Source organism: Chromobacterium sp. W521 (assembly GCF_052805975.1).
On sequence record NZ_JBRBAF010000002.1, the window covers coordinates 445,631 to 497,785 of the forward strand.

A 52,155-nucleotide genomic window follows, 5' to 3' on the forward strand; every position below is an offset into this window, starting at 1 on the left:
ATCCCGCGGCGGGTGGTTTCGACTTCTGGCAGTTCAGGCATGGGTAGAATGGCGCGAAGATAAAAACAGGTCATGCTATTCTACGCATTCAATAGGTTTATAAGCAGGTCTCTGACTCCATGCGAATGCAACGGCTGAAAAAAACACTCCCTTTGCTGATGGTGGCGCTGCTGTCGGCATGCGCCAATTTCAAGCACCCGGGCGCGGCAAAGCCGGTCGATGCCGGCAAACCGGCCGGCGACGAGACGGCGATAACGCAGAAAGAGGACGAAAGCCAACTGCCCAAGGCGGAGCTGACGCCGGAAATTCTCTATGGCGTGGTGGCTGGCGAAATCGCCGCCCAGCGCGGCTCGGTGGGCGCGTCCGCCGTGACCTATCTGGAACTGGCGCGACAAACGCGCGATCCGCGGCTGGCGCAACGGGCCGCCGAGTTTTCTATGTTCGCAGGGCTGCTTAAGGAAACCTCGGAAGCCTTGACCCTGTGGATGGAGCTGGCGCCGGATTCGGTGCCGGCGAGAGAGCAGTTGTTCATCACCCTGCTGCGCGCCGGCAAACTGGCGGAAAGCAAGCCGCTGATCGAGGCGTTGCTGCAGAAAGAGCCTGAACGGGCGCCGGCTATCTTCGTCCAATTGGCGAGGCTGACCTCGCGTCAGAGCGATAAACAGGCCGCTTACGACTTGGTCAAGCAGTTCGCCTCCCGTTATCCGGACTTGGCCGAGGCCCGCTTCGCGCTCTTGGCCGTGGCGGCAGAAGCCGGCGACCAGGCCACCATGAATCGCGAGTTCGACAGGCTGGCCCAGATCGCGCCCGCCTGGGATTTGCCGGTGGCCTGGCAAGTCGACCGGCTTCGCCGTGAGCAGTTGGATCAGGCGATCGACTTTTTGCAGCGGGAGTTGGCGCGGCGGCCGAACGCCGGCCTGGAGCTGAAGCTGGCCAAGCCGCGCTTGCTGGTGGGCGCCAAGCGCTTCGCCGAGGCGCGCCAGGCTTTCGATCAACTCCTGCCCGGCAATCCCAATAACCCGGACCTGCTCTACGCTTCCGGCTTGATGGCTTACCAGATGCGCGATCTGTCTGCTGCGGAGCGGCATTTGCGCCAAGCGCTGGCGGCCGGTCATCCGGAGACTAATTTCATTCGTTACACCCTGGGGCAGATCGCGGAGGAGCGCCAGGACGTCGGCGCGGCCAAGGGCTGGTACGAGATGGTGGGCGCCGGGCCGCAATTCCTGGCGGCGCAAGGCCGGCTGGCGGTGATGGAGGCGGGCGACGGCAAGCTGGAGCTGGCCCTGGCGCGTCTCGCGCCCTTGGGCGGCAACGACCAGGAGAAAATCACCTTGGCTTTGCTGCAATCCCAATTGGCGCGCGAGGCCAAGCAGCCGGGCAAGGCTCACGATTTGTTGAGCAAGGCGCTGCTGCGCATGCCCAAGGCACCGGAGCTGTTGTACGAGCGGGCGCTGGTGTCGGACAGCCTGGGCAATGTCGGCAACGCGGAGCGGGATCTCAAGCAAGTACTGAAGGAAAAGCCGGGTGACGCCCAAGCGCTCAACGCGCTGGGGTATACCCTGACCAACCGCACCAACCGGCATCAGGAGGCGCTCGGCTATATCGAGAAGGCGCTGAAGAGCGAACCGGACAACCCCACCATTCTGGACAGCCTGGGTTGGGCGCAATACAAGCTGGGTCGCCTGGACGCGGCTTTGAAAACGCTGCAGAAGGCCTACGCCTTGTTGCCGGACGCGGAGCTGGCGGCCCATCTGGGCGAAGTGCTATGGAAGCTGGGCAAGAAAGAGGAGGCGCTGGCGGTGTGGAACAAGGCGCTGGAGGCTAGCCCGGAACATGACGTGCTGCGCGATACCATGCGCCGTCTGGGGGCGCATTGATGAGGTGGGGCGGTCTGATTCTGGCTTTGTCTCTTGTTGTGACAGGCTGCGCGACGAGGGATGCGGTGTTCATGCCCTCCGCGACGCAGTCCGCGGACCAACCGTTCGCGGTCAGTGGGCGCTTGTCTATCAATCTGGACGGCAAGGGGCATGTCGCCAACTTCGATTGGCGGCACCAGCCCGAGCGCGACCAGCTGGCGATCAATTCACCGTTGGGCAATACCGTGGCCGAAGTGATCCGGGACGCAGGCGGCGTCACCTTGCTGGCGGACGGCAAGGCCTGGCAGGCGCCAGATGTGGAAAGTCTGACCGAGAAAACCCTGGGGTGGCCGCTGCCTCTGTCCGGTTTGGCCTGGTGGATCCGCGGCATGCCGGTGCCGGGCGAGGCTAAAGAGATCCGTCCCGACGGTGAGCTTTTGCAGCAGGGGTGGCGTATCCGCTTCGTGCGCGAGGCTGAGTCCGGCGAGCGCTACCCCAAGCGCGTGGACCTGGTCCGAGATGGATTGACGGTAAGAGTGGTGGCCCGCGATTGGCGCTGACCGCATCGCCACATACGTGTTATTTCAATGATTGCCATGGTGTTCTGTTGATGAGTTCTCCCGTATTCCAAGACTTCCCGGCTCCGGCCAAACTCAACCTCTTGTTGCACGTCGTCGGCAAGCGTCCGGACGGCTATCATTTGCTTGAGACGGTGTTCCGTTTTGTCGACTTCAGCGACACCGTGTCGTTGGCCCTGCGCGACGACGACCGTGTCGTGCTGGAGACGCCGATTGCCGGCGTGGATCCGGAGCAGGACCTGACCGTGCGCGCGGCGCGTCTATTGCAAGCCCATACTGCGTGCGGGCTGGGCGTGTCCATTCGCCTGGATAAAAAGATACCGATGGGCGGCGGTTTGGGCGGCGGCAGCTCCGACGCCGCCACCGTTTTGCTGGCCCTTAACCGCATGTGGGGACTGAATCTGCCGCGGGCGGTGTTGCAGGAGCTGGGCTTGAAGCTGGGCGCGGACGTTCCGGTGTTTATTTTTGGTCGCAGCGCGCTGGCTACCGGCGTTGGCGAAAAACTGAATGAAATCAAATTGAAGCCGGCATGGTATGTGGTAATTCACCCTCAGGTGCATGTGCCCACCAGCAAAATATTTCAAAATTTCTCGCAAGAGGTGTTGACAGAGGTAGGGGGCGTCGGCATAATGCGAATCCTCGAAACAACGCAGCAACGACGAAACGATCTGCAAAACGTTGTTTCGAATATGTACCCAGCGGTGAATGAAGTGCTGACCGAATTAAGAAAATATGGTTCGCCGCTGATGACTGGTTCCGGTTCCTGTGTGTTTCTGGAGTGCCAGTCTAAAGACGAAGCCGATAAAGTTTATCAGGCGGTGTCGATAAAATATAAGGGATTTTTAGCAAAAGGACTCGATGTCCATCCCTTGATCGACAGCGCTGAATAAAGGTTACTGGGGAGTCGCCAAGTGGTAAGGCACCGGATTTTGATTCCGGCATTCGTAGGTTCGATCCCTACCTCCCCAGCCAAGACTTTCTCTCAATAAAGAGAGAGCATGAAAAAAGCGTGTAAGAATCCCTTACACGCTTTTTCTTTATCTAGCTAAGGCACACGAATCATGGCGGCATACGACAGTTTGATGGTATTCACCGGGACTGCGAACCCGGAACTGGCCCAAAACGTAGTCAAACATCTGGATATCTCGTTGGGACGCGCCGACGTCGGCAAGTTCAGCGACGGCGAAGTGGCGGTGGAGCTGCTGGAAAACGTCCGTGGACGCGACGTGTTCATTCTGCAGTCGACCTGTGCGCCGACCAATGACAATCTGATGGAAATCCTGACTATGGCCGATGCGCTGAAACGCGCTTCGGCCGGTCGTATTACCGCGGCGATCCCGTACTTCGGCTATGCGCGCCAGGACCGCCGTCCGCGTTCCGCTCGCGTACCGATCTCCGCCAAGCTGGTGGCCAATATGCTGACCAGTGCCGGCATCGACCGCGTGCTGACCGTGGACCTGCACGCCGACCAGATTCAGGGCTTCTTCGATATCCCGGTGGACAACGTTTACGCGACGCCGGTGTTGCTGAAGGACATCCGCTCCCAGCGCATCGAAGACCTGATCGTGGTCAGCCCCGACGTGGGCGGCGTGGTGCGCGCCCGCGCGATGGCCAAGGCCTTGAACACCGACTTGGCCATCATCGACAAGCGTCGCCCCAAAGCCAATGTGGCCGAGGTGATGAATATCATCGGCGACGTGTCCGGCCGCACTTGCCTGATCGTCGACGACATGATCGACACCGCCAACACCCTGTGCAAGGCGGCCAGCGCTCTCAAGGAGCGCGGCGCCCAGCGCGTGCTGGCTTATGCGACTCACCCGATCTTCTCCGGTCAGGCGATTGATCGCATCAAGAATTCCGACATCGATATGGTGGTGGTGACCGACACCATCCCGTTGACCGCCGAGGCCAAAGCCTGCCCGAACATCCGGGTGGCCTCCATCGCCGGCCTGCTGGCCGAGACGCTGCGCCGGATCAACAACGAAGAATCGGTGTCTTACCTCTTCAATGAGGAACTGGTTGCGGCGGGCGCCTGCCTGCCGTGAACATCGGGCCCGCTGGTCGCGGCGGGCCGGGTGCTTTTAATCTGAAACTGGAGTTTTGCCATGTCTTTTGAATATACCGCCAGCAAGCGTGAAGAGTCGGGTACGAGTGCGAGCCGCCGCCTGCGTCACGCCGGCCAGGTTCCGGCCGTTGTTTACGGCGCTTCCAAAGAAGCCGTATCCATCGTTCTGGACCACAACACCATGTACTACGCGCTGAAGAACGAAGCGTTCCACACTTCCGTTCTGGATCTGGTGATCGACGGCCAGAAAGAACAAGTTAAAGTGGCTGCGTTCCAAATGCACCCGTACAAACAGCAAGTAATGCACATCGACTTCGCTCGCGTGTAATCTAGCTGCCGTGCCGTCTGACGGTAACGGTTGAAAAGCTCGTTGCTAGCCGTCGGCCCGCAACGAGCTTTTTCATTTGGAACAAGAGAATATGTCCGGCATTCGCCTGATAGTGGGCTTGGGCAACCCCGGCCCTGAATACGATAGAACGCGCCATAACGCCGGTTTCTGGCTGTTGGATGAGTTGTGCTGGCGCTATAAGGGAAATTGGCGCACGGACGGCAAGTTTCACGGCGATATCGCCCGCGTGGATATCGAGGGACAGGACGTCTGGCTGCTCAAACCGATGACCTATATGAATCTGTCCGGGCAGGCGGTGTTGGCGCTGGCTCATTTTTACAAGATTCTGCCGGATCAGATTCTCGTCGTGCACGACGAACTGGATCTGCCTCCGGGCGCGGCCCGCTTCAAGCAGGGCGGCGGCCATGGCGGCCACAATGGCTTGAAGGACATCGCGGCCCGCTTGGGCTCGCCGGCTTTCTGGCGCTTGCGTTTGGGCATCGGCCATCCGGGAGACCGCAACGAAGTCGCCAATTTCGTGTTGAAAAAGCCGCGCGCCGAGGAACAGCAGGGGCTGGACGAGGCGATCGAACAGGCTTTACGACAATTGCCTGCGGCCATCGGAGGCAAGATGGCGGCGGCGATGAAGGAATTGCACACCGCGGCCAAATGAGCGGCTGGGCAAACCGCCGGCTTGCGGCTATGCTGCGGCAGAACAAGATTTTTCAAGAATTCGAAGGAATGCGGACATGAGTCTGAAATGCGGTATCGTCGGCCTGCCCAATGTGGGCAAGTCCACCCTGTTCAATGCGCTGACCAAGGCTGGCATCGAGGCCGCCAACTATCCGTTCTGCACCATCGAGCCCAATGTCGGCATCGTGGAAGTACCGGACCAGCGTCTGGCCGAGCTGGCCAAGATCATCAATCCGCAACGCATCCAGCCGGCCATCGTCGAATTCGTCGACATCGCCGGCTTGGTGGCGGGCGCCTCCAAGGGCGAAGGCCTGGGCAACCAGTTTCTGGCCAATATCCGCGAGACCGACGCCATCGTCAACGTGGTGCGCTGCTTCGAGGATGAGAATATCGTTCACGTCGCCGGCAAGGTGGATCCTATCGCCGATATCGAAACCATAGGCACTGAGCTGGCGTTGGCCGATCTGTCCGCGGTGGAAAAGGCGATGAACCGCGAGGGCAAGAAGGCGAAATCCGGCGACAAGGATGCGCGCGCCTTGATCGCGGTGCTGGAAAAGCTGGTGCCGCATCTGGATCAAGGCTTGCCGGCGCGCTCGCTGGACCTGAGCCCGGAGGAGAGGGTCTTGGTCAAGCCGTTGTGTCTGCTGACGATCAAGCCGGCGATGTATGTGGCCAATGTGGCGGAAGACGGCTTCAGCAACAATCCGTTGCTGGAGCGAGTGCAGCAGCTGGCGGATAAAGAAGGCGCGCCGGTAGTGGCGCTATGCGCGGCGATCGAGTCCGAAATCGCGGAGCTGGAGGATGCCGACAAGGCCGAGTTCCTGGAAACCTTGGGCTTGGAAGAGCCGGGTCTGGATCGCCTGATTCGCGCCGGCTACAAGCTGTTGGGCCTGCAAACGTACTTTACCGCCGGCGTTAAGGAAGTGCGCGCTTGGACCATTCACATCGGCGACACCGCGCCGCAGGCGGCCGGCGTGATTCACACCGATTTCGAGCGCGGCTTCATCCGTGCGCAGACCATTGCCTATACTGACTTCATTGCGCTGGGCGGCGAGGCCAAGGCCAAGGAGGCCGGCAAGATGCGGGCCGAAGGCAAGGATTATGTGGTGCAAGACGGCGATGTGATGAACTTCTTATTTAATGTTTAATCATAATAATAATTAACTGAAGAAAAGGCATGTGGCTCTGGCGCATGCCTTTTTTTTGTAAGTAAAATGAGTAGGGATGGCGCATCATTCATGGACAAAAATCGGCAAAAGGAAAATGACAGTTGGAACAGCAGCGCGAAGTTTCAGATGAGATCAGCTTGGTCGATATTATTTTGTTCTGTAGAAAGCATTGGCGCTTGATGGTGATGTTGCCTGTGGTCGCGGTGATATTGGCGGTTGTCATTGTGATGAATATGCCACCCCGTTATACGGCGACTTCCTTGCTATTGGTGCCGGCACCGCTTGGCCCCCAGGGTGGCGCAAGTGTGTTGAAGGATAGTGCGATGCTGGACCGCGTCGTTACTGATTTTGAATTGGCCAAGCATTATGAACTAAGCTCTGCAGATAAGACTAAGTTGAATTTGTTGGATAATCTGAAGGTGGGTGCGGGCAAGGATGGCTTGCTTGAGGTCTCGGTCAGTGATGGGGATGCCTTATTCGCTGCAAAGCTGGCTAATTATCTGGTGGAGCAGGCCAGGCAGAGAATTTTGGATCTGCATGTCACTGAGCAAAGTAAAAAGTATCTGGTACTGCAAGAAAAGATCAAGGCGACACAGCAACAACTGTCTGTGGCACAACGTCAGTTGAACCAGCAGGGCGGCGGAGAGGCGTTGTTGAACAGTGAGTTGGCGCGGATCGTCGATGGATTTGCCCGGCTTGAAGTGCAAATGAATACGCAGCAGATGGAGGGGAGTAGTCCGCTGCAATCGTCTTTGCTGCAATTGCGAGCGGAACTGGAACGGTCGAATCCGCAGGCCAAGTCGATCTCTTCGCAGCAGTTGGCGATGTTGAGGAATTTTTTCTTCTATCGGGCGGCCCTGGAGGAGTTGCAAAAACAGGCTTTGGTGGGCAAGGCATTAGTGTCGCAAGAAGTGCAAGTGGTATTGCCGGCCAGTCCCCCTTTGGAAAAGGCGGGCCCGAGGCGTGCGTTAGTAGTGGCGTTGGCTGGTTTGTTGGGATTGGGCTTAGCGATATTGATTGGCATAGGACGCAATGTGCTTAGCTCTTCGCTGAGGCGGCTGCAACAGCTTGCTTGATGATAAGGCCGCTCTAGCGGCCTTTGTTCTATCTGGAACTTGTCAGTGGCTGTGTGCAATGATATTCTGAATTTTTGCACATTATGAATTCAAAATTCCAAAAGGTTATATTGATATGCGCAAGCTGATGACGGTTCTTGTAGTGGCAGGCTTGGCTGGCCAAGCGTTTGCGGCGGACTTGCTGGATACGGTCAAGCAGCGCGGCAGTTTGAAAATCGCTTTGGAAGGCACGTATCCGCCGTTCAACTTCAAGGACGCCAAGCAGCAATTGACTGGTTTTGATGTCGAGATTGCCACCGAAATCGCCAAGCGCCTGAAAGTAAAGCCGGAGTTCACCACCGCGGAGTGGAGCGGTCTGCTGGCGGGCTTGCAGGCCGGCAAGTTCGACATCGTGGTTAACCAGGTGGGCGTAACCGACAAGCGCAAGGAAGTGTTCGACTTTTCCCAGCCTTATACTTACTCCAGCGCGCAATTGATTGTGCGCAAGAACGAGGCCCGAGTATTCAAGAGCCTGGCGGATCTGAAAGGCAAGAAGTTGGGCGTGGGACAGGGCAGCAATTACGCCGATATGGCCAAGGCCGTGCCCGGCATCGAGGTGAAAACGTATCCCGGCGCGCCTGAATATCTGCAGGATCTGGCCAGCGGCCGTGTGGACGCGGCGCTGAACGACAGTTTACTGATTCCCTTTGCCATCAAGCAGGCGAAGCTGCCGTTGAAGGCCGGCGCCCCGGTGGGCGACGTGGCAACGATGGCTATCCCGTTCGCCAAGAACAATCCGCAGTTCAAGGTGGCGATTGACAAAGCTCTGGGCGATATGAAGACCGACGGCAGCTTCAAGAAGATCTCAGTCAAGTGGTTCGGCATCGACGTGTCGAAAGTGCCGGCGGCCAAGAAATAAGCGGCGCTCCTTTTTGAGTGAATAGGGCAAGACGCCCCTGCTTGCGCGGGGGCGTCGGTTTTTGGAAAAACGTGAATGACTGACTGGATTGTCCTGTTCGAATCGGCGCTGCCGGTGTTATTGCAAGGCGCGGGCTATACCTTGATGTTCGCTGTGGTCGCGATGGTGCTGGGGCTGGCGCTGGGCTTTATTGTGGCCTTCCTGCGCGTAGCCAGGGTGCCTTTGCTGGCGCAGGCGGCGGCTTTCTATGTCAGCGCAATGCGCGGCACCCCGCTCTTGGTGCAGATTTTCGTCATTTATTACGGTCTGCCCGGCGTGGGGATTGAATTGGGGCCGGTGACGGCGGGCATTCTGGCCTTGACCCTGAACGTGGCCGCCTACTTGTCGGAAAGCCTGCGCGGCGGCATTGCCGGCGTGCACCGGGGACAGTGGGACGCCGGCTTGTCCTTGGGCTTGAGCTGGTGGCAGACCATGTGTCACATCATCGTCCCGCAGGCGTTGCGCTTGTCGGTGCCCAGCTTGTCCAATTCGCTGATCAGCCTGATCAAGGACACTTCGCTGGTGTCGGTGATCACGGTGACCGAGCTGATGCTGGCGACCAAGGAAGTGATTGCCCAGACTTTCCAGCCCTTGCCGCTGTATCTGGCTGCGGCGGGGATCTACTGGGTGTTGAGCGCCAGCTTCGAGCGAGTGCAGCGCTATGTGGAGCGGCGCTTGGAGTTCGCACATAAGCGCTGACCGTCTCGCAATAAAAAACCCCGCGTTGCGGGGCTTTTCGCGTAGCGCTCAGGCCGGGGCGTAGAGGCTTTCTATCATTGCGCGGCAGCGTTCGGCAATGACCTTGCGGCGCAGCTTCAGCGTGGGCGCCAATTCGCCGGCGTCAACGCACCAGGGCTTGTCGATCAGCGTGAATTTCTTGATGTGTTCCCAGTTGCCGAAGTAGCGGTTGAAGCGTTTGATCTCGCGGTCTATCAACTCGACGATCTTGGGGTGGCTGCTCATCTCGCTGTCGGTGGTGTAGGCGATGCCGTGCTCGGCGCACCACTCCTTCAGTTTCTCGAAGAGCGGGACAATCAGCGCCGCCGCGTATTTCTGACCATCGCCCACTACCATGATCTGATCGATAAAGGCGGATTCCTTCAGTTTGTTCTCCAGCGCTTGCGGCGCAATGTATTTGCCGTTGCTGGTCTTGAACATTTCTTTTTTGCGATCGGTGATGCGCAGGTAGCCATGTTCCAGCACGCCGATGTCGCCCGTGTGCAGCCAGCCGTTTTTCAGCGCTTCGGCGGTGAGTTCGGGTTCCTTGTAATAGCCGAGCATGACATTGTCGCCGCGCACCAGGATTTCGCCATCGTCGGCCAGGCGCACTTCCACGCCGGGCAGGGGCAGGCCCACGCTGCCGATCCGGGTGTCCCGGGCATTGAATGGGTTAGCGGAGATCACCGGGGCGGACTCGGTCATGCCGTAACCTTCCGCCACAGAAACGCCGCAGGCCCAGAACAGGCGCGCCAGGCGCGGCTGCAGCGCGGCGGATCCGATATTGATCCATTTGAGTTCGCCGCCCATGGCCGCCCGCCATTTGCGGTAAACCAGCTTGTCGGCCAGCGCGTGCTTGGCGGCTTCCAGGGGGGAGCGCCGCGCATTGGGGTCGAAGCGCTCGGCCCGTTCCACCGCCCACAGATATAGGCGACGTTTGAGGCCGCTGAATTCTCGCGCCTTGCCCACAAGCTTGTCGTGCACTTTTTCCAGCACGCGAGGCACTGCGCTGAAAGTATGCGGACGAATGTCGGCAAGGGCGGAGGACAGGCATTCCACGCTGGAGAAATAGATCCCGGCGCTGCTGTACATATAGTAGAACACCCCGGCGCGCTCGAAGATGTGCGACAGCGGCAAAAAGCTCAGCGCGCGACACTCTCCGTGCGGCAGACGAGTGAACTCCGCGGTGGCGATGACGGTGCTGAGCACGTTGCGGTGCGACAGCATCACGCCTTTGGAGCGTCCAGTGGTCCCGGAGGTATAAATGATGGTGTAGACATCGTCCGGTTGGATTGCGTCACGGCGGCGCTCCAGCTCGGCTTGCCGCTCCGGATTGGCAAGGGCCAGGATCTCGGTCCAGGATGGGCAGCCTTCGATCTGTGCCAGACCATAGATCGGACAGCTGAATTTGCCCAGCGCCTCATGCAATTTGCGTTGCAATGCGGCATTGCCGACGAAAGCGAGCTTGACCTCGGCATGAGTCAGGATATAGCGTGCATCATCAAGGGTCATGGTGGGATAGAGCGGCACGCTGACGGCGCCGATTTGTTGCAACGCCAGATCGGCTAGCACCCATTCGATGGAGTTATCGGCGGCGATGGCGACTTTGTCGCCGCTGGCGATGCCCAACTCCAAGAGACCCAGACTGAAGCGGTTGACGCTGTCCGCAACTTCCTCGGTGGACAGCCTGCGCCATTCCTTGCCGGACTTCGCGGCGAGGCAGTCAGTGCGTGGGTGGCGTTCGAGTTGGCGGGGCAGGATGTCAAATACGCGTTCTAGCTTCATTCGTACAATTGTTTGAATGCGAAACGCTGCAAAATAGTCCTAAAGCGCGTGGATGTAAAGCCAAAGCTGCTAAAAATTTAGTCAAGATCAAGGGAGTTGCCGCCATTTTTGTGGTGGTTTCCTTGAAGTTTTCGAAAAATGATGAAAGAGTCATGGACGCGGCGCGCTAGGAGCTTGATTGCGGTCTGTTTGTCGGACAATGTAGGCAAGTAAATGATTTTTTGAGGAAAACCCGTGAAATTTGCAACCAGATCCATTCATGCCGGCTATGACAACGCAGATCATGGCAAGGCAGTGATGCCGCCGGTGTACCAGACTTCGGTGTTCGAATACGGGCATGTCGGAGAAGCCATGCCCTTTGTTTATGCCCGCACCGGCAATCCCACGCGGGCGGCGCTGGAGGCTTGCCTGGCCAGCCTGGAAAACGCCCGCCACGGCCTGGCCTTTGCCAGCGGCATGGCGGCCATAGACGCGGTGCTGCGCGCTTGCCTGAAGCCGGGCGACGAGGTGATCGCGGTGGCGGATCTTTATGGCGGCGCTTACCGCTTGCTGAGCAAGGTGATGGAGCCGGCTGGCGTCAAAGTCACTTTCGCGGATTTGAGCGATAGTCGGAGCCTGTCTGCGCTAATAAGCACGCGGACCAAGCTGCTGTGGCTGGAGTCGCCCACTAATCCGTTGTTGGGCATGGTGGACATCGCGGAGTTGTCCAAGATCGCGCATGCTCATGGCTCGCGAGTGGCGGTGGACAGCACTTTCGCCACGCCTTATTTACAGAATCCGCTCGATTTGGGCGCCGACATCGTTGTGCATTCCGCCACCAAGTATCTGGCCGGTCACTCCGACGTTTTGCTGGGCCTGGCTGCGGTCAACGACGATGCCTTGCATCGCGAAATCAAATTCATCCAGAACGCGGCCGGCGCGGTGCCGGGACCTCAGGATTGCTTCCTGACCCTGCGCGGCATCAAGACCCTGCATCTGCGTATGGATCGCCATTGCGATAACGCGGAGCGGGTGGCGAATTACCTGCAATCGCACCCCAAGGTGGAGCGGGTGTTCTTCCCAGGGCTGCCTGAGCATCCGGGGCATGGTTTGGCCCGCCGACAGATGCGTCGCTTCGGCGGCATCGTCAGCATCTGGCTTAAGGACGATAGCCGCGAGGCGGCCAGCAGATTGGCGGAGCGGCTGCGCTTGTTCGCGTTGGCGGAGTCGCTGGGTGGAGTCGAGTCGTTGATCAATCACAGTTATACGATGTCGCACGGCGGCATGCCGCCCGAGCAGAAGGCCCGGTTGGGGATCCGCGAAGGGGGGGTGAGACTGTCGATAGGCATAGAAGACATCGAGGACATCCTGGCTGATCTGGAGCAGGCTTTGGCGGACTGATTGAAGAGCGCGTCTGATAGCGCAGTCTTTCAACCGACGCCCGCGCGGGCGTAATCTGAGGATAAATATGGCTTCCGCTTTGTGTCGTCGCTGGCAGTTGCACACCCCTTTGATTCAGGCGCCGATGGCGGGCGGCGCCACTACCCCTACCTTGGTGGCCTCGGTCAGCCAGGCCGGCGGCCTGGGTTTCCTGGCGGCGGCGCTGCTGCCGCCGGAACGCCTGCTCAGCGAAGCCACCGCGGTGCGTCGCCTCACGGACAAGCCTTTCGGCATCAATCTATTTGTGCAGGAGGATCCCGTTCCCGGCAGGGAGGCCTTGGAACAGGCGCTGGAATGGCTGGCGCCGCTGCACCGTGAGCTGGGACTGCCGGCGCCGCAAATCCCGGAGCGCTTCTGTGAGCCGTTCGCACGTCAGTTCGAAGCGTTGCTGGAGGCTAAGCCGGCGGCGGCCAGCTTCACCTTCGGCATCCTCAACCGCAATCAGCTCAAATTGTTGAAGCAGGCCAAGATAGACGTGATTGGCACCGCCACCAATATGGCGGAAGGGTTGGCCTGGGCCGAACTGGGCGCTGACGCGATCTGCGCGCAGGGCCGAGAAGCGGGTGGCCATCGCGGCACTTTCATAGGCCGGCCGCAGGACAGCCTGCGGCCGACGCTGTCGCTGGTTTACGAATTGGCGCAGAACCAACCGCTGCCGGTGATCGCCGCCGGCGGCATCATGCATGGGCGCGACATCGCCGCCGCGATGCGTCACGGCGCCCAGGCGTGCCAGTTGGGCACCGCGTTCTTGCGTTGTCCGGAGTCCGGCATTTCCGCCTTGTGGAAAAGCGAGCTGGCCAAGGCCGCGCCCGGCGGCACCCGTTTGACCCGCGCGTTTTCCGGGCGCCACGCGCGCGGCCTGAGCAACCGTTATATGGAATTGATGGCCGACAAGGAAGATCTGGTGCCGGCTTATCCTGTGATGAACGCCTTGACCGGGCCCTTGCGAGCCGCGGCGGCCAAGGCAGAACTGTCTGATTTTCTATCCTTGTGGGCTGGCGAAAACGTGGCCGCCGGCCGGGAACTGCCGGCGGGGCAACTAGTCGCCACGCTGCATGAGGAATGGCTGGCCGCCTATCGTTGAGTGCCTCTGTGACGCCGGCTTGAAGCCGTAGCCGATCTGGAGGACAATACTTGAGTGATTTACTTGGGTATTGGCGAGCAATGGATACAGCGATCGAAGAGAAATACACGGTTCAACCCATTTTATGGTTGCGGCGCTGGGCGGACAATCTGCTCAGCTTCCGCTTGCGGCGGCCGGACGCCTATCGTTTTGAGCCAGGGCAGTTTGCGCGCTTGGGCCTGCCGCTGGGCGATCATGGCGGCCAAGTTTGGCGGGCGTACTCGATGTGTTCGGCGGTGACCGACGAGTATCTGGAGTTCTATTCCATCGTGGTGCCGGAAGGCCAGTTCAGTTCGCGCCTGGCGCAGTTGCAAGTGGGCGCAGAAGTGATGTTGGACAAGAAGGCGATGGGCTTCTTCTTGGCGGACCGGCTGCCGGCGGGTAAGGATCTGTGGCTGCTGGCTACTGGTACCGGCTTGGCGCCGTATTTGTCGATTCTGCAGGATCCGGGGCAGTGGCGGCGTTTCGAGCACATCGTGCTGGCGCACTGCGTGCGACGCGCCGAGGAGCTCAGCTACCAGGATTTCATCGCTGCTTTATGCGAGCATCCGTTGTGGGAAGAGCACGGCCATAAACTGCAATACCTGCCCATCCTGACGCGCGACGCGCCGGAAGGCCTGTTGGACGAGCGTATACCGGCCTTGCTGGCCAATGGACGTTTGGAGCGGGCGGCTGGGCTGTCGATGTCGCCGGAAGACTCGCGTTTCATGATCTGTGGCAACCCGGCCATGGTGGAGGACACCCATAGGCAATTGATGAAGATGGGCTACCGGATGAGCCGGCAAAGCGCGCCCGGCCACCTGGTATTGGAGAACGGCTGGTAGCCGTTACGCTCCAACAGACCTACAAGGCTTTGCTCATGAACAGGCTGAGCGGATCGGGGGCGTAGGCGCCGAATGGAAGGCAGGGGCTGAAGCCGGCGCGTTGGTACAGGCCGATGGCTTCTGGCTGGGACACGCCGGTTTCCAGTTTCAGCGCGGGTAGGCCGGCGGCGCGGGCTTCTTCCTCCAAGCGCCCCAGTAGCGCCTGCGCTACCCCCTTGCCGCGTTGGGACGGCGCCACGAACATGCGTTTGATCTCGCCGTAATCCTCATGCCGCACCAGTGCGGCACAGCCGGCGGCGGCGCCCTTCTCGTCGCGAGCAACAATGAAGCGAACCTGGGGCCGCTCCAGTGCCGAGGGGTCCATCAAGTGGTTGCTTTCCGCCGGGTAGAGGGCGGCCTGATATTCGTCCAGTTGGCGGATTAGCTCTAACACATCGTGTTGCCGCGGAGACTCCAATTGCAGATTCATGGCGTTTTTACTTGTTGGCGTTGGCGAGCAGAGCGCCGAATAGCAGAAATGTCATGCCGCCGGCCTTGTTCACCCATTTGCCTCCACGCTCGCTGGCCAGCCAGCGCCGCGCGCGCTGGGCGGTCAACGCGTACACGGTGTGAATCAGGATGATCAGGCTGCTGAAAGTGCCGACCAGCAGCAGAAATTGCGGCGCGTAAGCGCCTTGAGTGTCGATGAACTGCGGGAAAATGGATAGAAAGAAGAAGATGGACTTGGGGTTGGTCAGCTGTACCGCCATGCCTTCTCCAAAGCGTCGGGCAAAACCGCGCGGCTGGGTTTGAATCTCATCGAAGCGGAAAGCCGGCGCGCGCAGTAGTTTGACGCCCAGATAAAACAGATAAGCGGCGCCTATCCATTTCATCACGGTGAAGGCTAGCGCCGAGGCCGCCAGCAATAGGCCCAGGCTGGTAGCCGACACGCCGGCGACGATGAAGGAGCCGCAGGCAGTGCCGAGAATGCCGCCCATGGTGCCGCGCAGGCCGAAGCGCAGAGAATTGGTCAGGGTCATTAAAATGCCGGGGCCGGGGCTGAGCACGGTGGCCGCCGCCATCAGTAGATAAAGCGGATAGTGTTGCATGAGGATTGTTCTGGTTGGGGGCAGGCCCTTAGTCTACGCAGGGTTCGTCATCGATGACAATGTTGTTCCGCGCGGCGCACCGGCTGCGCTGTTTCGGAGAGCGAGCTATGACGATACGCGTCGTGCAATTGGGCAGTCCGCGTCACCCGCAGGAGGGCACGCGCATCGGTACGGTGCGGAGGCCGCCGCGCGGTGTACCCAAGGAGGCGTTTGCCAGCGGTGATTGGTACGACGTGTGGTTTCCCAACCTGGCGCCTAGCGCGGAGCTGGTAAAACAGGCGCAGGCCGCGCAGGGTCCCGCTGAATGGCAGGCTTTCGAGCGGGCGTATCGCGCGGAGATGAAGGCGCCGGCGCAAAGCCGCGAGCTGGATTTGCTGGCGGCGCTGTCGCACGGCAGCCACTTTTCCATCGGCTGTTACTGTCAGGACGAGGCGCGCTGCCACCGTTCGGTGCTGCGAGCTTTGCTGCGGGAACGCGGCGCGGCGCTGGATTGAGGCTTTGATTCCGTCGGGCTGGCTTGTATTATGGCAATTTGTATCTATTCGGAATGTCCGCCATGCCTGATTTGTCTACGCTATTGTTGTTCAGCCTCGCCTGCGTTGCGCTCGCGGCGACGCCGGGCCCGGATATGCTGCTGATCGCCAGCCGCAGCGCCAGCCAGGGTTGCAAGGCCGGTTTCGCCACCTTGGCGGGTATTCAGATGGGGACTTACTGCCATGCTCTGGCGGCGGCCTTCGGCTTGGCGCAGTTGTTCGCGCATGCGCCGATGGCCTACGATGCGGTGCGCATCGCCGGCGCCGCCTACCTGTTCTACCTCGCTTGGACCACGCTGCGTAGCGGCAGTGTGTTGAGCGTCCCCGGAGCGGCGGGCGCGCAGTCGATGCCGCGCATCGTGGCCCAAGGTCTGATTACCAACTTGCTCAACCCCAAGATGGCGCTTTTCGTGTTGGCTTTGTTCCCCCAATTCGTTCACCCGTCAGCTGGGCCGGTTTCCCTGCAGATCATGGTGTTGGCAACTGTGCTGAACGCGATCGGCCTGCTGATCAACGGCGCGATCATCTTGGCGGCCAGCCGTTTCGGGCGCGCGCTTGGCGACAAACTGGGAAGCAGCCGGCTGCCGCAATGGCTGCTGGCGTCTGTGTTTGGCGGGCTGGCTTTGCGGCTGGCGCTGGCGAGCAAGGACTGAGGCGTTACGGGCGACTGACAAAAATCAGTTTCACGCCTGAGAACGTGCTTACGATCTCGCGAGCTAAGGTGAAACAAGGCGAAAACAGCTGAGAAAGCGGAGTGTACACACGGTACATGAGCATTTCGACGCGGTTTTCAACGCTGTATCGCCGATGCGCAGCAGATCGTAAACAGGTTCTGAGGCAAGGCGCACCGACGCAGGCAGTACTTGTAACGGCAAGTCGGCGCAACGCGGCATCAGGGGCTTGTCAGCCGCTCTAGGCGCCGCGTTTGGCCCAGGGCAATATCAGCTGGGCGATGACGCCGCCGTTGGCGGCGTTTTGCACGTGCAGCTTGCCGCCTTGTGCCCGAGCCAGGGTTTCGCATAGCGGTAAACCCAGGCCCATGCCGCGGGAGCGAGTGGTGAAGAAGGGGAGGAAGATCTTGGGCAGGATGGCGTCGGGAATCCCTGGGCCGTTGTCTATGACCTTGAAGCGATAGTTGTGTCCGTCGCTTTCGCCGCTGATCACGATGCGGCCGCCTTGTTCTTGTAGCGCGTCGCAGGCGTTTTGCACCAGATTGTGCAGGATCTGTTCCAGCGCGGTGCGTTCCGCGCGGGGCCATTCGTCTGGGCTTAAGTTATGCCATTCCAGGGTGATGTTTTGGTTGGCCAGTTCGGCCTGACGTAGGAACAGCAGGGAATTCACCAGGGCGTCTGGGTCCAGCGGCGTGGTTTCAGTGGCTTTGGGATGGGCCAGCAGGCGGCTGAGCCGACTGATCAAGGCGGCGGCGCGACGCGCTTGCGCGCCGGTGGCCAGCAGCGTGTCGCGCACGGTTTCGCGCTGAGAGGGTTCGTCCAGCGTCCGCTCCAGCTGGCGGGTGTTGGCGATGATGGCGGTGAGCGGCGGGTTCAACTCCTGCGCCAGCCCGGCCATCATTTCATTCAGGGTGTTGAGCCGGGCTTGAGCGGCCAGCCGGTCCTGCTGCTGCTGGCGCTGTTGAGAGGCGCGTTGGCGATGTCTGGCGTACAAGGCGACGGCAACGGCTGCGAGCAGCGCGTTCCATAGCAGGATTTCCATCCAGGGCAAACTGTTCCAACTCAAGGCTGTGCGGCTGGATAGACGGAAGGGCTGGCTGGCGCTGGGCAGTTTGCGGTCCAGGCTCAGGTCCCAGTCATTGACCGGCGCGCCGGCCTTGCGTTGCAGCAATTCGATACGGTGGCCGCGCAATTGCAGGGAGATGTTTTCCAGCGGTTCGGGCAGTTCGGCTTGGACCAGCATGCGCAGCGGGTCGATCAGCAGCGCCCAGCCGTCGGGACTTTGCAGCCAGTAGCGCTGTTGAGCGTCGAAGCCGAGGACGGTCTGGTCTTGTTGCTGGGCCTGCCATAACAAGGCCAGCGGCGGGCGGAGACCGCCGGGGTCGCCATGCCATTGTTGTTGCCGCCAGTAACCCACCGCGCTGAGCTGAGGCATGGCGGTTTGCAGGCGCTTGAGCATGTCGGCCGGCAAACGGCTTTGTTCCGAGGCGGCCAAGGTGGCCAGCACCGCGTCGTGTTGCGAGGCTTTCTGGCTTAGCAGACGCAGGGCGATAAAGGATTCCTGGCGGAAGCGCTGCTCCAATTCGCCAAACTGGCGCCAGCCCAGCCATAGGCAGCCGGCCAGGCTGAGCAAGAGCCAGGCGATGAGGGCGTAACGGCGGTCCAATGACATCATGACGGCGATTATCGCACGCTGCCGCGAGCGCGCCAGCCTGGTGTGTTAAAGATTATTGTGTAGAAATTGTGGCGGCGGCGCGCTGGCGGAGCACCGCCGCCGTGCCTCATTTCACGCAGTCGACACAGTAGACCTTGCGGCCGTTAAGGTCCGTCGCCACCAACCCATGCACATCGGTCTCGAAACCGGGCAGCTCGCGGTTGAAGTCCTGAGCGAAGCGCAAGTAGTCAACGATGGTTTTGTTGAAACGCTCGCCGGGAATCAGCAAGGGGATGCCCGGCGGATAGGGTGTCAGCAGCACCGCGGTGACGCGGCCCTCCAACTGTTCCACCGGCACGCGTTCGATCTCGCGGTGGGCCATCTTGGCGAAGGCATCGGCAGGGCGCATGGCCGGCTCCATTTCCGACAGGTAGATCTCGGTGGTGATGCGCGCCACATCGTGCTTGCTGTAGAGCAGGTGGACGCGCTGGCACAGATCGCGCAGGCCGACGCGCTCGTATTGCGGGTATTTGGCGATGAACTCCGGCATGACCCGCCACATCGGCTGGTTCTTGTCGAAGTCGTCCTTGAACTGCTGCAGTAGGGAGATCAGCGTATTCCAGCGGCCTTTGGTGATGCCGATGGTGAACATGATGAAGAAGCTGTACAAGCCGGTTTTTTCCACCACCACGCCGTGCTCGGTCAGATACTTGGTGACGATGGCGGCGGGAATGCCCATCTCTTCGAAGCTGCCGTCCACATCCAGGCCCGGCGTCAGTACCGTGGCCTTGATCGGGTCTAGCATATTGAAGCTGTCCTCGATGCCGGCGAAGCCGTGCCAGCGCTCATCCGGCCGCAGTTGCCACTCGGCCGGGTCGCAGATGCCGTCGTCGGACAGGTCGTCCGGTCCCCAGACGCTGAACCACCAGTCGCGGCCGTATTCTTCGTCCACTTTGCGCATGGCGCGGCGGAAGTCCAGCGCCTCCACCAGCGATTCTTCCACCAACGCCTGTCCGCCCGGCTGTTCCATCATCGCCGCCGCCACATCGCAACTGGCGATGATGGAGTATTGCGGGCTGGTGGAGGTGTGCATCAGATAGGCCTCGTTGAACCAGGCGATGTCCAGCTGACGTTGTTCCGGGTCTTGCACCAGAATCTGCGAGGCCTGGCTGATGCCGGCCAGCAGCTTGTGCGTGGACTGGGTGGAGAAGATCAGGCTGTCCTTGCAGCGCGGCCGGCCTTCGCCGATGGCGTGGAAGTCTCCGTAGAAATCATGGAAGCCGGCGTGCGGCAGCCAGGCCTCGTCGAAGTGCAGGGTGTCGACCTCGCCGTCCAGCAGGTGCTTGATCTCCTCGACATTGTAGAGAATGCCGTCGTAGGTGGACTGAGTCAGCGTCAGGATACGCGGCTTGGTCTGCGGGTTCTTGGCCAGCGCGTCGCGGGCGAAGGGATTGGCCTGAATTTTCTTCTTGATATTGTCGAGCTGAAATTCGGATTTCGGAATCGGGCCGATGATGCCGTAGTGGTTGCGAGTTGGCATCAGGAACACTGGAATCGCTCCGGTCATCATGATGGCGTGCAGATTGGATTTGTGGCAGTTGCGGTCCACCAGCACGATGTCCCCGGCCGCCACGCAGCTGTGCCAGACGATCTTGTTGGAAGTAGAGGTGCCGTTGGTGACGAAGAACAGGTGGTCGGCGTTGAAGATGCGCGCGGCGTTGCGCTCGGAGGCGGCGATGGGGCCGGTGTGGTCCAGCAACTGGCCCAGTTCGTCCACCGCGTTGCAGACGTCGGCGCGTAGCATGTTTTCGCCGAAGAATTGGTGGAACATTTGGCCCACTGGGCTCTTCAGGAAGGCGACGCCGCCAGAGTGGCCGGGGCAGTGCCAGGAGTAAGAGCCGTCGTGGGCGTAGTCCACCAGCGCGCGGAAGAATGGAGGAGCCAGGCTATCCAGATAGCTTTTGGCCTCGCGGATGATGTGGCGGGCGACAAACTCCGGCGTGTCCTCGTGCATGTGGATGAAGCCGTGCAGCTCGCGCAGGATATCGTTGGGGATATGGCGCGCGGTGCGGGTTTCGCCGTACAGGTAGACAGGGATGTCCGGGTTGCGGCGGCGGATTTCCGCGACGAAGCCGTAGAGTTTGCCCAGCGCTTCCTGCGCCGCGTCTTCGGTGTGGAATTCCTCGTCGTCTATCGACAGGATGAAGCCGGCCGCGCGGCTTTGTTGCTGGGCGAAGGAGGTCAGATCGCCGTAGCTGGTGTAGCCGATCACGCTCATGCCTTCCGCCTCCATGGCGGCGGCGAGTTCGCGGATGCCGGAGCCGCTGGTGTTTTCCGAGCGGAAGTCCTCGTCGATGATTACGATGGGGAAATGAAAACGCATACCTGAGTCCTCAGTTGCTGTAACTCGGACACGCGCGGCGGGCGGGACGCGGGGAGGCCGCCGGTTCGCCGTGGGCGAATCCGGGACCGCGGGCACCTGTAACCCTTTGCGGTGTCACTCGGTGCGCGTTGGGGCGCAGTTCTGTACGCACGGGCAGACGCGAGGTCCGCCGCCGCCATGGAGGCTGGCCTTGAGGCGCGAATAAAAACAGGGCGCTTTGCGCCGCGGTCCGTAGCTGGCACGCATCTCATTCAGTTTGCGCGCGCTTCACGTCTGCCGGCCTGGAGAACATCCCAAGAAAGCGCGCATTTTAGACCTTTTGCTTGTCATGTTGTTGCGCAGCAAAAACTTTTCCCAGAAAAAAGCGGCTGGCGGCGGCCTCTCGTGGGGCGGCGGGGATGTATTGAAGACCTCGACCTAGGTCAAGGATTTGTTTTTAATCGCATTTGTCCTGGGGCGCGCCATCTTGAGCGCTTGCCGGCGCAGCCGGCGGCGGCTGTTGTTTTTTGCCACGTCTGGCCCAGTACAAGCCCAAGGCCTTGGCGACGATGGCCCCGCCGCTGAGCAGTAGCAAAAAGAGCAAGGGTGCCGCCACCAGCCAGGGAAAGAAAGCGATCAGGCTGGCGAAGATCAGCAGGGCCATGCCTATGGTCAGGAAGGCGGACGCTTCGCTGGCGTCGACATTGCGGGTGCCGCGCACCACCACGTCCAGCGCGTCGCCAATCCGCGCCGCCTGCCGCGCGGCGGCGCTAGCGCCGCTGAGGGCGGCGGTATGCGGCGGCAGCTGCAGGCCGTGATAGTCCTTGGGGCGGGGCTTGGTCAGCGTTGGTCGGCGGCGTTGCCCGGCCAGAATCACCTCGGTGGCGTGGTCCAGATCCCGCAGGAATTGCTCGGCCAGCTTTTCCGCCAAAGTCTGGTCTTCCACCGCCACGTCCAGTTCTCGGTTGGCGAGCCAACTGGAGAGGTTGAGATTGGTGGAGCCGATACGCGCCCAACGTCCATCCGCCACCGCGGTCTTGGCGTGGATCATCGGGCCGTCCCATTCGAAAACGCGAACGCCGGCTTCCAGCAGCGGGCGGTATTGGGTGCGCGATACAGTGGCGATCCAGCCGATGTCGCTGGAACGCGGCACCAGCAAGCGGACATCGACGCCGTCGCGCGCGGCCTGTTTCAGCGCGGTCAGATACATGCTGGTGCCCATGAAATAGGCGTCGGTCAGCCACAAGGTGCGCCGGGCGAAGCAGGCGATCAGCAAATCCAGCCGCATCATTTGCGCGGTAGCCGGCGTGGTGGCGATCAGACGCGCCGCTACCCCGCCGCAGTTCTCCGCCGGCGGCGGGGTTAGCCATTCCGCGGGCAGCGGGCTGCCGCAGCTGGCCCAGCTGTCGGCGAAGGCGGCCAGAGCGTCGGCCGCCAGCGGTCCGCTGAATTTGACGCCGGTATCGCGCCAGGGCTCTTGGCCGCGCTCCGGGCGACCTTCCCAACTGGAACTGATACACAGGCCGGACACAAAGACGGTTCGGCGATCAATCACGATCAATTTGCGATGATTGCGGCCCAGCATGCTGAGGCCTGCGGTCAGCGATGGCGGATTGTAGGCGCGTAGTTCCGCTCCCGCGGCCTGCAGCGGGGTGAAGAAACTGCCCAGATGCGTTTTCCAGCTGCCCAGCCAGTCGTACAGCACGCAGACCTTCACTCCGGCGCGGGCCTGTTCGGTCAGTAGATCCCGGATTCGCAGGCCAAATGCGTCGTTGGCGAAGATATACATCTCTATGAATACCGATTCCCGGCTATCGGCGATGGCTTGTTCCCATGCCGGGAAATTTTCCACGCTGTCGTAGAGCAGTTCCAGGTGATTGCCGCCCACCAGCGGGGCGCCGGCGGAACGTGAAAACGCCTGCTCGGCCAAGTGGCGGATCAGCTCCTGATTGGCGGGATGGGGAGACAGGATGGGCATTATTATTGGCTATTGTTTGACAATATACTTGTTTTGATTGAAATGGCCATTTTGGATGTCCTTGACAAGGTAGCTTGACAGTCGTTTTATTGAACGTCCGCGTCACAAAATCACAATTAATCCGTCGTAAAAATACGATTTTTCGACATCGAAAAATTAAAAAATACGATGTAACATAATGATTTTTATAGTCTAATGCGGTGCACAAAAACCGGTTGCAGGGTCAAGCTCCTTGCCCTTAGAATCGAAACATTCGTTTCACATTATAAGCAGGACAAAGCTATGGACAGACAACGCTGGCTACAGGGCACCCTGTACCATCCGGACTTCGAACAAGACAGCTGCGGTTTCGGCTTGATCGCCCAGCTTGACGATAAACCCAGTCACTGGCTGGTGAATACCGCCATTTCCTCGCTGGCCAAGCTGACTCATCGCGGGGCTGTGGCCGCCGACGGCAAGTCCGGCGATGGCTGTGGTCTGCTGTTTCGCAAGCCGGACGGGTTTTTGCGCGAAGTCGCCGCAGAGGCCGGCTTGACGCTGAAGCCAGTGTACGCCGCAGGGCTGGTGTTCCACCATCCCGATCCGGAGCAGGGGGAGCGCAGCTTGCGGCGTCTGCGCGAGTTTCTGGAGTCTCAAGGCTTGGAGGTGGCGGGTTTCCGACAGGTTCCCACCGACAACAGCGCCTGTGGGGAGGCGGCCTTGGCATCTCTGCCCGCCATGGTCCAGGTCTTTGTTAACTGTCCGTTCGGCATGGACGAATTAATGTTCCAGCGCCGTTTGTATATGGGTCGTCGCCAGGCTGAGAAAGCCAATAAGGCAGACGACCCGTTTTTTTATCTGCCGACTTTGTCGCCGCACACCCTGTCCTACAAAGGCTTGGTCACGCCGGAGAACCTGCCCAAATTTTTCCTGGATTTGAACGACTCCCGTTTCGAGTCCAGCCTGGCCGTGTTCCACCAGCGCTTCTCCACGAATACCTGGCCGCAATGGAAGCTGGCGCAGCCTTTCCGTTTTCTCGCTCACAACGGCGAAATCAACACTGTGCAGGGCAATCGTCATTGGGCGCGAGCGCGCGAGCGCATCATGGCATCTCCGCATCTGGACATGGACGCGGTGCGTCCCATCGTGCAGACCGACGGCTCCGACTCGATGTCGCTGGACAATATGCTGGAAGGCCTGCTGATGGGGGGCATTCCGCTGTTCCGCGCGCTGCGCCTGCTGGTGCCGCCGGCTTGGCAGAATGTCGATTCGACCGATAAGGATTTGCGCGCCTTTTACGAATTCAACTCCATGCATATGGAACCGTGGGACGGCCCGGCCGGCATTGTGCTCACCGACGGTCGCTACGCCGCCTGTATGCTGGATCGCAATGGCCTGCGGCCGGCGCGTTGGGTGCTGACACGCGACAATATCCTGACCATCGCCTCCGAAGTGGGGGTGTGGGACTACCATCCCGAAAATGTGGTGCGCAAGGGCCGGGTCAAGCCGGGCCAGCTGTTCGCCGCGGACCTGGCCACCGGCGAGCTGTTGTTGCCGGAGGAGATCGACGCCCAGCTCAAGAGCGCCAAGCCGTATCGGCAATGGATTAAGGACAGCGCCAAATATCTGGAGCTGTCGATCGAGGACGATGCCGGAGTCGAGCCTTTGTCCAAGGACGAACTGGCGCGTTTGCAGAAGCTGTTCAATATCAGCTTTGAAGAGAGAGACCAAATCCTGCGTGTACTGGCCGAAGACGGCCAGGAGGCGGTGGGCTCAATGGGAGACGACACCCCGATGGCGGTGTTGAGCCGGAAAGTGCGCTCGCCGTTTGATTATCTGCGCCAGCAATTCGCCCAGGTGACCAACCCGCCTATCGACCCCATCCGCGAAGCGGTGGTGATGTCGCTGAATACGGTGTTTGGGCCGGAACGCAATATGTTCGAAGAGAGCGCCGAGCACGCCAAGCGGCTGGAAGTGCGCTCTCCGGTGCTGTCGCACGAGAAATTCACCCGCGTGACCACGCGGCCGGAGCCTTATCTGAAGGCGACAACCTTTGATCTGTGCTACGACCCCACCGAAACCGATTTGCGCCAGGCATTGGAAACGCTGACCCGGCATGTCGTGGATGCGGTTCAGGAGGGCACGGTCATCGTGGTGCTGTCCGACCGCCATGTGACGGCGCAACGCCTCCCCATCCCGGCCTTGTTCGCCACCGGCGCGGTGCATCACGCATTGATCGACAGTGGTTTGCGTTGCAAGACCAATATTCTGGTGGAAACCGGCACAGTGCGCGACGCGCACCAGATGGCCTGCATCATCGGCTACGGCGCCACCGCGGTCTACCCTTACTTGGCTTACCAGAGCATCATCGAGTTGGTACAGAGCGGCGAGGTCAAACTCAAGCTTAACGAAGCCTTGCAGCACTATCGCAAGGGCATCAACAAGGGCTTGCTCAAAGTACTGTCCAAGATGGGTATCTCCACCATCGCTTCCTATCGCGGCGCGCAGCTGTTCGAAGCAGTGGGCATCCACGAAGAGGTGGTGGAGCTGTGCCTGAAGGGCACGGTGTCGCGAGTGTCCGGCGCGGGTTTCGCCGACTTCGAGGACGATCAGCGCAAGCTGGCGCGTTTCGCCTTCAACCCGATGCGGCCGATCTCACAGGGCGGCTTGCTCAAGTACGTGCACGGCGAGGAATACCACGCTTACAACCCAGATGTGGTGACCTTGCTGCAAAAGGCGGTGCAGAACGACGACTACCAGGCCTATCAGCAGTACGCCGAGGCGGTGAACCAACGCCCGGTGGCGATGCTGCGAGATCTGATGCAGGTGAAGCCATTGGGCGAGCCCATCTCTATCGACGAAGTGGAGCCGGTGGAAGCCATCCTCAAGCGTTTCGACTCCGCGGGCATGTCCCTGGGCGCTTTGTCGCCGGAGGCGCATGAAGCGCTGGCGATTGCGATGAACCGCCTGGGCGGCCGCTCCAACTCTGGCGAAGGCGGCGAGGACGCCGCGCGTTACGGCACAGAGAAAATGTCCAAGATCAAGCAGGTGGCTTCGGGGCGCTTCGGCGTTACGCCGCATTACCTGGTCAATGCCGAAGTGCTGCAGATCAAAGTGGCGCAAGGCGCCAAGCCGGGCGAGGGCGGCCAGCTGCCGGGCGACAAGGTGTCCGGCCTGATTGCGCGGCTGCGCCATGCCAAGGAAGGCATCAGCCTGATCTCGCCGCCGCCGCATCATGACATCTACTCTATCGAAGACTTGGCGCAACTGATTTTCGACCTCAAGCAGGTCAATCCGTCCGCGCTGGTGTCGGTCAAGCTGGTGGCCGAGCCCGGCGTCGGAACCATCGCCGCCGGCGTGGCCAAGGCCTACGCTGACCTGATCACTATTTCCGGCTACGACGGCGGCACCGGCGCCTCGCCGCTGACCTCGGTCAAATACGCAGGCTCCCCATGGGAGCTGGGCTTGTCTGAGGCGCAGCAAGTGCTGCGCGCCAATGGCCTGCGCGGCCGGGTGCGGGTGCAGACCGACGGCGGCTTGAAGACCGGCCTGGATGTGATCAAGGCGGCGATGATGGGCGCGGAAAGCTTTGGCTTCGGCACCGGCCCGATGGTGGCGCTGGGCTGCAAATACCTGCGCATCTGCCATCTGAACAACTGCGCCACCGGCGTGGCTACCCAGGAAATCAAGCTGCGCTCCAAATACTTCACCGGCTTGCCGGAAATGGTGATGAACTATTTCCTGTTCATCGCGCGTGAAACCCGCGAGTGGATGGCCAAGCTGGGCGTGCGCAACATGGAAGAGCTGATCGGTCGGATGGACTTGCTGAGCCTGGCGGCCGGAGACACCGACAAGCAGCAGAAGCTGGACCTGTCGCCCTTGTTGTCTCAAGGCCGGGTGCCGGACAGCGAGCCGCGTTTCTGCGTCAGCGCCAGCAATCCTTCCTTTGACAAGGGCGAATTGGCGGAAACCATTCTACAGGACGCCTTGTCCGCCATCCACAATAAGCAGATGCTGGAACTGAGCTACCCCATCGAGAACACCCACCGTTCCATCGGCGCGCGCTTGTCCGGCGAGATCGCCCGCGTTCATGGAGCCGCTGGCTTGCCGTTCGGCTGCCTCAAGATCAAGTTCAGTGGCAGCGCCGGGCAAAGCTTCGGCGTGTGGAACGCATCCGGCTTGCACCTAGAGCTGGAAGGCGACGCCAACGACTATGTAGGCAAAGGCATGGCCGGCGGCCGAGTGACCATCTATCCGCCCAAGAGCGCGGGATATCGGGCAGGCGAGTCCATCATCATCGGCAATACCTGTCTCTACGGGGCTACCGGTGGGCAGTTGTTCGCCGCAGGCGTGGCGGGAGAGCGTTTCGGGGTGCGCAACTCCGGCGCGCTGGCCGTTATCGAAGGCGCCGGCGACCATTGCTGCGAATACATGACCGGCGGCACGGTCATCGTGCTCGGCGAAACCGGCTACAACTTCGGAGCCGGCATGACAGGCGGCTTCGCCTTCGTCTACGACCCGAATGAGAAATTCGCTTATCGCTACAACAACGAGCTGATCGATATCCACCTGATCAACGGCGAGGCCATGGGTATGTACCGCGCCTATCTATTGGAAAAGATCGCCAAGCACGTTGAATTGACTGGTTCCGAGACGGCCAAGGCGATGCTGGAGAACTTCGACGATTACGTTGATTACTTCTGGCTGGTCAAACCCAAGGCGGCCAAGCTCGACAGCCTGCTCAAGGACTAAGACGGCACGACCGAGCCGCGTGGGCGCGGCCTGGTCAAATCACCTCATTAAAAGCCCGGCCGCCTGTGAGCGGCGGGCCCAGCAAGACAGGAAACAACCATGAGCGATGTTTTCCAATTCATGAAGCTTTCGCGCAACTCCGGCGACAAGGTCGACGCTTCGGTGCGCAAGATCGAATTCAAAGAAATCTACCAGCCCCTGCATAGCGTGGATGCGGCTGAGCAGGCTGGCCGCTGCTTATCCTGTGGCAACCCATATTGCGAATGGGAGTGCCCGGTGCACAACTACATCCCCAACTGGCTGAAGCTGGTGGAGGAAGGACGTTTGTTCGAGGCGGCGGAAATGTCGCACAAAACCAATAGCCTGCCGGAAATCTGCGGTAGGGTTTGCCCGCAAGACCGTCTGTGCGAAGGCGCTTGCACCTTGAACCAAGGCGGCTTCGGCGCGGTCTCCATCGGCAGCATCGAAAAATATATCACTGATGAGGCCTTCAAGGCAGGGTGGCGTCCGGACATGTCCAAGGTGGTGTGGACGGATAAGAAAGTTGCTATTATCGGGGCCGGTCCTGCAGGCTTGGCCTGTGCTGACGTACTGGTTCGCAATGGCGTCAAGGCCGTTGTTTATGACCGTTACGAAGAAATCGGCGGATTGTTGACCTTCGGTATTCCTGAATTCAAGCTGGAAAAGTCCGTGATCAAGCGTCGCCGCGAGATCATGGAAGGTATGGGAGTGGAGTTCGTGCTCAATACCGAGATCGGCAAAGATATCCAGATTGAAGAGTTGCTGGAACAATACGACGCTATCTTCATGGGTATGGGCGCTTACAAGTATATGAAAGGCGGCTTTCCCGGAGAGGATTTACCTGGAGTGTTGGAGGCTTTGCCTTATTTGATCAATAATGTGCGCCAAGGCTTGGGTACCTTGCCTCAGGACGAAGAAGCCATTTCCATGCGAGGCAAGCGCGTGCTGGTGTTGGGGGGGGGGGACACGGCGATGGACTGCAACCGTACCGCGATACGTCAAGGCGCAAAAAGTGTTATCTGTGCCTACCGGCGCGATGAGGCGAATATGCCGGGCTCCAAGCGTGAGGTGGCAAATGCGAAGGAAGAGGGCGTTGACTTCCTCTGGAATCGTCAGCCCCTCTCTATAGAGCCGATGATAAACGGTACTCTGGCCGTGAAATTGGCTGAAACCTACCTTGGAGAACCCGATGCCAAAGGCCGCCGCAACGCAGAGATTGTACCGGGTAGTGAAGAAATCGTAGAATGCGACCATGTCATCATAGCCTTCGGCTTCCAGGCCGAAGCAGCTTCATGGTCGGAGAGGCAAGGCATAGCGGTTGCAGCGAACGGTCGCACCCTAGCGGCCGAGTATGGAGAGCACAAATATCAGACCAGCAACCCCAAAGTATTTGCCGGTGGAGACATGGTTCGTGGTGCAGATTTGGTGGTGCGGGCGGTGTTTGAGGGGAGGGAAGCTGCTGAGGGGCTCTTGGGTTGTCTCTGTCTTTAGATGGCGAGAACAGAGTGTTTGGGATAGGCACTGCTTTTACCATAAGCTTAGCTTCCAGTCACTCTTGTCTTGTGTTGTAGGTGAATTTTGAGAGAGTGTGTAGGAACGTGAGTGATTAATGGGTGTAGAAGTTGGCAGATTTGAGAGGTAAGCCTAACGATGCAGGCCACTTGTCATGGTATTAGGTGCAAAGTACTAATTATTATCGAAATAAAGTGATTTTGAGTCGCGATTAATGTTATTGTATTCGGTTTTATAATTTTTGTTGTGGTGTGTTTGGAATGTTTCTCCATAATATGTTATGTCGAGGTGGTGCTCCGGGTGTTTTGGCCAGCCACTAAACACGGCTGCAGGAGTATGCCTATTTCTGGATGACGCATATCTTGCAAAAATATCCGGATGTCACTCAGTGCGAACTCTTTGGGAGCAGGGCACTAGTGGCTTGAATTACTGCCTTAAAGTGTAGGCGGAGAGGGGATAAATACGAAAACCTTCTCCCACTCCTAAAGACAAGTTCGGGTGCATCGTATGGGCTTGCAATGAGCCAAATGGTAGTATAGGTCTGCCATTTTGCAGTAATTTTGTGACAAAAATGGATGAACTATGAGGCGCCAAAATCTGAAATTCAGGTGCTCAGGTTATAAATAAAAAGTCTTGGTTGAGAAGGAATTCAAAAGCGCATGATTAGTGTTACTCCTGTAATTCTTTGTGGCGGCTCCGGGACGCGCTTGTGGCCGTTGTCTCGAACCGGCTTCCCCAAACAATTTCTGTGTCTGACAGGTAACGAAAGCCTGTTTCAGCAAGCTGCTCAACGCTTATCAGGTTTGGGTAATGCTGATATGCAGTTTGCCTCACCGTTGATCGTGACTGGCGAGGATCATCGCTTTCTGGCCGCGGAGCAATTGCGAGAAATTGGTATTGAGTTGGGCTGCGCTTTGCTAGAGCCGACCGGCCGCAATACCGCACCTGCCCTCACCTTGGCGGCACTGGCGGCAACGGAAGAGGGGCGTGACCCGGTTCTTGTGGTGACTTCTGCCGATCAGACAGTAAGCGATTCTGGAGCGTTCGCCGTGGCGACGCATGCAGCGATTAAAGAAGCGGCAAACGGTACGATTGTGATCTTGGGGGTGACACCTGACCGTCCAGAAACGGGCTATGGCTATATCCAGACCGACAGTGCAACTGTTGGTATCAAGACTCAGACGGTCCGGCGATTTGTCGAAAAGCCTGATGAAAACACCGCCAAGATCTACCTAGAAGAGGGAGGGTATTTCTGGAATGCGGGCATGTTTGTGCTGAAAGCCTCCACATGGTTGCAAGCACTTGAAACATTCCGTCCAGATATCTTGGCCGTGACACGCTCAGCCTGGGCTAAACGATCAATTGATGAGCAATTCGTTAGGCCCGATAAAAGCGAGTTCGCGGCTATTCCCGCCGAATCTGTTGATTACGCAGTGATAGAGCACTGCCCGGGTAGTCGCTTTTCTATCAAGATGGTGCCGCTGGATGCCGGCTGGAGTGACCTGGGGGCCTGGGATGCCGTTTGGAAAGTGCTGCCAAAAGATGAAAGAGGCAATGCATACATTGGTGATGTGCTGACCACAGGCAGCCGCAATACGCTTGTCCATGCCACCAGCCGACTGGTGAGTCTGGTTGGTGTAGAGGATATTATCGTCATAGAAACCCCCGACGCTGTTCTGGTTGTGAACAAATCGTGCAGCCAGGATGTTAAGCACATCGTAAATGGACTTCAGAAGCAAAGCCGCGAAGAGCATACCCTCCATCGCAAAGTCCACCGCCCTTGGGGGTGGTACGACAGTATCGACGAAGGTGTCCGCTTTAAGGTCAAACGGATTCAGGTCAAGCCAAAAGCTAGTCTGAGCTTGCAAAAACACCACCACAGGGCAGAGCACTGGATCGTTGTTAAAGGGACTGCTGAGATAACTAATGGCGAAAAAATAACCCTCTTGACCGAAAATCAGTCAACTTACATTCCTCTTGGTGAGATCCACCGGTTGTCCAATCCTGGGACGGTTCCGTTAGAGATTATTGAAGTGCAGTCGGGGGGGTATTTGGGGGAGGATGACATTGTTCGATTTGAAGATAGTTATGGAAGAGTTGTTTAAATGAAAACCCAAAAATGTATTGGTGGAGCAAGCTAAAGCCGTGGCAATTGCTAAACTAGCAGACGGGCGTCAATTTCAAGTAAATGAGAATGCCTCCATATTGGATGCGGCAGCAGCTTCTGGAATCAAGCTTCCTTACAGTTGTCGGACGGGGCGTTGTAGCACTTGTAAGGCAAAGGTGCTGAATGGGTCGACATACCCACTGTTGGATGAGGTGGGGCTGACCTCTACGGAGCTGAATGAAGGGTGGGTTTTAACCTGCTCACGATCCATTCAATCGGACGTTGAACTCGACGTGGAAGATCTTGGTAATGTTGCGATCCCCATACCCAAGACCCTGCCTTGTCGCATATCTTTTCTGGAACACATTGCCATAGATGTAATCAAGGTAGTGTTACGTCTTCCGCCGACAGCTAATTTTGAATTTATTCCCGGTCAGTATATTGATGTCATTGGTGTTGGTGGCGTGCGCCGGAGTTATTCCTTGGCGAATTCCCACTGTGCTGAAAAGACACTTGAGCTCCATATTCGCAAGGTTGGTGGAGGGGCGATGAGTGAGTACTGGTTCAATAAGGCCAAAGTTGACGATCTTCTGCGTATCAATGGTCCGCTTGGTACTTTTTGGTTACGAGACACCGCGAATATTGACTTGTTCTTCCTCGCAACGGGTACTGGGATTGCCCCGGTCAAGTCTATGTTGGAATCCATCGCGCACTTGCCGGTTGAGAAAAAACCCAGTTCGGTAACCGTACTGTGGGGTGGTCGCCAGCCTGGTGACTTTTATCTTGATGTGTCCAACATTGTGCCCGGGTACAACTATATCCCGGTTCAGTCTCGTGCGCATAAAAACTGGGCAGGTGAGACGGGCTATGTACAGCATGTGATGCTCAATTTGGTGTCTGATTGGAAAAATGCGTTTGTCTACGCCTGTGGATCGGATGCCATGATTCATAGCGCAAGAAAAATACTCACAGAAGCTGGCTTGCCTGCCAAGCAGTTCTACTCCGATGCTTTTGTGTGCTCGGCAAGCAATTGATTGAATATCGAATAGAAAGGATCGAAATGAAAGCAGTGATTCTTGCAGGGGGACTCGGTACGCGACTGAGTGAAGAGACGTCAGTTCGTCCCAAGCCGATGGTAGAAGTAGGGGGCAAGCCGATTCTTTGGCACATCATGAAGATGTACTCTTACCACGGAATTAACGATTTCATTATTTGTTGTGGTTATAAAGGCTATTTCATCAAGGAGTATTTTGCGAACTACTTCTTGCACATGTCGGATGTGACGTTCGATATGCAAGCTAACAGTATGGATGTTCATGAAAAGCGTGCCGAACCCTGGAAGGTGACACTGGTTGATACCGGGGATGACTCTATGACAGGTGGTCGCCTCGGTCGGGTCGCGGATTATGTTAAAAATGAAGAAGCTTTCTGCTTAACTTATGGTGATGGCGTCAGCGATATTGATATTTCAGCAACCATTAAATTCCATCGCCAGCATGGAAAAGCCGCAACATTAACGGCCACCTATCCGCCGGGACGGTTTGGTGCGCTGGATATTCAGAGTCATCAAGTCATGAGCTTCAAGGAAAAGCCGAAGGGTGATGGTGCAATGATTAATGGGGGATTCTTTGTTCTGAGTCCTAAAGTGCTGGAATATATCAAAGGCGATAGCACCGTCTGGGAACAGGAGCCGTTGATGCGGCTGGCTGAGGATGGGCAACTGATGGCCTATGAGCACCAAGGTTTCTGGCAGCCTATGGATACGTTGAGAGACAAGCACTTGCTGGAAGAGCTGTGGATGAGTGGCAAGGCTCCCTGGAAAAAATGGGGTTCGAAGTGATACCGCAGCAGACCAGGCCGGAGTTTTGGCGTAACAAACGCGTACTGTTGACGGGACATACCGGCTTTAAAGGAAGCTGGCTCTCTCTCTGGCTTCAGGATATGGGAGCTGAATTGCGAGGCATCGCGCTTCAGCCGCCCACGACACCCGCACTGTTTGATGTAGCCCGAGTGGCTGAGGGTATGAATCATCAGGTCGCAGATATCCGCGACTATGAAAAAATCTGTGCGTTAGTTGTAGACTTTCAACCCGAAATTCTGATCCATATGGCAGCACAGCCTTTGGTTCGTCTATCGTATCAACTACCTGTTGACACCTATGCCACAAATGTCATGGGTACCGTGCATGTTTTAGAGGCCGCACGCAAGGCAGGCAGTGTTCGCGCAATCGTCAATGTCACCACTGACAAATGCTACGAGAATAAGGAATGGCTCTGGGGCTATCGAGAAGATGAGCCGATGGGGGGGTATGACCCATATTCGAATAGCAAGGGTTGTGCGGAACTGGTGAGTAGTGCGTATCGCAAGTCCTTTCTCAAGAATGAAGGCATTGCCATGGCAACGGCGCGAGCAGGTAATGTCATTGGCGGCGGTGATTGGGCACTGGATAGACTTGTGCCTGACATTCTTCGTGCTTTGGAAAAACAGCAACCCGTTCAAATTCGCAATCCGCACGCTATCCGTCCTTGGCAGCATGTGCTGGAGCCGCTGTCGGGCTACCTCCTGCTGGCGGAGCGGCTGTACGAAAATGGTCAAGCCGATGCAGAGGGCTGGAACTTCGGTCCCTGCGATGAAGATGCACGCCCCGTTCAATGGATCGTAGAGCAACTCTGCGAAACTTGGGGACAGGGCGCGACATGGTCTTTACAGGAGGGGGATCACCCACATGAGGCCAGCTACCTTAAGTTGGATATTTCCAAAGCACGGCAACGCCTGAGTTGGTCGCCACGATGGTCGTTGCAAACAGCGCTTTCCCGCATTACTGACTGGCATCAGGCCTGGTTGTCCGGCGCAGATATGCGCGCTTGTTGCCTTGAACAAATTACACAATATCAGAGTCAAAAATGAGTACAGTTTCTGCCGTTAATTTCCAGCCGCAACTCGATAAACTCCGCTCGCAAATTAGCGAACTAGTGCAGCAGTACGCTGAAATCGCCCACGCGCCCAAGCCCTTTGTAGCCGGCGAAAGTGTAGTTCCGGTTTCGGGTAAGGTCATTGGTGTTAAAGAACTACAGTTGATGGTGGATGCCTCACTTGATGGCTGGCTGACGACGGGCCGCTTCAATGCCATGTTTGAAGAGCGGCTGGCGAAGTTTCTGGGAGTGAAGTATCTGATTACCGTGAACTCCGGTTCCTCTGCTAACCTGGTGGCATTCTCTACACTGACCAGCCCCAAGTTGGGTGATCGCGCCATCAAACAGGGAGATGAAGTCATCGGTGTGGCAGCCGGTTTCCCTACGACGGTTAACCCCATCCTCCAGTTTGGCGCCGTCCCGGTGTTCGTTGATGTGGATCTCGCCACGCATAACATCGACGCTAGCAAGATTGAAGCTGCTATCACTCCAAAGACCAAAGCCATTATGCTGGCCCATAGCTTGGGCAACCCATTCAATCTGGAAGTGGTGACAGCACTGTGCAAGAAATACAATCTCTGGCTGGTGGAAGATTGCTGTGATGCCTTGGGCGCAACCTACAATGGCCAGTTGGTCGGCACCTTTGGTGACATCGCGACACTGAGCTTCTACCCGGCGCACCATATCACGATGGGTGAGGGTGGTGCCGTTTTTACCAACAACGCCGATCTCAAGCTGATTGCAGAGTCTTTCCGCGATTGGGGTCGAGACTGCTACTGCGCTCCTGGCAAAGACAATACCTGCGATAAGCGATTCTGCTGGACGAAAAAAGACTTGGGAGGCGATCTGCCGGACGGCTATGACCACAAGTACACCTACAGTCACCTGGGCTACAACCTGAAGATCTCAGACATGCAGGCAGCCTGCGCTTTGGCGCAGATGGATCGTGTCGAGGAATTCATTGCCAAGCGCCGCGCCAACTTTACTTATCTGAAGAGCCGTCTGGCCAGTGTCGAGCAGTTTCTGCACCTGCCGGAAGCGACTCCAAATAGTGAGCCGTCTTGGTTTGGCTTTCCATTGATTGTTAAGGATAGTGCTGGTGTAAAGCGAGCCGATTTGATCAACTTCCTAGAGGAAAACAAAATCGGTACGCGTTTGCTGTTTGCAGGCAATCTGACGAAGCAACCTTATATGTCAGGCCGTAATTTCCGTGTCAGTGGTGATTTGACTAATACCGATGTTGTGATGAATCAAACTTTTTGGCTGGGTACTTTCCCTGGATTGGGCCAGGAGCAGCTGGATTACATTGTGGGCAAGTTGGAAGAGTTTTTTGGGCTGAATTTTTGAAGACACGGGGATAACATGAGCCTGCGTTTACAGATGACGAATCCGCTAAAGGCTAAGCTGGCCGATGGCAAGCCGATAATCGGGATCTGGTCGATCATCCCCTCGCCGGTTGTGGCAGAGATCATGGGCTTGAGTGGTCTTGATTTTGTGATCTTGGACATGGAACACGGGATCTTCGATCTGACCTCGTTAGATGCGTGTGTGCGTGCTGTCGAAGGTGCTGGGTCCGCACCACTGGTGCGGATTCCGGGGTTGAATGCGTCCGCAGCGCAATGGGCATTGGATCTTGGTTCGCATGGGATTGTTGTGCCACAGATTCGTGATGTTAAAGATGCAGAGGCTGTCGTGGGTATGGCGAAGTACGCCCCAGCTGGGGTACGAGGGTACAACCCATTTACGCGCGCTGCGAATTATGCAAATCCAGCCGACAATCGTTCGGGCAAGCTCGATAACGGTTTTTCGTTGACTACCGTGATCATCGAGTCTTGTAGCGCCCTCATGGACCTTGAAGAAATTTGCGCGACTCCGGGCATTGATGTTGTCTATATGGGTATCTACGACTTGGCTGTCACGTTGGGGTGCGATGGGGATACCCGACATCCTAAAGTTGTACAGATTGTTGAAGAGGCTATCGCGCGCATACGTGCGGCCGGCAAGGCAGCAGGGATGATGGTACGCAGTGAGGCTGACATCGAGCGTGCCCTGAGCTTGGGGGCTAATGTCCTAGTTTACGGCGTTGATACCTTTCTCATCCGACAAGCTATTGAGGAGGGGGCAGCTTCCTTAGTTCGAGCTATCCGCAACCGGGAGGCATCTGCTGCGAGTATTTCCCTGAGAGACCCAACATGACAATACGAGTTGCTGATTACATCGCTGATTATCTGCTTCAGCAGGGTGTGCGCAAGGTTTTCATGCTCAATGGTGGCATGATGATGCATTTGGTGGATACCCTTGGACGACCGGGCGGACTTGAGTATATGGCTCAGCACCATGAGCAAGCTAGTGCGATGGCCGCCGACGGTTATGCGCGGCGGAGTGGTCATTTGGGTGTCTGCTATGCCACCAGCGGGCCGGGCGCGACTAACCTCGTCACCGGCATTGCTGGTGCGTGGCAGGACAGTACCCCGATACTGTTCCTGACCGGTCAGAGCAAGAGCACCCAGACTATCCAGCATTCCAGTATCGACGACTTGCGCCAGTTCGGAACTTTTGAGGTGGATATTGTGCCGATTGTCCGATCCCTAACCAAGTATGCCGTGATGGTGCAGGATCCCAAAACCATCCGATACCACCTTGAGAAGGCTTTGTTCTTGGCTACTAGTGGTCGGCCAGGGCCGGTATTACTGGATCTACCATTAGACATCCAGGGTGCGCAGATTGAACCAGACGAACTGGAGAGCTTCGTTCCTGAGAAGGAAGTTGCAGCAACGGTAACGCCAGATCAGATGGCAGAACTGTTACTCTTGCTCGGGAGAGCAAAGAGACCACTGATTCTCGCGGGACATGGTGTCCGTTGTGCTGGTGCCGTTGGTACATTTCGACGTTTAGTGGATCGACTAGATATTCCGGTGGTAACTACCCAGCTAGGCAAGGACATATTGCCCTATGAGCATTCTTGCTTTGTTGGCCACCCTGGACCTAAGGGTGACCGCCCTGGCAACTTTGCGATCCAGACGGCGGACCTGATCCTGAGTATCGGTAGCAGCTTGCACGCGCAGACCACAGGATGGGAACTCGAACTGTTCGCACCCAGTGCGGTTAAGGTTCAGGTTGAACTGGATGCGGCAATATTGGCTCGTGAGCAAGTGGGCGTAAACTTGAAGATCCAGGCTGGCGCAAGAGAGTTTATTGATGCGCTGTATATGCAGCCGCTGCAGCTCAAGGTGAATAAGGAGTGGCGTAAATGTTGTGCGTCGTGGAAGGAGCGTTTTTCAGTAGCCAACGAGCCGCATGAAAAGGCTGAGCGAGCGATAAATTTTTATGAGTTTGTCGAAGTACTTAGCCAGCATCTCGGTGAAGGAGCCTGCGTCGTAACCGATGCAGGCTCTGCATTCTATGTCATGGGCCAGGCACTGAGGCTGAAGCAGGGACAGCGGTTCATCTCCTCAGGTTCACTGGGCGCGATGGGCTTCGCCCTACCCGCAGCCAATGGTGCGGCTGCGACTGGGTTGCCAGGCACCACGGTTTGCGTCACCGGCGACGGCTCACTTATGACCAATCTTCACGAGCTTGCGACGATGAAAGAGTACAATCTGGATCTCAAGCTGTTCGTTGTCAACAACGATGGCTATGTCTCGATGCGTAACACGCAACGTGAGTTCTGCGCTGGCCATTACGTTGGCGCGGATTCGGATAGTGGTGTGTTTATTCCTTCGATACGCGCGCTGACGGAGTCCTTCGAACTGCCCTATGTGTGCTGCGAGACCTCTGATGATCTTCATGAACAGGTCCGCAAGACCCTTGCGATCGATGGTCCTGTGGTCTGTGAGATCGTAGCGATGCGTAACCAGAAAATAATCCCTACCGTCGTCTCGGTTAAGTTGCCAGACGGTCGTATGCGTTCCTCGCCACTGCATAATATGTTCCCGCATCTCTCAGAAGAAGCTCTGCAACAAGAGCTTGCTCGCGCTACTGCTGAAGGAGTGGCATTGTGCGGAAAAAGGGGCATCCTATGAGTTCAATCGCCATCATCGGAGCGAGCAGTCAGATTGCCAAGGATCTGATCCTATCGTTCGTAAAGCAGGGGCGCACCAGTCTATTACTGTACGCCCGCAATCTGTCGGATACGGCAGCATGGATGAAGGCTCAGGGGGTGGAGGATGCTTGTTCCCTGCACACTTATGACCGTTATGGCGAGGTGCCGCACGATGTTGTCATTAATTTCGTTGGTGTTGGTGACCCGCGTCGTGCCGCCGAGATGGGGGCGTCAATTTTCGGAATCACCAGTCAGTTCGACGACATGATTTTGGCTGGATTGGAAAAGCATCCACAACGTCGCTACCTGTTCCTCTCAAGTGGTGCTGTTTACGGTAATAGCTTCGCCGAGCCGGTCCGTGACTCCACAGAGGCGCACATTTCGATCAATCAGATCACACCACAGGAGTACTATGCGACGGCCAAGTTGCATGCGGAAGTGCGCCATCGTGCGCTGACCAATCAGGCGATTGTTGACCTACGTGTCTTTAATTATTTCAGCCGTACACAGGATTTGTCCGCGCGATTCTTCGTCACTGACCTGTTGCGCGCAATCCGTACCGGTGAAACGGTTCGCGTGACCTCTGACTTCATGGTGCGTGATTATTTGCACCCGGCAGACTTCCATCAACTGGTTGAACGTGTGCTAGAGGCTCCGCCTGCCAATACTGGGATTGACTGTTACACTGCTGCGCCAGTGGACAAACCAGCGCTGCTTCAGGCGCTGAACGAGCGTTTCGGGCTGCGCTACGAAATCGCACCTCCGTCTAGTGGTGTGGCGATCAACGCTACCGGAGCGAAACCTCATTACTACTCATTGAGCCGGAAGGCTGAAATTTTTGGATATGTTCCAGCGTACTGCTCACTTTCCGGTGTGCTCGAAGAGGCCGCCGCGTTACTTGCCTGAGCTCATTCTTTTGTAACGGAAACTACAATGGCAAAACAAAAACTCCGGGTCGCCATCTTGGGCACCGGCAACATCGGCACAGATTTGCTGATCAAGGCAATGCGTTCGGACGCATTGGAATGCGTACTCTTTGTTGGACGTAATCTACGTTCCGATGGAATGCAAAAGGCGAGTCAGTTGGGGGTGGCGATTTCAGATCGAGGCCTGGATGCTATTATCCAGCGTGCTGACGATATTGACATCGTGTTCGATGCAACCTCGGCAGCAGCACATATGGAGCATTGGCCCGTGTTAAAAAAACTCGGGAAGGTCGTCATGGATATGACGCCAGCCAAGTTAGGTGAGCTGTGTGTGCCAGCGATTAATGCCGAGCAGATCATCGACAGCCGCGCGCAGAATATCAATATGATCACTTGTGGTGGGCAGGCGTCGGTGCCGATAGCTAATGCGATTGCAGCAGTGCAGGATGATATCGAGTACATTGAGGTCGTCTCCAGCATTGCTTCTCGCAGTGCAGGTCCTGCTACACGTGCCAATTTGGACGAGTATATCGAGACAACAGAACAAGCTCTGGTCAAGTTTAGCCGTGCACGTCAGACCAAGGCAATTTTGATCCTGAATCCGGCGCATCCTCCCATCGATATGCAGACCACGATTTATGCGAAAATATCTAACCCTGATTTGACTGCAATCCGGGCTTCGGTTGATGAGATGATGAAACGTATTACGCAGTATGTGCCCGGTTACCAGTTGATTGTCCCTCCCACGCTTGAGGGTGGCAAGATCATGACCACGGTCAAAGTGCTGGGTAATGGTGATTATTTACCTCGTTATGCAGGTAACCTGGACATTATCAACTGCGCGGCTATTGGTATTGCTGAACGTATCGCGCGCCAACGCTGGGAGTAAGTAGCATGAGTAAGAAAATATTGATCAGCGACCCGACGTTGCGCGATGGCAACCACGCTGTACGTCACCAGATCTCACAAGAACAGTTTGCGACATATTGCTCTGCAGCCAATGCCGCCGGTGTTCCAATTGTCGAGGTCGGGCACGGCAACGGACTCGGAGCCTCATCAATGCTGGTTGGTGAGTGTGCTCTGAGCGATGAAATCATTCTGAAAACCGCACGTGAGCATCTTACACGCTCCAAGATGGCTGTTCACGCGATCCCTGGCTTTTGCACGATCCATCGCCATGTAACCATGGCGATGGATTTGGGTGTGGATGTCTTCCGTATTGCCTCTCATTGCACCGAGGCGGACATCACCCAGCGTCACATTGAATATGTGCGTAAGCACGGTAAGGAAGTCTACGGTGTGCTGATGATGAGTCACATGGCTTCGCCAGAAACCTTGGCGGATGAGGCCCGAAAAATGGAAGCCTATGGTGCAGAAGGGCTAATTATTATGGATTCAGCAGGAGCGTACCTCCCTGGTGACGTGACACGCCGTATTTCAACATTGGTGGATGCTTTAAACATTCCGGTAGGCTTCCATGCGCACAATAACCTAGGTATGGGCATCGCGAATTCGGTCGCTGCTGTGGAGGCCGGGGCAACCATTATCGACGGTAGTGCACGTGGTTTTGGAGCGGGGGCCGGTAATGCCCAACTTGAAGTGCTTGTGGCAGTGTTCCAGAAAATGGGATTCGAGACAGGCATCGATCTATATAAAATGCTTGATGCAGCGGATCTAGCCGAGAAGACGATGGTGAAGTCGATGCCTTACATTTCATCGACCAGCATTGCCAGTGGTATGTCGGGCGTCTTCTCGGGGTTCATTAAACAGGTCAACAGCATCGGAGCCGAGCATGGTGTCGATCCGCGTGACATCTTTTTCGAGTTGGGCCGCCGCAAAGCCGTGGCCGGCCAAGAGAGCTTGATTCTTGAAGTGGCGCTGGCGCTCAAAGAAGTGCAGTCGAGCATGCAGGAGAATGGCGATGAATGACGATGTTTTACAACAGAGTATACGTGAGGATTGCTTGGTATCTCTGCAGCTCCAGGAGGGCTTGGCTGCGCGCTTGGCCGAGCATAGAATTGCCGTTATAGGAGGGACTGGCTTTATTGGCACGTGGATCGCTGAGACCGTGGCTGCATTGAACGACAAGTTGGGTGACCGAATTCGTGTAGATTTGCTTGGCCGTTCGGCGACAGCCTGGAAGCTAGATCATCCCCACTTGGCCAGCCGAAAGGATGTGCGAGTACAGGCCATAGATGTGCGCTCCTCCTTTGAGCTTCCTCGGGATACGACGTTGGTGCTGTTTGCGGCTGGTATTGCCGATCCTCGCGTACATGCATCCGAACCGCTACGGGTCCACGAGACTGCGCTACATGGCATGGCATACTCATTGGCTGCCTCCGCGCGCTTGGAGCTATTGCAGCGCTTCGTGAACATCAGCTCTGGCTTGGTGTTGGGTACACAGATGCAGAATCTCGCCATGAGTGAGGAAAATATCGGGGTTTTGGATTTCACCCGCGCACATAACGTATATGCGGAGGTGAGGCGCGCCGCCGAAAATTTGGTGAGCATCTACGCTAGTCAGTATCGTATTCCCGTTAGCACTGCCCGTGCTTTTACCTTCCTTGGCCCGTATCAGTCATTAGATGCGCCTTGGGCGGTCAATAATTTCATACGCGATGCGCTTTCTGGTAATGATATTCGTCTTCATGGGGATGGGGCCACTCGTCGTAGCTATCTTTATGGAAGCGACGCAGCATGTTGGCTTTTGCGGATGTTAGTTGATGGCCAAGATGGAGAGATCTACAACCTCGGTGCTGCTCGGCCTACCAGTCACGCTGTAGTTGCGGAGATGGTGGCCGCTCGTACTGTGCCAACTCCGTCACTTGTTTACAAGAGCCAACCCACTGCTAATGCCCGCTGTCACGACTTCTTTCCTGACTTAGGTCACGTGCAAGCGAAACTGGGTTTGAAGGAGGCTTTCGATGTAGAGGAGGCCCTTGAGCGTGCGATGCTGTGGCATGCCCGTCGTTTGGGGGTGATTCGTCGACTGCGTCATTAACACAATGAGATTGGCTGCTTGACTTCGAGATTTGATGGACTGAACTGAGAATTCAGCATGGAGCCTTCGGAGCTGACAAAAAGTGACCAATTTGAATTGGATAGAATCCACGGAGGTGGCAGACTGTGTTGCATCATCGCCCCTACCTGCTGGCGGCAAGGTCAAAGTGTACTTTAATTTTCCTAAAGTATTGCCGCGACCTTTTCGAATCAGCCGGCCCGTCGGCTGTGTTGTAAGCTTGTGAGTGAGAGTCTTGTTGTCAAGGCAATGAGCTAAATGGTTGCATTTCTACTGTTTTCCTTGCCATTTTTTCTTAATCTTCATTAAATTTCACGAAAAATATATTGAAGTAATCCTTTTGACCTTTTTTGATTTTCGTTCCGAGTATAGGGCTGTTAAAGGGAGGCAGATTATCGAGGTGCTTGCAGGGTTAATAACACCCGCATAAAAATTATTTAGATGCTAAAGTGTTGGGACTGTTGGAGCTACTGGCTCATGTGAAACTACTTAAGATGAAAAAAACTACATTCATGGAACGTGCGATGGTGGTGCTGCACGTAGATGCTCAAATTATCACAACGCTTATTTTTAGATTCTGGGGGGTGCTTTCGGGAGGAGTTACCCTTATCTTGATCCCGCTTTTTATGGGACCAGTGGAGCAGGGATATTACTTTACCTTCGCAAGTATTCTCGCACTTCAAGTATTCTTTGAACTAGGTTTCGGGCAGGTGATCATCCAGTTTGTTGCACATGAGGAGGCTGTGATTGAGCGGGAAGGTGGCATGGTCACACCGTCCGGACAGGCTTTTTATCGATTGCACACACTGGCAAATACGCTCAAAAAATGGTATTGGATAGCGAGTATTCTATTTTTTTTATGTGTAAATGTTGTCGGTGTTTGTTTTTTTCAAGATAGTGAGCTACGGTGGCACAACTGGCTTTTCCCCTGGATGTTGCTTTGTCTGTCTACGGCGTACAATCTGGGGTTAAGTTGGAGGCTATCATTCCTTGAGGGTTTCGGGCTAGTTAAAGAAATTGGTATTTTGCGGCTTTGTCAATCATCGATCGGATTTGTACTGATGTGGGTGCTGTTGGTTACAGGATTCCAACTGTGGATTGTAGCTGCAGTACCTACCATAGCCGCATTTTGCACCACGATATGGCTGGCACGTTCAGAGATTGCTAAGATACTGGGAACGATCGAAAACGCAAAAGGAGTCGCCAGGGTGCCTGGTATTTGGTTCAAAGAGATACTTCCGTTCCAGTGGAAAATTGCTGTTAGCTGGATCAGTGGCTTTTTCATCTTTCAACTTTTCACTCCAATTATTTTTAAGAACTACGGTGCAGTCGAATCGGGAAGAGTCGGGTTGGCCATTACAGTATTCAACTCTGTCACGACTGTTTCGATTGCTTGGGTGTCAGCAAAAGTCCCCGCTATAGCGCGGTTATTGGCGCTTGGTGCTCGCCATGAGGCAAGCAGGATGTTTAAGAGGCTAGCTCAGGTATCTGTCAGCTTCTCTCTTGTAGCGGCTGTGGCAGTTGTGTTGGGGGCGGAATTGGCGAGTACATGGAGCACTCGTATCCATGATAGGTTGCCTGAATTGAGTGTTATGATCGCTCTTGCTTGCGCATCGGTGGCAAATTGTTTCGTTATTTCTTGTGCATTGTTCATGCGTGCGCACAAAGAGGAACCGATGTTGCTTCAATCTGTTGTAATGGCATGTGTAGTGCTTGTTGCGGTTTTGTTGTCTGTGCCGTATGGGATAGGGGAGATTATGTGGAGCTATTCTGCCCTCTGCATTTTTCTCAGCGTACCTTGGACACTTTTCATTGTTAGAGAACGGTACTTTTTGCGCTCAGTACCTATGTAGGCTTGTATGATCATCTTAAACATTATCTTCCCGACGCACAACCGTGCGAATTATTTGAGGCGGGCCGTTAGATCAGTTGCCTTGCAAATGGCAATACTACCAACTGATATAAAGGTTGATCTTACTATCTACGACAATGCAAGCACAGACTCAACGCCTGAAATTTGTGCCGAGCTCATCAAAGAATTTCCGCTTATTAAACTTATACGGCATAGCACAAATATCGGTGGTGATCCCAATATCCATCAAGCGCTACGCAGCAGTACTGGCGACTATGTTTGGGTATTTGGAGACGATGACTATGTACGTGAGGGGGCTCTGAAGTTTGTATGCGAAGCCTTGTGTGATCATCGTCCAGCTTTCTTAAGAATGCAGGGCTTGGAAGAGCGCTATCTTGAGGGAATGCCGCTGGCTCCAGCGGTTATACCGGACAGTCTTTTCGCTGAACCCGTTAAAAAATGCTACTCAAGCCATGATGAAATTCTTTCTGCATATGGATTGGGTCTTGGAAACTTTACAAAAACAATATTTTCTAGAGAGTTTATTCGAAAGTACTACCGTGAAGTTAATCCCGTGCTTTTTGCTTCGGGATACTCGCAACTCGCTTGGATCTATGAAGGGTTACGCACCGACTTTGCTGACTTGCTCGAGTTGGATGAACAGATAGTGGTGATCCGGATTGAATTGTCGCCAAGAGGGCTTGACTCTTCACGAGTGCGGGCGGGACTCTCAATTTTACGAAATTATCTTATCGAGAATGACTATTCCCTGAGATTAGTTGACCAGCTTATCAAAGACCAGAACAATGCTATTGTTCTTGGTGAAATAAAAACTAGAAAAATGACAGGTTGGAAGCAGGGTACGGGTATTTTAGGCCAACTTTGGAAGTTGAACGGCCCAAAAGCCAAAGTCAAATGCATAGGATTTTATTTGCTGCCTGCTGCAATCATGAAGAAAATGTGGCTAGCGAGGAAATCATGAAAAAGTTACTGTCGATTAACATTCCTACCTTTAATCGAGCAGGGTATCTCCAAGCGCTATTTGATTCTATGGATCAGGAAATACGTGAATTCGTCGAGTTGATTGAAATTAATATCATCGATAATTGTAGTTCCGATGAAACAAGCACCGTCGCCAAAAACCTTTGTCAACGATACGCCTGTGTCAACTACGAATGTAACACTGAAAATATTGGTCCCATTGCAAATATCCACAAGGCCCATCTCGCCGGTGTAGGGAAGTACTTGTGGGTCATGGGCGACGATGACTATTTTGCTGAAGGTGGTTTCAGGAAAGTGATTCAGGCTCTCCAGCGCCAACCAGCAGCTGTGCTTTTGAGTTACTCGCGAGTTCGACCGGATGGTGTCAAGATCAACGACGTCACTATTGGTGGTGATGACAGAACTATATTCTTCGGAAAAGATTCAGGAATAGTTCAGCTGTTAGACCCTCTTGTCGGTTTTATTTCCGCAAACATCGTCGATCGCACATTTGTCGATCAAATCTCACCTGATGAGTTTGTCGAGCTTGATCAAATCGGCGAGTTGGCTCACGCCCTGTTGATGTATAAAGCAATTGCGTCCGGTCGCGCCATTCAATATTTGGCAGGACAGCCTTTGATTCAAACAGCTGATAATGGATATTTGCAGCATGACTATTGGATTCATGTTTGCGTCAAATATTGTGCCTTTTTGCCGTGCCATCTACAGAGTATTGGCTTCTCATCGGCAGAAATAGAAAAATATTTCAAGATACGACTCTTTAAGGAAGTTGTACGAAGAGTCTTATCAGAGAAGTACAGGCAGAGAACGCCATGGAAAGTTGTTCAATCTACTGAGGTAAGACAACTACTTGGTTACAAAACTGTCGTTCCGTTAATTTTTTGCATGATTCCTGAAAGTATTGTCCGTGTCATGCATGACTGGTTTAACCCAAAGCGTACATAACCGAGATGAACTTTGGCATAGCTTTACCTGTAACAATTTTCTGCATCTGGCTTGCTCTGTTTAGTCGAATTCAAGTGGCTTTGCTTGTTGTGGCATTTTCAAGTCTCATTGGAACGTATGTATTGAATGAAGATTTGGGGCGTTCATTGCTTCCGGGGCCAATAGTTGCAACTGCATTTATTGCTCGGTATTTATTCAGACGTTTAGTTAGGGTTGAGCCTGGTGTTGGTCAATTTCCTGGAAGGGTTTGGTTAGTAAGCCTTTTCTCTTATGCCGCATTGATAACTCTTACAGTCCCTTGGCTAATGGGTGGAGCCATTGAGGTTGTTCGTCCGGGACTCTTGAGTGAAGGTTTCCGTTTTGCTGTTCCTCTTGATTTTTCAATTTCGAACATTGCTCAGTTAGCCTATCTTGCGGTAGCAACGGGATTGGTATTTGTTGCTGTGCATGCAACAAAAATAGATGGAATGTTTTCTGAAGGGTATTCAAGAAAACTAGTGACTATTTCTTGTTGGATTGGGGTTGTAATTATTGTAGATCTTGGTCTAAACCTCATTTTGGGAAGAGTAGATATTTTCGGGTTCTTAATGGGGGAGGTACTTGGTGAGTATAGACCTGACAGGTATGCTCTTGAAGGGATTTTCGGGTTTCCTCTGCGTCGTGCACAAGGGGTGTTTGGAGAACCATCATATTTTTCTGCATTCATGAGTGGTACTGCTGCAGCAAGCTTTATTTATATGCGAAGTACTCGTAAAATCAAAGATAAATTAATATTTTTAATTATTTTTTCTTCACTGTTGCTTTCTTTTTCTACGACAGCGTATATTAGCGCTGCAATTGTATTGATCGTTGTGGCCTTCGCTCCAATGACGAGGCGGGATAGAGTTAGCAGAGGGGGGCGTGGTGTTGCTTTCCTTAGCGTTCTCCTTTTAAGTGCACTTGTCGTAGGCTTGCTTGTAAGTTCGCAAACCCTTTCATCTTATGTTTTTGGGAAGTTTTCTGATACAGATGGATTTGAGTCTGGAAATTTTTCAAGTGGTGCTGAGCGCCTTTATTGGGACGTAACTGCACTTAGAGCATTCTTTGAAAGTTGGGGGCTTGGCGTTGGTGTTGGCTCTATTCGTGCAAGTTCAGCATTTATTAATGTGGCCGCGACAATGGGGCTTTTCGGGGCTTCTCTTTTTCTAGTTATTATTGCTTTGGTCTTAAGGCGTATTTTTGGACGGGAAGAAGTTGAGCTCTCCGTTGGGAAGCAGGCAGTGGCGGCAATGCTATTTGGGTGGCTGGTTGCATTCTCGATTTCAGTTCCTGATATTATATCGTTCTTCTACTTTTCAATTGGTTTGGGTGTTTTTCTGGGGGCAGGTTTCTCTGAAAAACGACGTTTAGATATTCCCGTTGCAACAAGTCCGTAGTAGGGGGCGCTTTGAAAAAGGTAGTAATTAATAACAAATTTGTCTCCGCGAAGCTAACAGGGGTGCAACGGGTTGGCTTCGAGCTCTCGGAGCGTTTGATTCGCAGGCTGGAAGAACGAGGTGTTCAATGCACAACTCTGGCCCCGCCGAAAAATTTGCGCTTTTCTAAATTGCGTGCGTTGTGGGCAACGCTTTGGGAACAGCTCGTTCTCCCTATTCGGGCTCGTCATTCACTGATAATAAACCTGTGTAACACTGCGCCAGTGCTTGCCCTGAGCAGGCAGTTTGTTTTGGTTCACGATGCTGCTGTATACGATATGCCTGGAAATTACTCAGGTAAGTACCGTGCTTTCTCTAAGCTCATCATGAGTATGATTAAGTGGAGGGGTGATAGACTCGGTACGGTGTCTTATTTTTCACGGAATCGAATCGCTAGGGCATTACATATAGATGAGGGCTCCATTTGTGTCTTTCAAAATGGAGCCAATCATGTCATCGCTCCGAGCGATGATGACCGCATTCTTGATCGACTGGACTTACGTGGAAAACCATATGTTCTAGCAGTAGGTAGCCTGCAAGAAGGGAAAAACTTCAAGAGTTTGCTTCTGGCGATGGACCAAGTGACAACTGGAGTTCGTCTAGTGATTGTGGGGGGGGGCGACAACGTGGTCTTTAAAAGTGGGGTGGTCTTGCCCAGTGGGCGCACTATTTTGGCGGGCTATGTGTCGGATGTAGAGTTGAGTGCGCTTTATCGCAACGCGGCTGTGTTTGCACAACCTTCCGTGTATGAAGGCTTTGGCTTACCTGCGCTTGAAGCCATGGCGTTGGGTGCCCCTATCGTGTGCTCGAATACAGCATCGCTACCAGAAGTATGTGGTGATGCGGCATTGTATTTCAACCCCTTTTCTCCTGCTGAGATTGCTGGGTGCATCGATCGTGTAGTCAGTGATAATTTTTTGCAGATAGAGTTGAAGGCTCGCGGTTCTGAACAAGTTAAAAAGTTTAACTGGGACAAAAGCTCCGAGGCTTTGGCTGATTTTATTTGTAACGAAATGCTCGGTTTGCAACCAAACGAAAGACCTTAATTCAATGAAAATTGCGGTTGTACACGAATGGTTTACCACACTTGCGGGATCAGAAAAGGTTGTGGAGCAGATGCTGATGGTATTTCCGGATGCGGATCTTTTTTGTGTTTATGCTGATCCTCAAACTGTGGCGAAAGCAGACTATTTGCGTGATCGAAAGTTGACGACAAGTTTTATTCAACGCCTGCCAGGAGTAAGCAAGCGTTACCGCTCTTTCCTTCCGCTTATGCCGTTAGCTATTGAGCAGTTAGACTTGTCTGCTTATGATGTGGTTATCTCGAGCTCGCACGCAGTAGCCAAAGGTGTTTTGACTGGACCGGATCAATTGCATATCAGCTATGTGCATTCGCCGATTCGTTATGCTTGGGATTTGCAGCACCAGTACCTACGTGAGTCTGGGCTTGATCATGGTCTAAAAGGTTGGCTAGCTAAGTGGTTACTGCATAAAGTTAGGATTTGGGACTACAGAACTGCCGCTGGCGTGAATCATTTTGTCGCCAATTCTCGTTTCATTGGGCGTCGTATTCACAAGATATATGGCCGTAACTCTGATGTGATCTATCCCCCGGTTGATGTTAATAGCTTCGAATACTGTGCTGACAAGCAAGATTATTACCTTACCGCCTCACGGGTGGTGCCTTACAAACGTATGGATCTCATTGTCAAAGCATTTGCGCAGATGCCTACCAGGAAGCTAGTGGTTATCGGTGATGGTCCAGACTTTCCCAAACTGCGTACTTTGGCGACGCCGAACGTGACTCTGCTAGGCTACCAACCGTTTTCCGAGCTTAAGCGATACATGCAAAATGCAAGGGCATTTATTTTTGCCGCGGAGGAAGACTTTGGAATAACCCCTGTCGAGGCGCAGGCTTGTGGAACGCCGGTGATCGCCTATGGAAAAGGTGGTTCGCTCGAAACCGTAATGGACTGCGGCAAGAGCGATAAGGCAACAGGTATTTGGTTCCACCATCAGAATGTAGATTCGATCGTGCATGCTGTCCAGCGCTTCGAGTCTTTACCAGTGCAGATTGACGCACACGTTTGTCGTGCGAATGCTGAGAGATTTTCCGCCGAGCGTTTTCGAGCTGAGTTTGCTCGTTATGTTGAACAGCGCTGGGCCGATTTCCATGATTTTAGAGGAGATAGTGAAGGGTGTCTTGAATAAGTAGTGTTACGCAACTAAACTCAGTTTTTTCTGCTAGGGAATAGCATCTTTGCCGCCTTTGGTTGAGTGCGCAACCTCAAGCCGAAGTAGATGCTGTGCCCTTGAGTACATAGCAAATGTGTATCCGAAGGGTATCACGCATGAGTGGCAAGACCGCTAGGAGCGGAGCAGGGCAACTACCGTTGCTTTACTGCTTGTGAACGGCTGGTACGTCTCGGCAGGAAGCAAAGAGACTTGGCAGGCAGTCTAAATGCCCTTGCCTTGCAGGTAAACGACCTGAGAAACTGTCGGATAATCTAAGCTGTAGTAGAGGCAGCCCGGAAGATGGTTATGTCTTTGGTATAATGTGGGCTTGCATGTGGCAAAAACGTCCAAATGCATCGGTGCTTGCCCTGGATTGCCTAGAGCGAGATTACAGGAGTGAGGTTTAAGCTACAAGCAAGTGCGCTATTCGCTTAATAAAAGGGGCTAGCCAGTATTTGACTGATTTTCGTAAGGCTTAGTATGTGCCGAGCAATTGGCAGGCACAGGAAAACAATTTGCTTTTCATAGATAAAAAAGCTTTTCGAGCTTGCCGAACGTGTAACGGAGTTGGCCACCCATATGCACACATGAGCGGGAGCTACGGCGACACAATAATATTTGTAATGTATTTGTGCTAGTTAATGTTCGCTTTAGGTTGCGCTTGAAAATTCGTTACGTAGATAGGAAGTTAAGGACTTTAAAGAGGTCGGTCGAGAAAAATAAGAGCTCTACTTATTTTGGATAACAGCAGGATGCATACGACCAGCAGCCTGTAAAACAATGTTTGGTTGCTTGATCATGGCTCTCACCGTAAGTCCAGAGCTGAGCTTAGTAGAGTTGTTGTGGAAGTAGTCTAAGTATCTTTGGTGGCGATTCAATATCTGAGGTGCCCATGAGCTGAAAATCAAGGTAACGAAAGATGCTTGACAAGGTTGGTGTTGAATTCAAACTTTGTTACGCACAACCACTTATCTAAACTTTAGGGCAGGCACAAGAAGCGCCAATCAACAATAAAAGGTTATAGGTATGTCTTCAATAGAAGCACTGACTGGATTAGTACTCGCAAAAAGTAAGAGTGGCGCGAAGGCAAACAGGATGCTAATAGCAATAGCTTTGGTTGCTCTGGATCTTTTTATAATGGCAGCGTGTATGTTGATTGCAGTCAGCGCGGGCTTCGAAAAGGACGTGGGTAGTGCCCGTCATTTTCTTTTTCTTTCTATGATGTTGGCTGCTATGGTTGTATTAACCATAAAAATATTGAAGTTAAAATACCACGCAAGCTCGCCATGCAAGATTAACCTTGGTCAAGAGTTGAGGTTTGTATTTGTCGGAGCTGCCTCGCAGGGATTGATATTGTTTTTCTCTGGTCAAACCCCATTCAAAAGTACATGGGCGACTACATGGCTGTTGGTACTGTTTTTGGCGCCTTGCGCACAACAACTGGCCAAGCATTGTTTGAATCGATTAGGTCTTTGGGGGCGGGGGGTTACGGTCATCTTTATTGATGGATGTGTGTCACGACTAGTCAAGCGACAAATGGATGCCATTGCCAATTATGATGTTGATAACATCATTCATGTTTATAACTCTAATGTGCCAGTGCAAAACGATAATTGGATCAGAAAAGAAAAAGTAAATGTCCCGGTGGTCTCGCTCCAGCGCAGTGCGCTGACTGTTGCGCTGCACGAGCTGAATTACCCTACTGTTGCACTAGTATTCAGCAATCAGAACTTGACGGAAGTGGAGGGGCTAGTTGATGAACTCTTACTCAGTTGCCGCAGCCTTATCCTATTGTCAGATTCCCCAATCATTCAATATAGAAGAACTCGCGCCCAATATCTGGAAGAACAGGATAAATTGACTCTCTATCTGCCTAACAATCTGGCTGGTTTGGCATACCGCTATGTCAAACGTGGCTTCGATATGGTAGTTTCTTTGATCCTCCTGTTACTATTATCCCCGTTGATGCTCTGGATTACACTGCTGGTTCGGAAGGATGGCGGCCCTGCAGTGTATGGACATGAACGAGTTGGCCAGGCCGGTAAGAAATTCAAATGCCTGAAATTTCGAAGTATGATTATTAATTCGAATGAAGTTTTGAAGCAACTTTTGGAGTCAGACCCCCAGGCCCGAGCTGAGTGGGATAAGGACTTTAAGCTGCGAAATGACCCACGTATCACAACGATTGGTCACTTTATCCGAAAGACTAGCCTGGATGAATTGCCTCAACTGTGGAACGTCGTTAAAGGTGAGATGAGCCTCGTTGGACCGCGTCCTATTGTCACCAACGAACTGGATAGATACGGTGAAAATGTTGGCTTCTACTTAGCAGCCAAGCCGGGCCTGACAGGGCTCTGGCAGGTTTCCGGCCGAAATGATGTCAGTTATAATCAGCGTGTTGAATTTGATGTTAACTACGCAAAGAATTGGTCATTTATGAATGATGTTGTTATTCTATTTAAAACAGTGTTGGTTGTTTTGCGCAAGGATGGTGCTTACTAAAAATTAGGGTAATCCTTTTGGTACTGGGTGACCTCCTCT

At 55.2% G+C, this 52,155-nt stretch carries 42 protein-coding genes and 1 tRNA gene (1 of these 43 running past the window's edge); 36 read left to right on the forward strand and 7 right to left on the reverse strand.

The genetic code is table 11. The features are described from left to right. Positions 1-41 carry the 5' end (the start) of a bifunctional DNA-formamidopyrimidine glycosylase/DNA-(apurinic or apyrimidinic site) lyase gene (gene mutM / locus ACUXV1_RS04505; protein WP_043637170.1) on the reverse strand. 775 nt of this gene lie to the left of the window's left edge, so the window shows 41 of its 816 coding nt (coding positions 1-41); it begins with the start codon at positions 39-41; its stop codon lies off the left edge, out of view. Positions 42-119: 78 nt separating this feature from the next. Between mutM and ACUXV1_RS04510 the strand changes: the two genes are divergently transcribed. The 11 genes from ACUXV1_RS04510 (at position 120) to ACUXV1_RS04560 (ending at position 9,401) form a co-directional block, all read left to right on the forward strand. Then, positions 120-1,877, forward strand: a complete 1,758-nt coding sequence (locus tag ACUXV1_RS04510; protein ID WP_446014509.1) for a tetratricopeptide repeat protein — start codon at positions 120-122, stop codon at positions 1,875-1,877. A gap of 71 nt (positions 1,878-1,948) precedes the next feature. After that, the gene (gene lolB / locus ACUXV1_RS04515; RefSeq protein ID WP_240315044.1) at positions 1,949-2,416 is read left to right on the forward strand and encodes a lipoprotein insertase outer membrane protein LolB; all 468 of its coding nucleotides are present in this window, start codon (positions 1,949-1,951) and stop codon (positions 2,414-2,416) included. 50 nt (positions 2,417-2,466) lie between these two features. Beyond that, complete coding sequence (ispE, locus tag ACUXV1_RS04520) at positions 2,467-3,324, forward strand: 4-(cytidine 5'-diphospho)-2-C-methyl-D-erythritol kinase (RefSeq protein ID WP_446014508.1); 858 nt, start codon at positions 2,467-2,469, stop codon at positions 3,322-3,324. A 7-nt stretch (positions 3,325-3,331) separates the two neighbouring features. Continuing rightward, a tRNA-Gln gene (locus ACUXV1_RS04525) sits at positions 3,332-3,406 on the forward strand. A gap of 89 nt (positions 3,407-3,495) precedes the next feature. After that, a complete protein-coding gene (locus ACUXV1_RS04530; protein WP_043589892.1) occupies positions 3,496-4,479 on the forward strand; it encodes a ribose-phosphate pyrophosphokinase in 984 nt (327 codons plus the stop codon). Positions 4,480-4,539: 60 nt separating this feature from the next. Continuing rightward, positions 4,540-4,827 carry a 50S ribosomal protein L25 gene (gene rplY, locus ACUXV1_RS04535; RefSeq protein WP_043589895.1) on the forward strand — a complete coding sequence of 96 codons (288 nt, stop codon included), beginning with the start codon at positions 4,540-4,542 and terminating at the stop codon, positions 4,825-4,827. Positions 4,828-4,918: 91 nt separating this feature from the next. Further along, positions 4,919-5,500 (forward strand): aminoacyl-tRNA hydrolase, encoded by a 582-nt coding sequence (gene pth, locus ACUXV1_RS04540; RefSeq protein WP_043637036.1) that lies wholly within the window; start codon positions 4,919-4,921, stop codon positions 5,498-5,500. A gap of 76 nt (positions 5,501-5,576) precedes the next feature. Next, positions 5,577-6,668 (forward strand): redox-regulated ATPase YchF, encoded by a 1,092-nt coding sequence (ychF, locus tag ACUXV1_RS04545; RefSeq protein WP_043637034.1) that lies wholly within the window; start codon positions 5,577-5,579, stop codon positions 6,666-6,668. A 122-nt stretch (positions 6,669-6,790) separates the two neighbouring features. Beyond that, positions 6,791-7,765, forward strand: a complete 975-nt coding sequence (locus ACUXV1_RS04550) for a Wzz/FepE/Etk N-terminal domain-containing protein (RefSeq protein WP_446014505.1) — start codon at positions 6,791-6,793, stop codon at positions 7,763-7,765. Between the two features lie 127 nt (positions 7,766-7,892). Beyond that, a complete protein-coding gene (locus tag ACUXV1_RS04555) occupies positions 7,893-8,663 on the forward strand; it encodes a transporter substrate-binding domain-containing protein (protein WP_446014503.1) in 771 nt (256 codons plus the stop codon). A 75-nt stretch (positions 8,664-8,738) separates the two neighbouring features. Next, entirely contained in the window at positions 8,739-9,401 is a 663-nt protein-coding gene (locus ACUXV1_RS04560) for an amino acid ABC transporter permease (protein ID WP_194427568.1), read from the forward strand. Between the two features lie 48 nt (positions 9,402-9,449). On the opposite strand, the gene ACUXV1_RS04565 is transcribed toward ACUXV1_RS04560, so the two are convergent. Continuing rightward, positions 9,450-11,204 (reverse strand): AMP-dependent synthetase/ligase, encoded by a 1,755-nt coding sequence (locus ACUXV1_RS04565; RefSeq protein ID WP_446014501.1) that lies wholly within the window; start codon positions 11,202-11,204, stop codon positions 9,450-9,452. 234 nt (positions 11,205-11,438) lie between these two features. On the opposite strand from ACUXV1_RS04565, the gene ACUXV1_RS04570 reads away from it, so the two are divergent. From ACUXV1_RS04570 to ACUXV1_RS04580, 3 genes are all read left to right on the forward strand, one after another. After that, complete coding sequence (locus ACUXV1_RS04570; protein WP_446014500.1) at positions 11,439-12,584, forward strand: trans-sulfuration enzyme family protein; 1,146 nt, start codon at positions 11,439-11,441, stop codon at positions 12,582-12,584. Positions 12,585-12,651: 67 nt separating this feature from the next. Then, complete coding sequence (locus tag ACUXV1_RS04575; RefSeq protein WP_446014498.1) at positions 12,652-13,707, forward strand: NAD(P)H-dependent flavin oxidoreductase; 1,056 nt, start codon at positions 12,652-12,654, stop codon at positions 13,705-13,707. Between the two features lie 80 nt (positions 13,708-13,787). Next, entirely contained in the window at positions 13,788-14,570 is a 783-nt protein-coding gene (locus tag ACUXV1_RS04580) for a ferredoxin--NADP reductase (protein ID WP_446014497.1), read from the forward strand. 19 nt (positions 14,571-14,589) lie between these two features. On the opposite strand, the gene ACUXV1_RS04585 is transcribed toward ACUXV1_RS04580, so the two are convergent. Next, positions 14,590-15,039, reverse strand: coding sequence for a GNAT family N-acetyltransferase (locus ACUXV1_RS04585; protein ID WP_081555734.1), 450 nt, complete (start codon positions 15,037-15,039; stop codon positions 14,590-14,592). A gap of 7 nt (positions 15,040-15,046) precedes the next feature. Beyond that, positions 15,047-15,658 (reverse strand): LysE family translocator, encoded by a 612-nt coding sequence (locus ACUXV1_RS04590; protein ID WP_043637009.1) that lies wholly within the window; start codon positions 15,656-15,658, stop codon positions 15,047-15,049. A gap of 107 nt (positions 15,659-15,765) precedes the next feature. Here ACUXV1_RS04590 and ACUXV1_RS04595 point away from each other — a divergent pair, with 107 nt between their 5' ends. Then, the gene (locus ACUXV1_RS04595; protein ID WP_043637005.1) at positions 15,766-16,152 is read left to right on the forward strand and encodes a DUF488 domain-containing protein; all 387 of its coding nucleotides are present in this window, start codon (positions 15,766-15,768) and stop codon (positions 16,150-16,152) included. Between the two features lie 62 nt (positions 16,153-16,214). After that, entirely contained in the window at positions 16,215-16,844 is a 630-nt protein-coding gene (locus tag ACUXV1_RS04600; RefSeq protein WP_081555763.1) for a LysE family translocator, read from the forward strand. Between the two features lie 259 nt (positions 16,845-17,103). On the opposite strand, the gene ACUXV1_RS04605 is transcribed toward ACUXV1_RS04600, so the two are convergent. The 3 genes from ACUXV1_RS04605 to ACUXV1_RS04615 all read right to left on the reverse strand — a co-directional run bounded on the left by ACUXV1_RS04605 (position 17,104) and on the right by ACUXV1_RS04615 (position 22,856). After that, positions 17,104-18,537 (reverse strand): sensor histidine kinase, encoded by a 1,434-nt coding sequence (locus ACUXV1_RS04605; protein WP_446014494.1) that lies wholly within the window; start codon positions 18,535-18,537, stop codon positions 17,104-17,106. A gap of 106 nt (positions 18,538-18,643) precedes the next feature. Then, positions 18,644-20,899, reverse strand: coding sequence for an Orn/Lys/Arg family decarboxylase (locus ACUXV1_RS04610; RefSeq protein ID WP_446014492.1), 2,256 nt, complete (start codon positions 20,897-20,899; stop codon positions 18,644-18,646). A 436-nt stretch (positions 20,900-21,335) separates the two neighbouring features. Further along, complete coding sequence (locus ACUXV1_RS04615) at positions 21,336-22,856, reverse strand: phospholipase D-like domain-containing protein (protein WP_052370502.1); 1,521 nt, start codon at positions 22,854-22,856, stop codon at positions 21,336-21,338. A gap of 282 nt (positions 22,857-23,138) precedes the next feature. Between ACUXV1_RS04615 and gltB the strand changes: the two genes are divergently transcribed. From gltB to wbaP, 20 genes are all read left to right on the forward strand, one after another. Further along, positions 23,139-27,587: a glutamate synthase large subunit gene (gene gltB / locus ACUXV1_RS04620; protein WP_446014490.1), complete on the forward strand. Its 4,449-nt coding sequence runs from the start codon at positions 23,139-23,141 to the stop codon at positions 27,585-27,587. 99 nt (positions 27,588-27,686) lie between these two features. After that, positions 27,687-29,099 (forward strand): FAD-dependent oxidoreductase, encoded by a 1,413-nt coding sequence (locus ACUXV1_RS04625; protein ID WP_446014489.1) that lies wholly within the window; start codon positions 27,687-27,689, stop codon positions 29,097-29,099. Positions 29,100-29,779: 680 nt separating this feature from the next. Then, a complete protein-coding gene (locus ACUXV1_RS04630; RefSeq protein WP_446014487.1) occupies positions 29,780-31,225 on the forward strand; it encodes a mannose-1-phosphate guanylyltransferase/mannose-6-phosphate isomerase in 1,446 nt (481 codons plus the stop codon). A 22-nt stretch (positions 31,226-31,247) separates the two neighbouring features. Next, positions 31,248-32,261, forward strand: coding sequence for a 2Fe-2S iron-sulfur cluster-binding protein (locus ACUXV1_RS04635; protein ID WP_208854863.1), 1,014 nt, complete (start codon positions 31,248-31,250; stop codon positions 32,259-32,261). Positions 32,262-32,287: 26 nt separating this feature from the next. Then, positions 32,288-33,067, forward strand: coding sequence for a glucose-1-phosphate cytidylyltransferase (gene rfbF / locus ACUXV1_RS04640; RefSeq protein WP_446014486.1), 780 nt, complete (start codon positions 32,288-32,290; stop codon positions 33,065-33,067). After that, entirely contained in the window at positions 33,022-34,134 is a 1,113-nt protein-coding gene (rfbG, locus tag ACUXV1_RS04645; RefSeq protein WP_446014485.1) for a CDP-glucose 4,6-dehydratase, read from the forward strand. Before rfbF ends, rfbG begins: the two co-directional genes overlap by 46 nt. Beyond that, a complete protein-coding gene (gene rfbH, locus ACUXV1_RS04650; RefSeq protein ID WP_052370501.1) occupies positions 34,131-35,486 on the forward strand; it encodes a lipopolysaccharide biosynthesis protein RfbH in 1,356 nt (451 codons plus the stop codon). Before rfbG ends, rfbH begins: the two co-directional genes overlap by 4 nt. Before the next feature lie 15 nt (positions 35,487-35,501). Further along, positions 35,502-36,335, forward strand: coding sequence for an HpcH/HpaI aldolase family protein (locus ACUXV1_RS04655; protein ID WP_052370500.1), 834 nt, complete (start codon positions 35,502-35,504; stop codon positions 36,333-36,335). Continuing rightward, positions 36,332-38,161 (forward strand): thiamine pyrophosphate-binding protein, encoded by a 1,830-nt coding sequence (locus tag ACUXV1_RS04660; protein ID WP_446014483.1) that lies wholly within the window; start codon positions 36,332-36,334, stop codon positions 38,159-38,161. Before ACUXV1_RS04655 ends, ACUXV1_RS04660 begins: the two co-directional genes overlap by 4 nt. After that, the gene (locus tag ACUXV1_RS04665) at positions 38,158-39,087 is read left to right on the forward strand and encodes an NAD-dependent epimerase/dehydratase family protein (protein WP_043636972.1); all 930 of its coding nucleotides are present in this window, start codon (positions 38,158-38,160) and stop codon (positions 39,085-39,087) included. The genes ACUXV1_RS04660 and ACUXV1_RS04665 overlap by 4 nt, the downstream gene beginning before the upstream one ends. 27 nt (positions 39,088-39,114) lie before the next feature. Then, positions 39,115-39,996: an acetaldehyde dehydrogenase (acetylating) gene (locus ACUXV1_RS04670; RefSeq protein ID WP_043636968.1), complete on the forward strand. Its 882-nt coding sequence runs from the start codon at positions 39,115-39,117 to the stop codon at positions 39,994-39,996. A gap of 5 nt (positions 39,997-40,001) precedes the next feature. Continuing rightward, complete coding sequence (gene dmpG / locus ACUXV1_RS04675; protein ID WP_043636965.1) at positions 40,002-41,036, forward strand: 4-hydroxy-2-oxovalerate aldolase; 1,035 nt, start codon at positions 40,002-40,004, stop codon at positions 41,034-41,036. Beyond that, positions 41,029-42,108, forward strand: a complete 1,080-nt coding sequence (locus tag ACUXV1_RS04680) for an NAD-dependent epimerase/dehydratase family protein (protein ID WP_052370498.1) — start codon at positions 41,029-41,031, stop codon at positions 42,106-42,108. Before dmpG ends, ACUXV1_RS04680 begins: the two co-directional genes overlap by 8 nt. A 542-nt stretch (positions 42,109-42,650) precedes the next feature. Next, positions 42,651-43,979 carry a hypothetical protein gene (locus ACUXV1_RS04685; protein WP_156038954.1) on the forward strand — a complete coding sequence of 443 codons (1,329 nt, stop codon included), beginning with the start codon at positions 42,651-42,653 and terminating at the stop codon, positions 43,977-43,979. Between the two features lie 6 nt (positions 43,980-43,985). After that, complete coding sequence (locus tag ACUXV1_RS04690; protein WP_446014482.1) at positions 43,986-44,960, forward strand: glycosyltransferase family 2 protein; 975 nt, start codon at positions 43,986-43,988, stop codon at positions 44,958-44,960. After that, on the forward strand, positions 44,957-45,925 hold the full coding sequence (locus ACUXV1_RS04695; RefSeq protein ID WP_446014480.1) for a glycosyltransferase family 2 protein: 969 nt from the start codon (positions 44,957-44,959) through the stop codon (positions 45,923-45,925). The genes ACUXV1_RS04690 and ACUXV1_RS04695 overlap by 4 nt, the downstream gene beginning before the upstream one ends. A 5-nt stretch (positions 45,926-45,930) precedes the next feature. Continuing rightward, positions 45,931-47,340 carry a hypothetical protein gene (locus ACUXV1_RS04700; RefSeq protein WP_156038952.1) on the forward strand — a complete coding sequence of 470 codons (1,410 nt, stop codon included), beginning with the start codon at positions 45,931-45,933 and terminating at the stop codon, positions 47,338-47,340. 11 nt (positions 47,341-47,351) lie between these two features. Further along, positions 47,352-48,425, forward strand: coding sequence for a glycosyltransferase family 4 protein (locus tag ACUXV1_RS04705; RefSeq protein ID WP_156038950.1), 1,074 nt, complete (start codon positions 47,352-47,354; stop codon positions 48,423-48,425). 4 nt (positions 48,426-48,429) lie between these two features. After that, a complete protein-coding gene (locus tag ACUXV1_RS04710) occupies positions 48,430-49,590 on the forward strand; it encodes a glycosyltransferase family 4 protein (RefSeq protein ID WP_043636949.1) in 1,161 nt (386 codons plus the stop codon). 1,050 nt (positions 49,591-50,640) lie between these two features. After that, positions 50,641-52,116, forward strand: coding sequence for an undecaprenyl-phosphate galactose phosphotransferase WbaP (wbaP, locus tag ACUXV1_RS04715; RefSeq protein ID WP_081862619.1), 1,476 nt, complete (start codon positions 50,641-50,643; stop codon positions 52,114-52,116). Positions 52,117-52,155: the final 39 nt, after the last annotated feature.

Bases quoted from the DNA above. Each gene is read 5' to 3' on its own strand.
- ACUXV1_RS04510 (WP_446014509.1), top strand. From the start codon at position 120: ATGCGAATGCAACGGCTGAAAAAAACACTCCCTTTGCTGATGGTGGCG.
- lolB (WP_240315044.1), top strand. From the start codon at position 1,949: ATGCCCTCCGCGACGCAGTCCGCGGACCAACCGTTCGCGGTCAGTGGG.
- ispE (WP_446014508.1), top strand. From the start codon at position 2,467: ATGAGTTCTCCCGTATTCCAAGACTTCCCGGCTCCGGCCAAACTCAAC.
- ACUXV1_RS04530 (WP_043589892.1), top strand. From the start codon at position 3,496: ATGGCGGCATACGACAGTTTGATGGTATTCACCGGGACTGCGAACCCG.
- rplY (WP_043589895.1), top strand. From the start codon at position 4,540: ATGTCTTTTGAATATACCGCCAGCAAGCGTGAAGAGTCGGGTACGAGT.
- pth (WP_043637036.1), top strand. From the start codon at position 4,919: ATGTCCGGCATTCGCCTGATAGTGGGCTTGGGCAACCCCGGCCCTGAA.
- ychF (WP_043637034.1), top strand. From the start codon at position 5,577: ATGAGTCTGAAATGCGGTATCGTCGGCCTGCCCAATGTGGGCAAGTCC.
- ACUXV1_RS04555 (WP_446014503.1), top strand. From the start codon at position 7,893: ATGACGGTTCTTGTAGTGGCAGGCTTGGCTGGCCAAGCGTTTGCGGCG.
- ACUXV1_RS04560 (WP_194427568.1), top strand. From the start codon at position 8,739: ATGACTGACTGGATTGTCCTGTTCGAATCGGCGCTGCCGGTGTTATTG.
- ACUXV1_RS04565 (WP_446014501.1), bottom strand. From the start codon at position 11,204: ATGAAGCTAGAACGCGTATTTGACATCCTGCCCCGCCAACTCGAACGC.
- ACUXV1_RS04575 (WP_446014498.1), top strand. From the start codon at position 12,652: ATGGCTTCCGCTTTGTGTCGTCGCTGGCAGTTGCACACCCCTTTGATT.
- ACUXV1_RS04580 (WP_446014497.1), top strand. From the start codon at position 13,788: ATGGATACAGCGATCGAAGAGAAATACACGGTTCAACCCATTTTATGG.
- ACUXV1_RS04585 (WP_081555734.1), bottom strand. From the start codon at position 15,039: ATGAATCTGCAATTGGAGTCTCCGCGGCAACACGATGTGTTAGAGCTA.
- ACUXV1_RS04590 (WP_043637009.1), bottom strand. From the start codon at position 15,658: ATGCAACACTATCCGCTTTATCTACTGATGGCGGCGGCCACCGTGCTC.
- ACUXV1_RS04595 (WP_043637005.1), top strand. From the start codon at position 15,766: ATGACGATACGCGTCGTGCAATTGGGCAGTCCGCGTCACCCGCAGGAG.
- ACUXV1_RS04600 (WP_081555763.1), top strand. From the start codon at position 16,215: ATGCCTGATTTGTCTACGCTATTGTTGTTCAGCCTCGCCTGCGTTGCG.
- ACUXV1_RS04605 (WP_446014494.1), bottom strand. From the start codon at position 18,537: ATGATGTCATTGGACCGCCGTTACGCCCTCATCGCCTGGCTCTTGCTC.
- ACUXV1_RS04610 (WP_446014492.1), bottom strand. From the start codon at position 20,899: ATGCGTTTTCATTTCCCCATCGTAATCATCGACGAGGACTTCCGCTCG.
- ACUXV1_RS04615 (WP_052370502.1), bottom strand. From the start codon at position 22,856: ATGCCCATCCTGTCTCCCCATCCCGCCAATCAGGAGCTGATCCGCCAC.
- gltB (WP_446014490.1), top strand. From the start codon at position 23,139: ATGGACAGACAACGCTGGCTACAGGGCACCCTGTACCATCCGGACTTC.
- ACUXV1_RS04625 (WP_446014489.1), top strand. From the start codon at position 27,687: ATGAGCGATGTTTTCCAATTCATGAAGCTTTCGCGCAACTCCGGCGAC.
- ACUXV1_RS04630 (WP_446014487.1), top strand. From the start codon at position 29,780: ATGATTAGTGTTACTCCTGTAATTCTTTGTGGCGGCTCCGGGACGCGC.
- rfbF (WP_446014486.1), top strand. From the start codon at position 32,288: ATGAAAGCAGTGATTCTTGCAGGGGGACTCGGTACGCGACTGAGTGAA.
- rfbH (WP_052370501.1), top strand. From the start codon at position 34,131: ATGAGTACAGTTTCTGCCGTTAATTTCCAGCCGCAACTCGATAAACTC.
- ACUXV1_RS04655 (WP_052370500.1), top strand. From the start codon at position 35,502: ATGAGCCTGCGTTTACAGATGACGAATCCGCTAAAGGCTAAGCTGGCC.
- ACUXV1_RS04660 (WP_446014483.1), top strand. From the start codon at position 36,332: ATGACAATACGAGTTGCTGATTACATCGCTGATTATCTGCTTCAGCAG.
- ACUXV1_RS04665 (WP_043636972.1), top strand. From the start codon at position 38,158: ATGAGTTCAATCGCCATCATCGGAGCGAGCAGTCAGATTGCCAAGGAT.
- ACUXV1_RS04670 (WP_043636968.1), top strand. From the start codon at position 39,115: ATGGCAAAACAAAAACTCCGGGTCGCCATCTTGGGCACCGGCAACATC.
- dmpG (WP_043636965.1), top strand. From the start codon at position 40,002: ATGAGTAAGAAAATATTGATCAGCGACCCGACGTTGCGCGATGGCAAC.
- ACUXV1_RS04680 (WP_052370498.1), top strand. From the start codon at position 41,029: ATGAATGACGATGTTTTACAACAGAGTATACGTGAGGATTGCTTGGTA.
- ACUXV1_RS04685 (WP_156038954.1), top strand. From the start codon at position 42,651: ATGGTGGTGCTGCACGTAGATGCTCAAATTATCACAACGCTTATTTTT.
- ACUXV1_RS04690 (WP_446014482.1), top strand. From the start codon at position 43,986: ATGATCATCTTAAACATTATCTTCCCGACGCACAACCGTGCGAATTAT.
- ACUXV1_RS04695 (WP_446014480.1), top strand. From the start codon at position 44,957: ATGAAAAAGTTACTGTCGATTAACATTCCTACCTTTAATCGAGCAGGG.
- ACUXV1_RS04700 (WP_156038952.1), top strand. From the start codon at position 45,931: ATGAACTTTGGCATAGCTTTACCTGTAACAATTTTCTGCATCTGGCTT.
- ACUXV1_RS04710 (WP_043636949.1), top strand. From the start codon at position 48,430: ATGAAAATTGCGGTTGTACACGAATGGTTTACCACACTTGCGGGATCA.
- wbaP (WP_081862619.1), top strand. From the start codon at position 50,641: ATGTCTTCAATAGAAGCACTGACTGGATTAGTACTCGCAAAAAGTAAG.